This is a genomic window from Arenimonas sp., assembly GCF_047602345.1.
Taxonomy (GTDB): domain Bacteria; phylum Pseudomonadota; class Gammaproteobacteria; order Xanthomonadales; family Xanthomonadaceae; genus Arenimonas.
Genome location: NZ_JASGHN010000004.1, coordinates 56566 through 113771, shown reverse-complemented (window position 1 = coordinate 113771; position 57206 = coordinate 56566). Strand labels below are relative to the sequence as shown.

The 57206-nt window shown below is 65.0% G+C and carries 47 protein-coding genes, 2 pseudogenes and 2 riboswitches (2 of these 51 only partly in view); of the genes and pseudogenes, 25 read left to right on the top strand and 24 right to left on the bottom strand.

Translation table 11 applies throughout. The annotated features are described in order from the left end of the window. From QM707_RS02505 to QM707_RS02490, 4 genes are all read right to left on the bottom strand, one after another. A protein-coding gene (locus QM707_RS02505; RefSeq protein ID WP_415000296.1) for a tetratricopeptide repeat-containing sulfotransferase family protein crosses the window boundary here: on the bottom strand, positions 1-1571 show its 5' portion. Its footprint begins 4 nt before the window's first position; the window shows 1571 of its 1575 coding nt (coding positions 1-1571); it begins with the start codon at positions 1569-1571; its stop codon lies beyond the left edge, outside the window. Positions 1572-1673: 102 nt separating this feature from the next. After that, on the bottom strand, positions 1674-4862 hold the full coding sequence (locus QM707_RS02500) for a TonB-dependent receptor (RefSeq protein WP_415000295.1): 3189 nt from the start codon (positions 4860-4862) through the stop codon (positions 1674-1676). Between the two features lie 424 nt (positions 4863-5286). After that, positions 5287-7035, bottom strand: a complete 1749-nt coding sequence (locus QM707_RS02495; protein ID WP_415000294.1) for a phosphoenolpyruvate carboxykinase (GTP) — start codon at positions 7033-7035, stop codon at positions 5287-5289. Positions 7036-7089: 54 nt separating this feature from the next. Then, complete coding sequence (locus QM707_RS02490; protein ID WP_415000293.1) at positions 7090-7671, bottom strand: TetR/AcrR family transcriptional regulator; 582 nt, start codon at positions 7669-7671, stop codon at positions 7090-7092. Between the two features lie 111 nt (positions 7672-7782). Between QM707_RS02490 and QM707_RS02485 the strand changes: the two genes are divergently transcribed. The 3 genes from QM707_RS02485 (at position 7783) to QM707_RS02475 (ending at position 11760) form a co-directional block, all read left to right on the top strand. Continuing rightward, a complete protein-coding gene (locus QM707_RS02485; protein WP_415000292.1) occupies positions 7783-8721 on the top strand; it encodes an alpha/beta fold hydrolase in 939 nt (312 codons plus the stop codon). Continuing rightward, complete coding sequence (locus tag QM707_RS02480; RefSeq protein WP_415000291.1) at positions 8718-11189, top strand: acyl-CoA dehydrogenase; 2472 nt, start codon at positions 8718-8720, stop codon at positions 11187-11189. Before QM707_RS02485 ends, QM707_RS02480 begins: the two co-directional genes overlap by 4 nt. Positions 11190-11277: 88 nt before the next feature. Then, a complete protein-coding gene (locus QM707_RS02475) occupies positions 11278-11760 on the top strand; it encodes a hotdog fold domain-containing protein (protein ID WP_415000290.1) in 483 nt (160 codons plus the stop codon). A 3-nt stretch (positions 11761-11763) separates the two neighbouring features. Here the strand turns inward: QM707_RS02475 and QM707_RS02470 are convergent, their stop codons facing one another. From QM707_RS02470 to QM707_RS02460, 3 genes are all read right to left on the bottom strand, one after another. Beyond that, complete coding sequence (locus QM707_RS02470) at positions 11764-12843, bottom strand: META domain-containing protein (protein WP_415000289.1); 1080 nt, start codon at positions 12841-12843, stop codon at positions 11764-11766. Between the two features lie 68 nt (positions 12844-12911). Continuing rightward, complete coding sequence (locus QM707_RS02465) at positions 12912-13304, bottom strand: DUF5329 family protein (protein WP_415000288.1); 393 nt, start codon at positions 13302-13304, stop codon at positions 12912-12914. A 149-nt stretch (positions 13305-13453) separates the two neighbouring features. Continuing rightward, positions 13454-14701 carry an NTP/NDP exchange transporter gene (locus QM707_RS02460; RefSeq protein WP_415000287.1) on the bottom strand — a complete coding sequence of 416 codons (1248 nt, stop codon included), beginning with the start codon at positions 14699-14701 and terminating at the stop codon, positions 13454-13456. A gap of 160 nt (positions 14702-14861) precedes the next feature. Between QM707_RS02460 and QM707_RS02455 the strand changes: the two genes are divergently transcribed. Then, positions 14862-16451, top strand: a complete 1590-nt coding sequence (locus QM707_RS02455) for a GMC family oxidoreductase (RefSeq protein WP_415000286.1) — start codon at positions 14862-14864, stop codon at positions 16449-16451. A 12-nt stretch (positions 16452-16463) separates the two neighbouring features. Here the strand turns inward: QM707_RS02455 and QM707_RS02450 are convergent, their stop codons facing one another. Together QM707_RS02450 and QM707_RS02445 are read right to left on the bottom strand one after the other, a co-directional pair. Beyond that, positions 16464-18386: a M48 family metallopeptidase gene (locus QM707_RS02450; RefSeq protein WP_415000285.1), complete on the bottom strand. Its 1923-nt coding sequence runs from the start codon at positions 18384-18386 to the stop codon at positions 16464-16466. 75 nt (positions 18387-18461) lie between these two features. Then, positions 18462-19055 carry a LemA family protein gene (locus QM707_RS02445; RefSeq protein ID WP_415000515.1) on the bottom strand — a complete coding sequence of 198 codons (594 nt, stop codon included), beginning with the start codon at positions 19053-19055 and terminating at the stop codon, positions 18462-18464. A 68-nt stretch (positions 19056-19123) separates the two neighbouring features. Here QM707_RS02445 and QM707_RS02440 point away from each other — a divergent pair, with 68 nt between their 5' ends. Beyond that, positions 19124-20410 carry a serine hydrolase domain-containing protein gene (locus QM707_RS02440; RefSeq protein ID WP_415000284.1) on the top strand — a complete coding sequence of 429 codons (1287 nt, stop codon included), beginning with the start codon at positions 19124-19126 and terminating at the stop codon, positions 20408-20410. 161 nt (positions 20411-20571) lie between these two features. Here the strand turns inward: QM707_RS02440 and QM707_RS02435 are convergent, their stop codons facing one another. From QM707_RS02435 to QM707_RS02415, 5 genes are all read right to left on the bottom strand, one after another. Next, positions 20572-20928, bottom strand: coding sequence for a hypothetical protein (locus tag QM707_RS02435; RefSeq protein ID WP_415000283.1), 357 nt, complete (start codon positions 20926-20928; stop codon positions 20572-20574). 779 nt (positions 20929-21707) lie between these two features. Continuing rightward, positions 21708-22103 carry a glycine cleavage system protein GcvH gene (gcvH, locus tag QM707_RS02430; RefSeq protein ID WP_415000282.1) on the bottom strand — a complete coding sequence of 132 codons (396 nt, stop codon included), beginning with the start codon at positions 22101-22103 and terminating at the stop codon, positions 21708-21710. A 267-nt stretch (positions 22104-22370) separates the two neighbouring features. Next, on the bottom strand, positions 22371-23456 hold the full coding sequence (gcvT, locus tag QM707_RS02425) for a glycine cleavage system aminomethyltransferase GcvT (RefSeq protein ID WP_415000281.1): 1086 nt from the start codon (positions 23454-23456) through the stop codon (positions 22371-22373). A gap of 324 nt (positions 23457-23780) precedes the next feature. Then, positions 23781-24197, bottom strand: a complete 417-nt coding sequence (locus tag QM707_RS02420) for an NfeD family protein (protein ID WP_415000514.1) — start codon at positions 24195-24197, stop codon at positions 23781-23783. Positions 24198-24209: 12 nt separating this feature from the next. Further along, positions 24210-25151: an SPFH domain-containing protein gene (locus tag QM707_RS02415; RefSeq protein WP_415000280.1), complete on the bottom strand. Its 942-nt coding sequence runs from the start codon at positions 25149-25151 to the stop codon at positions 24210-24212. A gap of 93 nt (positions 25152-25244) precedes the next feature. On the opposite strand from QM707_RS02415, the gene QM707_RS02410 reads away from it, so the two are divergent. The 8 genes and pseudogenes from QM707_RS02410 to QM707_RS02375 all read left to right on the top strand — a co-directional run bounded on the left by QM707_RS02410 (position 25245) and on the right by QM707_RS02375 (position 32474). After that, the gene (locus QM707_RS02410; protein WP_415000279.1) at positions 25245-25814 is read left to right on the top strand and encodes an RNA polymerase sigma factor; all 570 of its coding nucleotides are present in this window, start codon (positions 25245-25247) and stop codon (positions 25812-25814) included. Continuing rightward, the gene (locus QM707_RS02405) at positions 25807-26361 is read left to right on the top strand and encodes a hypothetical protein (protein WP_415000278.1); all 555 of its coding nucleotides are present in this window, start codon (positions 25807-25809) and stop codon (positions 26359-26361) included. Before QM707_RS02410 ends, QM707_RS02405 begins: the two co-directional genes overlap by 8 nt. Before the next feature lie 47 nt (positions 26362-26408). Then, positions 26409-27758: a PDZ domain-containing protein gene (locus tag QM707_RS02400; RefSeq protein WP_415000277.1), complete on the top strand. Its 1350-nt coding sequence runs from the start codon at positions 26409-26411 to the stop codon at positions 27756-27758. 232 nt (positions 27759-27990) lie between these two features. Further along, positions 27991-28120: riboswitch (yybP-ykoY riboswitch) on the top strand. Between the two features lie 50 nt (positions 28121-28170). Further along, entirely contained in the window at positions 28171-28737 is a 567-nt protein-coding gene (locus QM707_RS02395) for a TMEM165/GDT1 family protein (protein WP_415000276.1), read from the top strand. Between the two features lie 55 nt (positions 28738-28792). Then, on the top strand, positions 28793-29926 hold the full coding sequence (locus QM707_RS02390; protein WP_415000275.1) for a GGDEF domain-containing protein: 1134 nt from the start codon (positions 28793-28795) through the stop codon (positions 29924-29926). Positions 29927-30007: 81 nt separating this feature from the next. After that, a pseudogene (locus QM707_RS02385) lies at positions 30008-30178 on the top strand (Na+ dependent nucleoside transporter N-terminal domain-containing protein); the annotation flags it as partial. 201 nt (positions 30179-30379) lie between these two features. Further along, a pseudogene (locus QM707_RS02380) lies at positions 30380-31528 on the top strand (NupC/NupG family nucleoside CNT transporter); the annotation flags it as partial. A gap of 16 nt (positions 31529-31544) precedes the next feature. Further along, complete coding sequence (locus QM707_RS02375) at positions 31545-32474, top strand: ribokinase (RefSeq protein WP_415000274.1); 930 nt, start codon at positions 31545-31547, stop codon at positions 32472-32474. An 82-nt stretch (positions 32475-32556) separates the two neighbouring features. Here QM707_RS02375 and dusB read toward each other — a convergent pair whose 3' ends face one another. From dusB to QM707_RS02350, 5 genes are all read right to left on the bottom strand, one after another. Further along, positions 32557-33570 carry a tRNA dihydrouridine synthase DusB gene (gene dusB, locus QM707_RS02370; RefSeq protein WP_415000273.1) on the bottom strand — a complete coding sequence of 338 codons (1014 nt, stop codon included), beginning with the start codon at positions 33568-33570 and terminating at the stop codon, positions 32557-32559. A gap of 47 nt (positions 33571-33617) precedes the next feature. Next, the gene (locus QM707_RS02365; RefSeq protein WP_415000272.1) at positions 33618-33959 is read right to left on the bottom strand and encodes a hypothetical protein; all 342 of its coding nucleotides are present in this window, start codon (positions 33957-33959) and stop codon (positions 33618-33620) included. After that, a complete protein-coding gene (locus tag QM707_RS02360; protein WP_415000271.1) occupies positions 33956-34984 on the bottom strand; it encodes a metal-dependent hydrolase in 1029 nt (342 codons plus the stop codon). Before QM707_RS02360 ends, QM707_RS02365 begins: the two co-directional genes overlap by 4 nt. Positions 34985-35151: 167 nt before the next feature. Continuing rightward, positions 35152-35958 (bottom strand): UDP-2,3-diacylglucosamine diphosphatase, encoded by an 807-nt coding sequence (locus tag QM707_RS02355; protein WP_415000270.1) that lies wholly within the window; start codon positions 35956-35958, stop codon positions 35152-35154. Next, positions 35955-37682, bottom strand: coding sequence for a lysophospholipid acyltransferase family protein (locus tag QM707_RS02350; protein WP_415000269.1), 1728 nt, complete (start codon positions 37680-37682; stop codon positions 35955-35957). The genes QM707_RS02355 and QM707_RS02350 overlap by 4 nt, the downstream gene beginning before the upstream one ends. Positions 37683-37909: 227 nt before the next feature. Between QM707_RS02350 and metK the strand changes: the two genes are divergently transcribed. Continuing rightward, on the top strand, positions 37910-39130 hold the full coding sequence (gene metK, locus QM707_RS02345) for a methionine adenosyltransferase (protein WP_415000268.1): 1221 nt from the start codon (positions 37910-37912) through the stop codon (positions 39128-39130). Between the two features lie 98 nt (positions 39131-39228). On the opposite strand, the gene QM707_RS02340 is transcribed toward metK, so the two are convergent. Further along, positions 39229-40011: a DUF3667 domain-containing protein gene (locus QM707_RS02340; protein ID WP_415000267.1), complete on the bottom strand. Its 783-nt coding sequence runs from the start codon at positions 40009-40011 to the stop codon at positions 39229-39231. 237 nt (positions 40012-40248) lie between these two features. Here QM707_RS02340 and QM707_RS02335 point away from each other — a divergent pair, with 237 nt between their 5' ends. From QM707_RS02335 to QM707_RS02305, 7 genes are all read left to right on the top strand, one after another. Next, positions 40249-41226: a restriction endonuclease gene (locus QM707_RS02335; protein WP_415000266.1), complete on the top strand. Its 978-nt coding sequence runs from the start codon at positions 40249-40251 to the stop codon at positions 41224-41226. Positions 41227-41268: 42 nt separating this feature from the next. Continuing rightward, entirely contained in the window at positions 41269-43410 is a 2142-nt protein-coding gene (locus QM707_RS02330) for a type I restriction enzyme HsdR N-terminal domain-containing protein (protein ID WP_415000265.1), read from the top strand. Then, the gene (locus QM707_RS02325) at positions 43407-44843 is read left to right on the top strand and encodes a hypothetical protein (RefSeq protein WP_415000264.1); all 1437 of its coding nucleotides are present in this window, start codon (positions 43407-43409) and stop codon (positions 44841-44843) included. The genes QM707_RS02330 and QM707_RS02325 overlap by 4 nt, the downstream gene beginning before the upstream one ends. 44 nt (positions 44844-44887) lie before the next feature. Next, positions 44888-45637, top strand: coding sequence for a hypothetical protein (locus QM707_RS02320; RefSeq protein WP_415000263.1), 750 nt, complete (start codon positions 44888-44890; stop codon positions 45635-45637). Between the two features lie 105 nt (positions 45638-45742). Then, a riboswitch (S-adenosyl-L-homocysteine riboswitch) is annotated at positions 45743-45836 on the top strand. Positions 45837-45904: 68 nt separating this feature from the next. After that, on the top strand, positions 45905-47326 hold the full coding sequence (gene ahcY / locus QM707_RS02315) for an adenosylhomocysteinase (protein ID WP_415000262.1): 1422 nt from the start codon (positions 45905-45907) through the stop codon (positions 47324-47326). Continuing rightward, entirely contained in the window at positions 47326-48339 is a 1014-nt protein-coding gene (locus QM707_RS02310) for a hypothetical protein (protein ID WP_415000261.1), read from the top strand. Before ahcY ends, QM707_RS02310 begins: the two co-directional genes overlap by 1 nt. A gap of 247 nt (positions 48340-48586) precedes the next feature. Beyond that, positions 48587-50017 carry a hypothetical protein gene (locus QM707_RS02305; protein WP_415000260.1) on the top strand — a complete coding sequence of 477 codons (1431 nt, stop codon included), beginning with the start codon at positions 48587-48589 and terminating at the stop codon, positions 50015-50017. A 264-nt stretch (positions 50018-50281) separates the two neighbouring features. On the opposite strand, the gene QM707_RS02300 is transcribed toward QM707_RS02305, so the two are convergent. Together QM707_RS02300 and QM707_RS02295 are read right to left on the bottom strand one after the other, a co-directional pair. Then, on the bottom strand, positions 50282-50836 hold the full coding sequence (locus QM707_RS02300; protein WP_415000259.1) for a DUF3228 family protein: 555 nt from the start codon (positions 50834-50836) through the stop codon (positions 50282-50284). A gap of 163 nt (positions 50837-50999) precedes the next feature. Continuing rightward, on the bottom strand, positions 51000-52103 hold the full coding sequence (locus tag QM707_RS02295) for a GGDEF domain-containing protein (protein WP_415000258.1): 1104 nt from the start codon (positions 52101-52103) through the stop codon (positions 51000-51002). 108 nt (positions 52104-52211) lie between these two features. On the opposite strand from QM707_RS02295, the gene metF reads away from it, so the two are divergent. From metF to QM707_RS02275, 4 genes are all read left to right on the top strand, one after another. Continuing rightward, the gene (gene metF / locus QM707_RS02290; RefSeq protein ID WP_415000257.1) at positions 52212-53039 is read left to right on the top strand and encodes a methylenetetrahydrofolate reductase [NAD(P)H]; all 828 of its coding nucleotides are present in this window, start codon (positions 52212-52214) and stop codon (positions 53037-53039) included. A 20-nt stretch (positions 53040-53059) separates the two neighbouring features. Further along, entirely contained in the window at positions 53060-53752 is a 693-nt protein-coding gene (locus QM707_RS02285; RefSeq protein ID WP_415000256.1) for a hypothetical protein, read from the top strand. 135 nt (positions 53753-53887) lie between these two features. Further along, entirely contained in the window at positions 53888-54799 is a 912-nt protein-coding gene (locus tag QM707_RS02280) for a branched-chain amino acid transaminase (RefSeq protein WP_415000255.1), read from the top strand. Positions 54800-54994: 195 nt separating this feature from the next. Further along, positions 54995-55636 carry a rhodanese-like domain-containing protein gene (locus QM707_RS02275; RefSeq protein ID WP_415000254.1) on the top strand — a complete coding sequence of 214 codons (642 nt, stop codon included), beginning with the start codon at positions 54995-54997 and terminating at the stop codon, positions 55634-55636. A gap of 145 nt (positions 55637-55781) precedes the next feature. On the opposite strand, the gene QM707_RS02270 is transcribed toward QM707_RS02275, so the two are convergent. Continuing rightward, positions 55782-57074, bottom strand: a complete 1293-nt coding sequence (locus QM707_RS02270) for a sensor histidine kinase (RefSeq protein ID WP_415000253.1) — start codon at positions 57072-57074, stop codon at positions 55782-55784. After that, positions 57064-57206: the final stretch of a response regulator transcription factor gene (locus QM707_RS02265; protein ID WP_415000513.1), read on the bottom strand. The gene runs 538 nt beyond the window's last position; 143 of the gene's 681 nt are visible here — the last part of the coding sequence; its start codon lies off the right edge, out of view — the gene reads right to left on this strand; its stop codon occupies positions 57064-57066. Before QM707_RS02265 ends, QM707_RS02270 begins: the two co-directional genes overlap by 11 nt.

Here is a 57206-nt window from a genome sequence, read left to right as displayed (position 1 = left end):
AGCCAACCCTCCGCCGCAAGTCGTTCGCGCAAGGGCTCCAGAGGCTGCGCGTATTTCCGCCAGTTTTCCACGCGATCGCGGTGGATTCCTTCGCGTACCTGCGCGCTGCTGGCCGTGCTTACCGGCGCGGGATTGCTGGCGATGTCCAGGCTCTCCGGCGCCCAGTCCAGGCCGCAGAATTCGAAGATGCGTCGCGCCTGCGTCTCCGGATCGGAAACCAGCTCTTCGTAGGCGATATCCAGTATCCGGCCTGGATACAGCGCATGCCAATGCGCCATCAAGCGGCGGTATCGGCCGTAGTGCGCCGCCAATTCATCCAGCCGATAGCTGTAAGGATAGGCTTCGGCGAACAGTTCCTTCAGATTGGACAGGCAGCTGTCCATCGGATTGCGGCTCATGTGGAGGATGCGCGCCTGAGGCAAGGCTTCGGCGATGAAGCCGGCATGCAGGAAATTGAGCGGCAGCTTGTCGGTGAAACGCGGCTTGCCGCGGGCACGCCATTGCGCATGCTGCAGGTAGCGCCGGCCCAACACGCCGAAGTCGATCCTCGCGGCCGTGTCGAACAGCTCCGCATCGACGAAATTCTTCGAGAACCGGTCACAGCACCAGCGCAACTGCAGGGGCAGGTCGTCAAGTTCGCCGGCGTTCTCGACATCGGGATGGCCGCCCAGGATGCGTTCGAGCAAGGTGGTGCCGGTGCGCGGCAGGCCGATGATGAAGATCGGCTGCGCGCCGGCCTCGACGCCGGGGGCCTGCACCCGCGTCGGCGGCCGCCATCGCTGCAGGACGTCGAACGCCCTCGCCTCCTCGGCAGGACGATAGTCGAGCATCGCGCGCTTGCCGGAGCAGCCCAGGCTGAGCGCCTGCCAGGCTTCGTCCTGGCGCCCGAGGTCGTCCAGCTCCTTGAACAGGGCGAACGCCAGACTGACGCGATCGACTGCCGGCAGGTCGCGCCCGAGCAGGGCCTGCAGGCGCGGGACATGATTGGATGCTTCGCTCTGGCGACGCAACCGGGACAGCAACCAATGCGCCTGCGCGTGCGCCGGAGCCCGGGCGAGGCAGGTTTCGACGGCCGTCGTCGCCTCGTCCAGGCGACCGCGGAACAATTCGATGTTGCTGCGCAGGTAGAGCGACCTCGCGCTGCTTCCGGACAGGCGATCGGCGCGGTCCAACTGCATCGTGGCCGCGTCGAGCTGGCCCAACTGCACGAGCAGATCCGCCATGTCCTCGATCTGAGCCGGATCGCGGCTGATTCCCCAGGCGGAATGCGTGGCGCAGGCGATGGCTTCGGCACTCTCGCCCAGGCGATGCAGCATGCCCGCCAACAGGGCGAGCAACTCGGGTTCGGAAGGATGTAGGGCGACGATCGCCTGCAATTCGGCGACGGCGTCGCGGTAACGCCCCTGGGCGGTGGCCAGCGTGGACAGGCGAAGTCGGGCGGGAACGTGTCCGGGCTGCAGGGCCAGCAACGACTGGAAGGCTGCGCGGGCGCCGGCACGGTCGCGCCGGGCCAGGGCGTTTTCGCCCTGAGTCCACAACCGCTGTGCCTGCCCGTCGTTTGCCGTCGTCATGACGGAATTGTCGGCTGTCGCCGCCGTAAAGGCCACCGACCGGCGAAAAAAAAGCGGCCGCCCGAAGGCGGCCGCTCAATACAACAATGCTTCCGACCGATATTACCAGTCGTACTGCACCATGAAGCGGAACGAACGCGGAGCCTGGAAGCCCGTCGGCGTCTTGTAACGATCCGGCTGCGGTTCGCCGGCGGTGTTTTCACCCTGCTCGACCACCGAAGTGACCGCATGCGAGTTGAACACGTTGAAGACGTCCATCTTCATCGTCAGGTGACCGTCGGCCCACTTCGGCTTGTACGCCACGTTCAGGTCGAGCGTACGCTGCCACTCGGTGCGACCACGCGTACCGCGCGACACGATCGTCGTGCCGTTGTTGCCGCCGTTGTGCCAGTTCGGGTTCTGGATCGTGCGCGGGTTCGTCGACGACAGCGGCAGGTTCGGGTTGTAGTTCGGGTTCGCGATGTAACGCGGCTCCGTCTGACCGTCATTGCACGAGAAGTAGCCGTTGGCGTAGTGCGACACGTTCGCGCCATCGAGGAAGCCGAAGCAGTTGATCGGACGACCCGACTGCACCAGCAGGCTCGCGCCCACCGACCACTCTTCGGTGAACTCGTAGTTACCGAACAGCTTCAACGCGTGACGACGATCGTTCGGCAGGTAGCCCATCGAACCGATGGTCAGCTCCGGATAGTCGAAGTCCTGCGTCGTGCCGGTGTCGTCCTGGCCGATATCCGACTTCACGCCGCCTTCGGTGTTACCCGAGCTCTTCGCCCAGGTGTACGAACCCTGCAGGAAGAACTTGTCCCAGCTGCCTTCCAGGAAGAACTCGACCGCCTTGTACGTACGCTTGGCCTTCGGGCCCAGCGTGGCAGCGTCGAGGTGCACGGTTTCGAAGGTGCCGTCGCCGTCGATGTCGATCGAGAACGTCGCGTCTTCACCCGGGTTGTACAGATGGCAGAACGCAAAACCCGGGTTGTACGGGTTGAACGCCAGGCCATTGGCCGCCGCGTAAGCGTAGATCGGACGGTAATCGCACTGGTCGTCGATCGCCGCCTTCAGTTCGCGGTAGATACCGCGCACGCCGCCGCTCAGGTGGTCGGTCAGCTGGGCCTGGAAGCCCAGGATGTACTCGTCCTGGTACATCGGCTGCAGATCCAGATCGGCGATGCCGTTCGGATCCTTGGACACGCCGAACTCGTTGTTCAGGTAGCGGTGCAAGCAGCCGCAGTTCGGGTTGGTGACCAGGGTCAGACCGGTCGGCGCGCCGGTGGTCGGATCCACGCCGGTGAAGGTGTAGAACTCTTCCAGGAACAGCGAAGCCGAGGCGCCGCGCACGGCGACGGTGGCCGTCAGCGGGAGCGAGTAGCGACCGGCGTTACCGTACAGCTTGTACTTGCCGTCGCCGTTGATGTCCCAGCTGAAGCCCAGACGCGGGCCGAACTGGCGCTTGATCTCGACGAAGGTCTCGCCGTCGTTGTTGACGTTCTCGAAGCTGTCCCAACGCAGGCCGACGTAGGCCAGGAAGTTGTCGGTGACCTGCCAGCGGTCTTCGATGTAGAAGGCCTCGGAGTTCACTTCCACCGTGGCGCCGGACTGGAACACGCGGCGACGCACGCTGCCCGGGGTGCCCGGCGAAGCGTTCAGGTAGTTGGAGCGGTACTGCCAAGCCGAACCACCTTCGTAGGCTTCGCCGTCGACCGAGGTGAAATCGTCGCGGTCGTAGCCGAAGCGCAGCAGGTGGTCGCCGATCGACCATTCCGCGTCGATACGGAACTGGTCACGCTCGTCCTGGGCTTCCTTGGTGCCGATCACGCCAATGAAGGAGCAGCTCGGCGGAGCGGAGCCGACGGTGGACGACAGCGGCGGGCAGCCGGACACGGCGCTGCCGACGACGCCGGTGTACTCGGCGACGATGCCGTTGGCGGCGATGCCGTAGTTCGAACGGCTGGACTCACCATGGCCGTACAGGGCCGACAGGGTGAAGTTGTCGGTCAGGTAGCCGGTGTACTTCAGCGACCAGCTGGTGCCGCCGTTCTCGTCGAACGTGGTGCCCAGGAAGCCGGTACGGGTCAGCGACACATCGGTCGACAGGTCCGTGGTGGCCGGGGTGAGCGGCGGGTACGGAGTCTGCGGGCCACCCGGCGTGCCGTTCCAGCCGTTGCCGGCGGTCGAGGCGGTGCCGTTCAGCGGACCCTGGTTCGAAATGCTACGACCGGCGACGCCGTTCGAATAGACGTCGATTTCCTGCTTGATCTTGTCGGAGAACGCGGTCAGTTCCAGCGAGTGGCTGTCGTTGATCGCCCAGTCCAACTTCAACAACCAGGTCGGCGTGCGCTGCGACAGCGTGTTGCTGGTCGAGCCGAAGATGCTGCCGTAGGTGTCGGCGCCATTGACCCAGCTGTAGCTCAACAGGGCATAGGCGAACAGGTGATCCTTGACCAGCGCGCCGCTGGCCCACACGGCCGCGTTGGTGACGGAACCAGCGCTGTCCTTGCTGTTGTCGGACACGATGCGCTTGCCATCCGGATAGCGCGAATCGTTGTAGTACACGTTCGGGTTGTGGCCGCGCAGCGATTCCGGGGTGTAGAAGATGTTGCCGCCCGCGTGGAAGTCGTTGGTACCACGCTTGGTCACGATGTTGATCACGCCGCCGGTCATACGACCGAATTCAGCGCCGTAACCACCCGTCTTGACCTGCTGCTCAGCGATCGCTTCGAACGGAATCTGGGCGAAGTTGAGGTTCTTGAACGAGTTGGTGATGTTGAAGCCGTTGACGAAGTAACCGTTCTCGGACACCGCGCCGCCACCGAAGGAGGCCAGGTTGCCGAAAGCGGCGTCGCCGCGCACCGTGCCCGGAGCCAGCAGGGCGACGTTGGTGATGTTGCGCGCAACCGGGACCTTGGCGATCTGCTCGGCCGTCAGGATCGTGGTCGACTCGACCGACGACACGTCGATGGCGTTGATGATGCCGCCGCCAACCACTTCCACGGCGCCGATATCGGTCGTCTGACCGATGCTGACGTTGACCGTCTTGGTTTGACCGCCGGCGGTGACCTTGTAGTCGCCGATGGCGAGGTTACCGACGCGGTAGAAGCCGTTGGCATCAGCCGTGATTTCACGACGGAAGCCAGTGGCCTCGTTCTCGATGACGACAGTAGCGCCGGCCGTCGTCGTACCGGAGATGTTACCGGTCGAGTTCGACTGCGCGTAGGCGCCGCCAACGAAGCACATACCGAGCGCGACGCTCAGTGCGGTCCGCTGCAGACCTTTATTGATGACCTTGTAAGCCATTTGTTAACCCTCATTAGGGACGATGGAACGGAAAAGAGACGTCAACGCACTGGGCATGACGGGTCGAATATAGCATGGAACGAATCTTTAACAATATAGAGCCACGTCACTAATTGGATGTGCATTCGGGCCCCTTCGCGGGCCCGAAAAAGTCGTCCAACTTCATGTTTTTCAATGGTTTTTCCGGAGTGCCGAGAATCGGCCGCCGATACAGGCGCCAGGACTGCGGGCATCTCGCACCCCCTGGCCCGGCCTCCCCCGGGGATTATGCGCCGGCCATGACGAAGGTCCGCCAATGCGGGACCAAGACCTTGGTTCCGGGGACGAGCGGCGCAACGAAATTTCAACGCAATTCCAACAAATGCGTGTTCGTCGAAAAAAAGGGCGCCCGAAGGCGCCCTGCTTGGTCGTTCGCCGCTGAGGTTCAGGCGAGCTGGGCGGTGATCTTCTGTAGTTCGGTCTTCAGGGCCGTTGGCGTACGTTCGCCGAAACCGTTGAAGTAGTCGCCGATGTTCTCCATCACGTCGTACCAGCCCTCGCGATCCACGTGCAGGAGTTCTTCCATCACGCCGGCATCGAGTCCGAGACCAGCCGTGTTGAGGTCGCCGGCTTTCGGCAAGTTGCCGATCGGCGTGGCGACCGCGTCGACGGAACCGTCGACGCGCTTGAGCATCCACTCGAGCACCCGCAGGTTGTCGCCGAAGCCCGGCCACAGGAACTTGCCGTCGCTGCTCTTGCGGAACCAGTTGACGTGGAAGATCTTCGGCAGCTGCGCGCCCGGCTGGTCGAACGACAGCCAATGCGCGAAGTAGTCGGCGAAGTTGTAGCCGGCGAACGGCTTCATCGCCATCGAATCGCGACGCACGATGCCGACCGCGCCGGTGGCGGCGGCCGTCGTCTCCGACGCCATCGACGCGCCGACCAACACGCCATGCGTCCAGTCGCGCGCTTCGAACACCAGCGGCACCAGCGACTCGCGCCGGCCGCCGAAAACGATCGCCGACAGCGGAACGCCTTGCGGATCCTCGGCCTTCGCCGTGTAGCTGGGGCACTGTTTCGCCGACACGGTGAAACGCGAGTTCGGATGCGCAGCGGGGCCGTTCTTGGCGTCGTAATCGCGGCCCTGCCAATCTTTCGCAGGCGTTCCGTCCGGCAGGCCTTCCCACCACGGCTGGTTGTCGGCGGTGACGCCGACATTGGTGAAGATCGCGTCCTGGTTGAGCATCGCCAGCGCATTGGCATTGGTCTTGGCGCTGGTACCCGGCGCGACGCCGAAATACCCGGCTTCGGGATTGATCGCGTACAAGCGCCCGTCGGCACCCGGACGCATCCAGCAAATGTCGTCGCCGACCGTCCACACTTTCCAGCCGTCGCGGCGATAGCCTTCCGGCGGGATCAGCATCGCCAGGTTGGTCTTGCCGCAGGCGCTCGGGAACGCGGCGGCGACGTAGTGCGTGTCGCCCTTCGGATTCTCGATACCGACGATCAGCATGTGTTCGGCCAGCCAGCCTTCGTTGCGCGCCTGGTAACTGGCGATGCGCAAGGCATGGCACTTCTTGCCGAGCAAGGCGTTACCGCCGTAACCCGAACCGAAGCTCTGGATGGAGAGTTCTTCCGGGAAATGCATGATGAAGCGACGATCCGGATTCAGGTCGCCGACCGAGTGCAGGCCGCGCACGAACTTCTCTTCGCGCTCGATGCGCGCGAGCGCCGCCGCGCCCATGCGCGTCATGATGCGCATGTTGGCGACGACGTAGGGCGAATCGGTGATCTCCACGCCGCAACGCGATAGCGGCGAGTCGATCGGGCCCATGCAATACGGAATGACGTACATCGTGCGGCCGCGCATGCAGCCGTCGTACAGCGCGTTCATCTTCGCGTGCGCTTCCGCCGGCGCCATCCAGTGGTTGTTCGGACCGGCGTCCTCTTCCCTCGTCGTGCAGACGAAGGTGAGGTGCTCGACGCGCGCGACGTCGCTGGGATGCGAACGATGCAGGTAGCAGTTCGGGTGCGTATCGGGGTTGAGCTTGATCAGGTCGCCCGTTCCCAACATCAGGTCGATCAAGCCGCGATTTTCGGCATCGGAACCGTCGCACCATTGAATGCGCTCGGGCTGCGTGAGTTTGGCGACGGATTGCACCCATTCGTTGAGGGCGGCGAGTTGGCTGGACATGGCGAAGCTCTGCGATAGGAAAACGTTGTCGCGCGCGCAAGTCGCGCGAAAGAATCAGTCGGGAATCAAGGTCGTCATCACGTGGCCTACGTAGGCCTCGAATTCGTCGTGATGAAGGCGCGGCTGACCGAGTTGCAGGCTCAGCTGCAGGAAACCCACATAGGCGGCGTAGGTCAGGCGGGCGCGGTTCTGCGCGTCCAGCCTGGCCAGGCCGGCCTGGCGGAAACTGGCGGTGAGGTAGTCCAGGCGGCGCTGGGACACGCGGCCCAGGACCGGCTTGACGACCGGGTGGTCGAGCGCCTTTAGCAGCTCGCTATATATAACGTGTGGTTTCAGCTCATGCGCCACGAGCCGGAACAAGGCCTGCAAGCGGGCGCGGGGGTCGGACACCGCTTCCAGCTGACCGAAAACGGTTTCCTGCTCGCTCTTCTCCCAGCGCTCCAGCGCCGCCACCAGCAAGGCTTCGCGCGAGGGGAAGTGCCAGTAGAAGCTGCCCTTGGTCACTCCCAGGCGGCGCGCTAGCGGCTCCACGGCGACCGCCGCAAGCCCTTGTTCTGCAATGACATCCAGGGCCGCAATGGCCCAATCGTCGGCGCTGAGGCGGCTCTTTTCCATTTTTTGCGCAGGCATGACCATACGGTTGCGATTTTACGGGGCGAAAGGCGTAGATAAAACCTTCACATCGGCCATCATGCACCATACGCTCTGGTATTGACAGTCGATAGACGCGAATCCATACTAACGCGTATGGTTCATCAGCCCTCCCTTGCTTCGCCGTTGACGATCCAGGCCGCCGACGGCCTGCCGCTGGCGGCCGAGTCGCACGCCGGCGAGCGGGTTTCCGTCCTGCTCGCGCATGGCTTCGGGCAGACCCGGCAGAGCTGGGCGACCACACAATCCAGGCTGGCGCTGGCGGGGCATGCCAACCTCAGCTGGGACATGCGCGGGCACGGCCGATCGGGGCGCAATCCCTCCGATCGTGCATACCAGCCCGAACAGTTCGTCGACGACGTGCTCAGCGTCGCCCGCACCCTGCCGCCGAAACCGGTGCTGGTCGGAGCATCGATGGGCGGCCTAACCGGGCTGATGGCGCAATCCTTCGCCGCCCCGTTCTCGGCCCTCGTGCTGGTCGACGTGACGCCGCAATGGGAGGCCGCCGGCGTCGCACGCATCGTCGGCTTCATGACGGCCCATCCGGACGGGTTCGACGACTTCGAACACGCTGCCGACGCGATCTCCGCCTACCTGCCGCATCGGCGGGAGCGCAAGCGCGCTTCGCAACTGGAGCATCTCCTGCGCCGCGACGACGACGGCCGCCTGCGCTGGCATTGGGATCCGCGCTTGATCGAGGAATTCGTTCTCGGCAGCCATCAGTTGCAGGACCGCATCAGCGAAGCCACGCGCGGCATCGACGTGCCGGTGCTCCTGGTCAGCGGCGGCCGCAGCGATATCGTCTCCGAACGCACGATCGCGCATTTCCAATCGCTGCTGCCCGACGCGCAACACGTCCATCTGCCCGATGCCACCCACATGGTGGCGGGCGACGACAACGACGCTTTCAGCGATGCCCTGCTGCGTTTTTTGGGCGCACACTATCCCCATCCGGCCGATCTTCGCGCCGCCCCCCTTTCCACAGACAAGAGCAATGGCACCGAGAGTGCCGCCGTTTCCGGAGCAAACGCATGAGCATCATCGCCCCCTTCCTCGCCCTGCTGGTCGTGGCCGGCATCGCGGCCTATCACCGCTGGTCGCTGGCCGTGTTCGCCGCGATCGCCGCCAGCGTGCTCGTCGTGTGCGGACTGGCCGGCGCGAGTTTCGCGGCGACGGTGACCGCAGGCGTGCTGCTGGCGCTGGTGGTGCTGCCCCTGCTGATCACGCCGATCCGCCAGGCCCTGATCACGCGCTACGCACTGCGCTTCTATACGAAGATCCTGCCGCCGCTTTCCGATACCGAGAAAGTCGCGCTGGAAGCGGGCACGGTGGGCTTCGAAGGCGAGCTGTTCTCCGGCCGCCCCGCGTGGAAGACCTTGCTCGACCAACCCAAGCCCGAGCTCACAGCCGAAGAGCGCGCCTTCATCGATGGCCCGGTGGAAGAAGTCTGCCGCATGACCAACGACTGGGAGACGACGCACGTCCGCGCCGACCTCGCGCCGGAAGTCTGGGATTACGTCAAACGCAACAAGTTCTTCGGCATGATCATCCCGAAGCAATACGGCGGCCTCGGCTTCTCGGCCTTCGCGCATCACCGCGTGATCATGAAGCTCGCCTCGGTGTCGGCGACGCTCAGTTCCACCGTCGGCGTGCCCAACTCGCTCGGCCCGGGCGAACTGCTGCTGCACTACGGCACGCAGGAGCAGAAGGATTTCTATCTGCCGCGCCTGGCCGACGGCCGCGAGGTGCCCTGCTTCGGTTTGACCGGCCCGACGGCCGGTTCGGATGCGACGTCGATTCCGGACTTCGGCATCGTCTGCAAGGGCGAATGGAACGGTGCGCAAGTGCTCGGCGTGCGCCTGAACTTCGAGAAGCGCTACATCACGCTGGCGCCGGTGGCGACGATCATCGGCCTTGCCTTCCGTCTGTACGATCCGGAAGGCCTGCTCGGCGACGAGAAGGATCGCGGCATCACGCTGGCGCTCGTTCCGCGTGGCACGCCCGGCATGGACATCGGGCGGCGCCACTTCCCGCTGAACTGCGTGTTCCAGAACGGTCCGATCCACGGCAAGGACGTGTTCCTGCCCTTGTCTCAGCTGATCGGCGGCGAAGATTACATCGGCCACGGCTGGCGCATGCTGGTCGAATGCCTGTCGGTCGGTCGCGCCATCACCCTGCCCTCGACGTCGAGCGGCGCGTCGAAACTCGCGGCCGTCGTCACCGGTGCCTACTCGCGCATCCGCAAGCAGTTCGGTCTGTCGATCGGTCGTTTCGAGGGCGTCGAAGAAGCGCTCGCGCGCATCGCCGGCAATGCCTATGCCGCCAGCGCCTTGTCGCAGGCGACGGCCTCGGCCGTCGACCGTGGCGAGAAACCCGCCGTGCCGTCGGCGATCGCGAAATACCACTGCACCGAAATGGCGCGCGAAGTCGCGCGCGATGCGATGGACATCCACGGCGGCAAGGGCGTCATCCTCGGGCCGAAGAACTACCTCGGCCGCGGCTGGCAGGCGGCGCCGATCTCGATCACGGTCGAAGGCGCGAATATCATGACGCGCTCGCTGATGATCTTCGGTCAGGGCGCGATCCGCTGCCATCCGTGGGTGCTGAAGGAAATGCAGGCCGCGCAACATCCCGATCCGGCGGTGCGCCTGCGCGATTTCGACGCCAACCTGTTCGGCCATATCGGCTTCGCGATCTCGAACGCGGTGCGCAGCTGGTGGTTCGGCCTCACGTTCGCCAAGATCGGCGGCGCGCCGGGCGACGATTACACCCGTCGCTACTTCCGCAAGCTCAACCGCTACTCGGCCAACCTCGCCCTGCTCGCCGATACGTCGATGCTGCTGCTCGGTGGCAAGCTCAAGTTCAAGGAACGCCTGTCCGCTCGCCTGGGCGACGTGCTGAGCCAGCTGTACATCGCCAGCGCGATGCTCAAGCGCTACGAGGAAGAAGGCCGGCCAGCGACGGAACAGCCCTTGTTGGCCTTCGCTTTCCATGACAGCTGCCACAAGATCGAACTGGCGATGTCGGCGGCGCTGCGCAACTTCCCGATCCGTCCGGCCGCGTGGCTGTTGTGGATGCTGGTCTTCCCCTGGGGCCGTCGCGCGCAGGAACCGAGCGATCGCCTCGGCCATCGCGCCGCCGCTCTGCTGATGTCGCCTTCCGATGCGCGCGACCGCCTCGGCGACGGCGTGTTCCTGACGCCCTGCGCCAACAATCCCGCCGGCCGCATCAATTCGGCTCTGGCGAAGGTGATCCTGGCCGAACCGGTGGAACGCAAATTCCTCAAGGCGCTGAAGAACAGCGACATCGAAGCGCTCACCTTCCCCGAGCAGCTGAACGAAGGCGTGCGCGAAGGCTGGATCACCAGCGAAGAGCGCGTGCAACTGGAAGAACTGCGCGAGCTGACCTGGGATGCGATCACCGTCGACGATTTCGATTCGTCCGAACTCGAGGCGGCATCGCTGCATCGCACGCAGGAACGGCAGCGCGAACGCGCCGCCTGATCGCGAAGCGAACCCGCGCGCAATCCCACAGAGCGGCGGCTGGAGCAAGACCAGCCGCCGCATGCCATCACGAACCGGATCGATCGCCATGAGCGAAGCCGTCACGCCCCTGCTCGCCCTTTACCGCAAGTTCGAACGCTGGCCACTGGGGCAGTGGTTGTTCAGTCGCGCGGTCTGTTTCAAGGCGCCGTACTTCGGCACGATCTCGCCGCGCTTCACCTTGCTGGAAAACGGTCGCTGCGAAGCGACCATCGAGGACCGCCGACGCCTGCACAACCACATCGGCACGGTGCATGCGATCGCGCTATGCAACCTCGCCGAGCTCACCGCCGGCGTGATGACCGACGCCAGCCTGCCCCGGGGCATGCGCTGGATTCCCAAAGGCATGACGGTGTCCTACCTGAAGAAGGCGAAGGGCCGGCTACGCGGCATCGCCACGCCGAACATTCCCCTAGTCGCCAGCGAGACCGGCTACGACCTGCCGGTCAACGTCGATGTGCTCGATGCGTCCGGCGAACGCGTGTTCAATGCGGAAATCCGCATGTGGCTGAGCCCGGCGCCGAAACGCTGAGCCTCATTCCACCGGCAAGGGCATCACATCGAAGCGGGCGATGACCGCGCCGGCCTCGTCCAGCACTTCCAGCTGCTGACCCGACACCTTCAGGCGCGCAGCCTTGTCCAGCATCGCGGCGAAGGCGGTTTCCTGCAGCATGGCCGGCGCCGGACAGGCCATGCGCGTCATGGCTGCGGGACTGAAACGCACCTGACCGTCTTCCATCGCGAACGCGCTGGTGTAGCGATTGCATCCGGTCGAACCGCTGGCGCGTTGCGCGCCTTCGTCCAGCATCAACGTCCCCGGATTGCCCTCGGGCGCCGCGATCGCCAGGCGGCCGTCGATCTGCGCCAGTTTCCAGGTGGTGCCGAACAGGTCGGCATCGACATAGCGCGCGCTGCAGGATTCGCCCGGCCACAGTTTGCGGAAGCGCTCCACCACGAGAGCCGACTGCAATTGCGGACTATCGGTCTTCGGGCGCTGCGCGATGCGGCCGTCGACCGTCGCCAGCACCGGCTGGCCGCTCGAGGACGGGTCGTTCGCCGCATAGGCGCGATCGAGCGCCGCGTAGTCGGCATCGGTCGCGACCTCGATATCGCGGCCGGTCAGGCAGTCGTGGAAACGCGCCCCGCCACCGAGCGCGACGAACATGCCGCGCAGGTGAATGCGCGGTTCGAGCACGCGCAGCGTGGCGTCGCGCTCGAAACGATGCGAACCGCCATCGGCCGACAACAGGGCGCCGCCGGCATCCTCGTCGAACAGCAGAGGCGTCTCGCGCCCACCGTCCAGACGCAGGGATTTCTCGCCGGTACGACTCCAGCGTCCGATGTCGTCGCTGACCACACCGTCGGACGCGCCACCACGATGCGTTTCCTGCAGGTAATATACGCCGTCGCCGAACAGGTTCAGGCGCGCTTCGATGCGTTCGCAGTCGCGGCAGGGCAGCTCGCCGGCATAACTGGCCGGATACGGCGACTTCGCCGCTTCGCCCACGACGTCGGAGGCCACGGGTTCTTCGCGCGTATCGGGCGCAGAACGGCAGGCTCCCAGCAACAGCAGGCTGGCGCAAAGGGCGGCGAGAGGCAGGCGGGCGAAAGGCATGGCGCGATCCGGGATGGCGGAGAATCCGGCAAGCCTACCGAGCCGGCCTCGGGAAATACAGGCCTGCGCTAGGTCCTGGCGGCGTGCTGGCGCCGCAACGCCTGCAACCGCGCCGAGAGGTAGTCGGACACGTCCTGCTCGCGGCCATCGGCGAAGCGCAGGCGGTACTTCTTGCCGCTCATCGACGAAGCCGTCGCGCAATAGCGGATGAAGTCCTCGGCGGTGCGCAGGCGCTTACCCGCGCGCGAACGCTTCAGGCGCATATGCTCGGCGGCTTTCGTCGCGTCGTATTCGGATCCGTTGCGGATGAAGATGGCGCCCTTGAGCGCCGCGATGTCGGCGATCAGCGCGTCGACCTCGCGGGCGGCGACGGGATCGGACTGCGCCATCGCCAGGCCGGGCAGGCACAGGGCCAGGAGCAGGGCGACGATCGCCTGCCGTATCGTGAATGCGATCTTCATGGCTCTTCGACGCCAGTGCATCAGGAAGGTTCCCGCACATCGGCCTCCGGTCGGCCACCGTCGCTGCGACCGTCGACCAGGCATTGCCGGGCTTCGTGCGCGCCGTTCATCGCTCGGATCAATTCGTCGAGATTGATCCGGGTCGTCGATCAGGACGAACCCGCACGCTCCGGTTGCAGGTCCGGCGAATTGGCCGCGCGCCAGCCGAACGCACCGGAGAACATCGCGGCCACGGCCGCAGCCAAGCCATAGCCGAAGACGCCGATCGCGAACGGCGCGAGCAAGGCCATGCTGCCGGATACCAGTACGTCGCCGAAGCGCCAGACGGTCGTGTCGATAACGTTCTTGCCCTTGTAACGCGCCTCGCGGCTCACTCGCGTGTACAAGCTGTCCATCGCCGGCTTATGCATGCCGTAGGCGCCGGCCCGGGTGATGACCAGCATGGCGACGATAGCCATGTCGCCGATCAGGGCCGCCGTCACCAGCACCAGCACGTTCAATACCTGCGGCACGACGATGCCGATGGCCGAACCGAAACGCAGCAGGATCCAGCGCGTGATGCCGACCTGCATGACGACCACGAGGCAGTTGGTGATCAGGTCGAGCTGCGCGAAGAAATCCTTGCGCGCTTCCCGGTCCGAATAGTGGCTGCCGGCATAGTCCGCCACCAAGGCGTAGGCGACGGTACCGATGGCATCGCCGAGCAACATGACCGCCGCCATGTTGCGCAGGAACGGCGTGGTGAACAGCTGCTTCAGGCCGGCCCATACGCTTCCGCCGATCACGTCGTCGGAAGATTCGAGCCGCCGGTCCGGACTCGGGTGGCGGCGAGCCCAGGCGGAAAGCCAATACACGAAGACCAGCACCAGTGCGAGCAAACCCGACGCGGCGAACAGCAGCGATTCCACCGGCAGGGCCAATGCCACCAACGGCCCCGCGATCGCACCGGCGGTGCCGCCGAGCGCGATGATCGGGAACAGGCGTCGCGCCTGCCCGTTGTCGAAGATGTCCGCCATGAAGCTCCAGAACACCGACACCACGAGCAGGTTGAATACGCTGAGCCAGATATAGAAGACGATGCCGAGCAGGCGCGGCCCGATCTCGTCCTGCGCCCGGAACGCCGGGACGAAAGCGAGCAGGCCCAGGATGAAGAAGCCATAGATGATCGGCATGAAGCGTTCGCGCGTGAAGCGCGCGACCAGCCAGCCGAATACCGGCGTCAACACCAGCATCGCGATGAAAGCGCCAAGCCAGAACGGCCAGAGATTGGTCGAGCCTACGGCGGCGGCGAGCTGCTCACGCAGCGGCCGCAGCATGTAATAGGCCGCCAGAATGCTGAAGAAATATAGGAACGAGACCAGCAAGGCCATGCGTTCGTGCGGTCGCGACCCCGTCACCAGAGACCATAGGGAGTTCGATCCGGAGGTTTGCGACATGCGGGGGCCGTCACGATTCGATGCCGCAGCTTAGCCGAAATCGCCCGGATGCCACGGCCTTGAGCAATTGCTCTAGCCGCCCGGGCCTAGCCTCGCTCCGTTGCGGCTTTTAGGCAGTGCTGTGTACGACTACATCATCGTGGGGGCCGGTTCCGCCGGCTGCGTGCTCGCCAACCGGCTGAGCGAGGACCCCGGCGTCAAGGTACTGCTTCTGGAAGCGGGGCCCAGCGACTGGCATCCCTTCGTGCACATGCCTGCGGGCCTAGCCAAACTGGTCGGGCAGAAGGGCGTGAACTGGGACTACAACACGGCGCCGGAACCCAATCTGGACGGACGCAGCCTGTGGTGGCCACGCGGCAAGGTCCTGGGCGGATCGAGTTCGATCAATGCCATGTGCTACATCCGCGGCCATGCGCGCGATTACGACGAATGGGCCGCGCTGGGCGCCGAAGGCTGGAGCTGGGACAAGGTGTTGCCCTACTTCAAGCGCAGCGAGTGCAATACGCGCGGCGCCAGCGAACTGCACGGCGGCGACGGCCCGCTGGCGGTATCGGACCGCCTGCACGAAAACCCCTTGTCGCCGGTTTTCGTCGACGCGGCGGCGCAGGCGGGCTTCCCGCGCAACGAGGATTTCAACGGCCCGCGCCAGGAAGGTTTCGGCTTCTACCAGACGACGACCCGCAAGGGTTCGCGCAGTTCCAGCGCCGAGGCCTACCTCAAGCCCGTGCGCAGCCGGAAAAACCTCAGCGTCGTCACGCATGCGCTGGCGTCGCGCGTCACCTTCGATGGTGAGCGCGCCAATGGCGTCGTGTATTCGGTGCACGGCCGCGGTGCCTATTGCGAAGGCGCGAGTCGCGAAGTCATCGTCTGCGGCGGTGCGCTCAATTCGCCGCAACTGCTGATGCTGTCTGGCATCGGGCCGGCCGAACAGCTGCGCGCGCAGGGAATCGACGTGCGCGTGGACCTTCCCGGCGTCGGCGCCAACCTGCAGGACCATCTCGACATCTGCACGATGCAGCGCTGCACGCAGAAACTGACCTACGACCAAGCCAGCGACGTGATGGTCGGCCTGCAGTATTTCCTGTTCAAGCAGGGGCCGGGAACCAGCAACATCGCCGAAGCCGGCGGCTTCCTGCGCTCGGCCCTCGCCGAAGACGAACGCCCGGACCTGCAGTTCCATTTCGTGCCGGCCCAGCTCGACGATCACGGCCGCAACGTCATGCCCGGTTACGGCTACACCGTGCACGCCTGCTTCCTGCGCCCGCGCAGTCGCGGCCGCCTCAGCCTGGTCAGTGCGAATCCGGCCGACAAGCTGCGCATCGACCCGGGTTACCTGAACGATGCCGACGGCTTCGACCTGAAGGTGATGGTGGAAGCCTTCAAACTGTCGCGGAAGATCTTCGCGCAGGAAGCTTTCGCGCCCTACCGCGGCGAAGAACTGCTGCCTGGCGCCGCCACGCAGAGCGACGAGGAAATCGTCGCCTTCATCCGGCGCAAGGCGGAATCGATCTATCACCCGGTCGGCACCTGCCGGATGGGCGCGGCGAACGATCCGCAGGCCGTGGTCGATGCGCAATTGCGCGTTCGCGGCGTGCAGGGCCTGCGCGTCGTCGATGCCTCGGTGATGCCCAAGCTGATCGGCGGCAACACTAACGCGCCGACGATGATGATCGCCGAACGCGCCGCCGACCTGATCCGCGGCCGCGCCTGACGCGAAACTGCCTCAGGACAGGCGCGACTCGCGCTGTTCCAGCATCGGCGGCAGCGGGCAATGCAAGGAAGCGCAGACCACGCGCAACAGCTCCGCTTCTCCGACGGCCACCTGGCCGTCGCTGCTGATCGCCGCGACCAGGCCTTCGATCAGCAACTCCTTGCCCACCGGTTCGACCGCATCGAGCACGGGCCATAACGCATCGAGCGTGGCCAGCATGTTCGACGGTGGCGCATAGGGCGCATTCACCCGCGGCAACACGCGGGCCATGCCGGCGAGGTAAGCACGCTGCGCTTCGGCGGGATTGTCATGCCCGGCGCGGGCAAGCACCGTCATCAGACTCGTCGCGGCGTCGACCGCATCGGCCAGGCGCTTGCGGCCGGGCACCCAGGCGCGCGAGGGATCCAGGGCTTCGGTCACCTGTACCTGCAACAAACGTCCGAGGCAGTATTCGAACAGGCTGACCTGGCCGTCGGCATGCACCAGCGCGAACACGGTGTCGATGAACTGCTGCAGTTCCGGGCGCGGCCGTCGACGCAGCACCGGGAAGGCCAACGCGGCCAGCGGCAGGCGCAGCATCGGATGCAGGTCGGTGGTGCGGTCGGCATAGTCCAGCGCCTGGCGCGCGGTGTGCTCGTCGCTGCGCGCGATCAGTTCGTACTGCTGGCGATCGCGCACCTTGCCCGCCGGCGCATGCAGCAGGCCGAACAACAGGGCCGGTGCGTCGCCCTGGTCGCGGGCCGCGCGCTGCAACACTTCGGGGATGGCATCGGTCATCGCACCGGCGCGGCGGTAGTCGTCCGCCTGTGGTGCGCCGACCTGGGACACGACCGACGGCGGCGTGACCGTCAGTTGCGCGGCGACCGCCGGCAAGGGCGAACGCTTGCCATCGGTCAGGCCCAGGGCCACGTCTTCTTCGATGCCGACGGGCGGCTTCGCATTCCAGCGGATCGCCATGTCCTTCAGCTGATCGTGCCGGAAGTTCGGCTCAAGGGCCTTGATGCGATCGAACAAGGGCGGGTGGGTGGCCATCAACGAGGAATAGCCGATGCCGTCGCCGAACAGCATGTGGCTGACTTCCTCGCTGTCGGAACGCGTCAGTCTGGAGCCTTCGGCCAAACCCGCGACCTTTTTCAAGGCGCCGGCGATACCGGTCGTTTGCCGGGTGAACTGCACGGCGGACGCATCGGCCAGGTATTCGCGTTGGCGACTGAGGCCGGCTTTGATCAGGCGCGCGCAGAACAGGCCGACGTAGCCGATCAGCATGAACCCCAGGGCCATCAGCAAGACCGGCGCACCGTCCTTGCCGCGGAAACGACCGTGCTCGAGGATCTTCCGGCCGATCAACGCCAGCACCAGGATGCCGAACAACAGGCCGACCAGGCGGATGTTCAGGCGCATGTCGCCGTTGAGGATGTGGCTGTATTCGTGCGCGACGATGCCCTGCAACTCGTCGCGGTTGAGCCGGTTCAGCGCGCCGCGCGTGACCGCGACGGCGGCGTCGCTGGGCGCGTAGCCGGCGGCGAAGGCGTTGATCGCCGCCTCGTCGTCCAGCACGAAGATCTGTGGCACCGGCACGCCGGAGGCGATCGCGATCTCCTCGACCACGTTGCGCAGGCGGCGCAGCTGGAAATCGGTCGTGTCCTCCGGCACCTGCGTGCCGCCCATCTGTCGCGCGATCGCCACGCCGCCTTCGCGCAACTGGGCGATGCGGAACAAGGTCGCGCCGCCGATGATCGCCAGCGTCGCCAGGCTGCTCACGACCAGGGCCGGCACCGGGCTCGCTGGCGAGGCGGCGTCTTCGCCCGAGAAACCGAAAGCCAACAGCAAAACAAGGTCCACCGCCGCGACGATGGCGAAGACCGCGAGGAGGAACAGGAACAGCAGCCGCTTCGACTGGCGGCGCGCGGCGTTCTGGCGCTCGAAGAAATTCATGCTTGCCTGGCGCTGGCAGTGGCGATCGATAAGCCGGCCCCGCCGCCAATGCGGGCGGGGCCGTGCCTGCGATCGCTAGAAGGAAACCTTGGGCGCTTCGCGCTTCTCGGGCTCGGTGATTTCCAGCAGGGCCGCGGCGGCGAAGTTGAACATGCCGGCGACGATGTTCGAGGGGAAGACTTCGCGCTTGTTGTTGTAGGCCATGACGGAATCGTTGAAGGCCTGGCGGGCGAAGGCGATACGGTTCTCGGTCGAGGTCAGTTCCTCGGAGAGCTGCATCATGTTCTGGTTGGCTTTCAGGTCCGGGTACTGCTCGCTGACGACCATCAGGCGGCCGAGCGCGCCGCCGAGGCCCTGTTCGGCCGTGGCGAGCTGCTGCATGGCGGCGGCATCGCCAGGATTGGCCTTGGCCGCGGCCAGGCCGCTGACGGCGGCGGCGCGTGCCTTGATCACCGCTTCGAGCGTTTCGCGCTCATGCGACATGTAGCCCTTCGCGACCTCGACCAGGTTCGGAATCAGGTCGTGGCGCCGGGTGAGCTGCACGTCGATCTGGGCGAAGGCGTTCTTGAACGCGTTCCGTCCCGTGATCAGGCCGTTGTAGATGCCCACCGCCCAGAAGGCGGCGATCACGGCAAGGACGACAAATACCAACAACACGATCATGGCGATATCCCCTGTTCAGGCCGAGACGGAGGCCGCACGCTAGAATGGGCCTTCGTCGCAAGCATACGTCTGTCATGAGAGACAAGAAAGCCAGTCTCGCGCTCGTTGTCCTTGCGGCGATCCTGCTGATGGCCGCCGCGCCCATGTTCACCTCCGGCCGCAGCATCGCCGCGCCGGCGTCCCCGCCGACGCAAGCGCCCGTCGTCCCGCTGGCGGGCGCCGATACGGCGGTCGCGATGCGACGCGCGCCGACCATCGATGCCACGCCGCAGGCGCGCGAACTCGAGCGCCTTGCGGGCGAACTGGTGGAGAAACAACGCCTGCCCGGGCTGGCGCTGGCCGTCGTGCAGAACGGCAAGATCGTCTCTCTACGCGCGTATGGCGTTACCGACAGCAGCACGAACCAGGCGGTCGGAACCGACACCGTGTTCCGTCTGGCCTCGTTGTCGAAAGCCTTCGCCGCCACGGTCTCGGCACAACTGGTCGAAGAAGGGGCGATGAGCTGGGACAGCCCGATCATCAACCAGCTGCCGGCCTTCAAGCTGCGCGACTACCAGGGCGCGCAGAAGGTCACGGTTCGCGACATCCTCAGCCATCGCGTCGGTCTTGGTCGCAATACCTACGACCGCGACCTCGAGCGCGACTCGCCCTATCCGCTGCTCGCCGAGCGGCTGTCGGACGCGCCGATGTCCTGCACGCCCGGCGACTGCTATGCCTACCAGAACATCGCTTTCAGCCTGATCGGCGACCTGGTCTTCGCATCGACCGGCGACTTCTACCCACACCAGGTCGAGAAACGCATCTTCCATCCGCTCGGCATGCACAACGCCACCTACGGACGCGAAGGCCTGGAAGCGAGCCCGAGCTGGGCACGACCGCACGTGCGCAAGGGCCGCAACTGGATGGCCGTGCGTCCGAAGGAAACCTACTACCGCGTGCCGCCGGCCGCCGGCGTCAACGCCAGCATCGCCGACATGGCGCAATGGCTGATCGCGCAGACCGGGCATCGGCCGGACGTGCTCTCGCCGGATCTGCTCAACGTCACGCACACGCCGCAGGTGTCGACGCCGGGCGAAACCCGCGGCTCGGCCTGGCGGCGCGAGCGCCTGACCGATGCCTACTACGCGCTCGGTTGGCGCGTGTACGACTATTCCGGGCACACGATGATCTTCCATGGCGGTGCCGTGCAGGGCTATCGCGGACTCATCGCCCTGCTGCCGGACCAGGATCTGGGCCTGGTCGTGCTTTGGAACAGCGAAAGCGCAGCGCCCTCCGGACTCCTGCCCACGCTGATGGATGGTGTGCTCGGCCTGCCGCACCGCGACTGGCTCGGCATGGAAGAAGACGAAGCGCGCGATTGATCCCACGCCCGACGGCAGCCCAAAGCGGCTGCCTGAAACGCGGACATGAAAAAAGCGCCTCGCGGCGCCTGGTCCTCACTTCCCGATTCCTCCGAAAGTCTCTCTCCCCGCCTGGGCGGCACGGGGAGAGAGCCGAGATTACGACAATCGGGTGCAGCTGATTACATTGCCGGCGCCATCGGCGCCGCTGCCGGAGCAGCCTTCTTGGCCTTGCGAGCCGGCTTCTTGGCCTTGGCTTTCTTGGCAGCAGGCTTCTTAGCAGCCTTCTTCTTGGTCGCCTTCTTGGCAGCCTTCTTCTTGGCAGGCTTACGCGCAGCCTTCTTGGCAGCCTTCTTGGCGGGCTTGCGTGCAGTCTTGCGAGCGGCCTTCTTGGCCGGCTTGCGAGCCTTCTTAGCAGCCTTCTTCTTGGTCGCCTTCTTGGCGGCCTTCTTGGCCGGCTTGCGCGCGGCTTTCTTCACGGACTTCTTGGCGGCCTTCTTGGCCGGTTTCTTCGCAGCTTTCTTGGTAGCCATGGTCAACTCCTCGTCAGTTGGCTTGGGTAACGCTTAGGTGGAGCCCAGTATCAAAAACAGCATCGGAACCTTTCAGTACGACGCACCGCAACCGCCAGGGGCGGCCGCGGATTCAAAGACGGCGCACGGGCGCCGCAAAGCAAAACGCCCAATCCGCGGACGGATCGGGCGCATTGTTCGGGGAACGGCGCGTGGTCGCGCCCTGTTTTTTTGAGGAAACGAATCCTGTGTCCACCGTCATGACGTCCTGGGCGGAGGCCTCGGTTGTCGCGCACGTTTTCGACAGGGTTCGTATCACTCGCTTCCGCAGGTAGTGTCTGCTTGGGGCGAAAGCTAGCCACGTGTTTTTACGATGTCAACAGCTTTGCAGAAATATTTTCGCCGGGGCGCCGGCGCGCGACCGCCGGCGGAAGCCGGTGCGCGGAGGGAAAGAACGCGCGCGAGACACGACGCGTTCCGGCGCTGCGTAATTATTTGCCGAGTTTTTCGCTGTTTTCTTTCGCGACGCGACGCCGCATGCGGTCGCCGTCGATGCTTGCAGAGCGCTCGCCGCACACCCGATCCGGTGTCTCGCGACGGGGTCGCGAGCGGTCGCGCGACGGCGGCGAAATTCCGCCTCGAACAGTCGAAATGCGCAAAACTGCGCAAACTTTCCGGCGCCGATTCCGCCTTCGTCGACGCCGCTGCACGATCGCCGCGACGCATGTCGGCGGTTTCGCGCCGCCGAAAAAGAACCGGCCGCGCGAGGCGGCCGGCAGCTTCGGATCGGTCGGACGCGGCTCGCGTCAGTGACCTTCCTCGTCCAGCAGTTCGGCATAGTCGTCCGGCGACAGCAGCTCGGCGAGCTGGTCGGCGTCGTCGGGCTGCACGACGAACAACCAGCCCTCGCCGTAGGCATCCTCGTTGATGGTTTCCGGCTTGTCCGCCAGCGCGGCGTTGACCGCGAGCACCTTGCCCGAGACCGGGCTGTACACATCGGAAGCGGCCTTCACCGACTCGACGACGGCACAGGCGTTGCCAGCGGTGACGCTGTCGCCGACGTTCGGCAGTTCGACGTAGACGAGGTCGCCGAGCAGTCCCTGGGCATGATCGGAAATGCCGACCGTGACCTGTCCGCTGTCCTCGACGCGGGCCCATTCGTGCGACTTGAGGAACTTCAGATCGCCAGGAATTTCGCTCATGACCGCTGCCTCGATGAAGGTGTGTTGGGGGGAGGTGGTGGAACTAGTTTACCGGGACGGCGCGAAGGTTCCAGCCTTGCAAAAAGAATGCCTACTTGTTGCTTGTACCGATCCGGTGCGCGGCCAGGCTCCGAACTTGGCGAAACCACTTGTTGCAGATGCCAAGCCGACGCACAACCAAGCTCCGGACCTGACTAAATCGGTCTGCGACGCTGCCTGGCATCCGCCACGAGACCCGGCTCCGCACTCGCCGGAACGATCTTCCGCTCAGATCCCCGGCTGGACGACGCCCTCGCGTACGAAGGGATACTTCACGGCGCGCAAGGGCACGCGCTTGCCGCGGATATCCACTTCCACCTCGCCGACATCGCCGGCCGGCACGCGCGCCAGCGCGATGCCCTTGCCGAGCGTCGGCGAGAAGGTGCCCGACAGGATTTCGCCTTCGCCCGCCGCCGTGAACACCTGCTGCCCGTGGCGCAACACACCCTTCTCGTCCATGACCAGGCCGACGGTCTGGCGCGGAACGCCGGCGGCGAGTTGCGCTTCCAGGGCAGCGCGGCCGATGAAGTCGCGCCCTTCGTCCAGCGCGACGGTCCACGCCAGGCCCGCTTCGTACGGACTCACCGACTCGTCCATGTCCTGGCCGTACAAAGCCATGCCCGCTTCCAGTCGCAAGGTGTCGCGCGCGCCGAGTCCGGCCGGCTTGACGCCGACGGCGATCAGCCTGTTCCAGAAATCGATCGCCTGGGATTCCGGCACCATGATCTCGAAACCGTCCTCGCCGGTGTAGCCGGTGCGGGCGACGAACAGGCCGTCCGCCTCGCAGGCGAAGAAACGGCCGAGCTTGCCGACCGCCTTCGCCGACGCCGGCGACAGCAGTTCGATCACCTTCGCGCGCGCGTTCGGTCCCTGCACCGCAAGCATGGCCAAGTCGCGACGCTCGGTGATCTTCACGCCGAAGGGACGCGCCTGCTGTTCGATCCAGGGCAGGTCCTTGTCGCGGGTGGCGGCATTGACGACGACGCGGAAGAAGTCTTCCCCCATGTAATAGACGATCAGGTCGTCGATCACCCCGCCTTCGGCGGTGAGCATGCACGAGTACAGGGCCTTGCCCGGCTTGCCGAGTTTGTCGACCGAGTTGGCGACGAGCTTGCGCAGGAAGGGGCGCACCTGGTCGCCGTGCAGATCGAGCACCGTCATGTGCGAAACGTCGAACATGCCGGCGTCGCGACGCACCTGATGATGCTCGTCGAGCTGCGACCCGTAGTGGATCGGCATGTCCCAGCCGCCGAAGTCGACCATCTTGGCGCCGTGCGCGCGATGGGTATCGTTATAGAGAGTCTTCTGCGTCATGACGGTTCCGGGCGGCCGCGGGAAAGACCGTCATTATCGCGGTTTTCGCTTTCCACCGCAGGCAGGCATGGGTCGTCGGACACGAAAAGTGCGGAAGCCCATCGCCAGCGGCCGGACCGGCTTGGAACGACCGTCCCACTCGGTCGGTACGCCACTCGTGGCCGCTACGGCATTGACCGCCATGGATGGCGAGAATGCCGGAAACGCAGGAGCGGTTTCCGGCCGCCTTCGCTTTCGGTCCGCTCCTGCGCCCATCCGTCCGGGCCGGAGCGATCGCCTGAGTCGCAAGCACTTGATCGACTCGTCGAACGCCCGAACGAATCCTCAGGCGGGATCGACCTTCAGCGTCATGCTCTCGGCGGCGATCACGCGCACCCTCGCACCCGCAGGAAGATCGGGGCCTTCGACGGTCCACAACGCGTCGCCGAGCTTGATGCGACCCTGGCCGTTCCTGATCGCCTCGTGCAAGGGATGGACCTGGCCGATGAACTGGGCGCCGCGACGATTGAGCAGGGGCTGGTCGCTGCCTTTCTCCTTGCCGCGGAAGAAGTGCAGGTAAATCGCTACCGACACGAAACTCAGCACGACGAACAGCACCGCCTGCCATAGCGGCGACAGCGGCAACAGCCAGACCGCGACGAAGGTACCGGCCGCAGCGAAACCCAGCCACATCATGAAAGCGCCGGGCGCGAAGGTCTCCGCCGCGAGCAGCAGCAGCGCGGCGCAGGCCCAGAAGATCATTGCCTGGCTCACTCAGCCCCCCTGCTTGGCGGAGATCGCCGTCTGCTGCTTGGCCAATCCTTCCTTCGCCAGTTCGGCGATGCCGGCGATCGAACCGATAACGCCGGTCACGTCGGTCGGAAGGATCATCAGCTTCTGGTTCGGCGAGTGCGCGAAATCCTTCAAGGCTTCCACGTACTTCTGCGCCACGAAATAGTTGATCGCCTGCACGTCGCCCTGGGCGATGGCCTGCGAGACCATCGAGGTCGCCTTGGCTTCCGCCTCGGCCAGGCGCTCGCGCGCCTCGGCTTCGCGATAGGCGGCTTCGCGCTTGCCTTCGGCGGCGAGGATGGCGCTCTGCTTCTCGCCTTCCGCACGCAGGATTTCCGACTGGCGCAGGCCTTCGGCTTCCAGGATGTTGGCGCGCTTCTCGCGCTCGGCCTTCATCTGCCGCGCCATCGAATCGACGAGGTCGCGCGGTGGCTGGATGTCCTTGAGCTCGATGCGGTTGACCTTGATGCCCCAGGGATGTGTCGCCTGATCGACAACAGTCAGCAGCTTGGCGTTGATCTCGTCGCGCTTGGACAGCGACTCGTCCAGGTCCATCGAACCGATCGCGGTACGGATATTGGTCATCACCAGGGCGATGGTGGCCTGCTCGAGGTTGGACACCTCGTAGGCGGCCTTGGCGGCATCGAGCACCTGAAAGAAGACCACGCCGTCCACCTTCACCACGGCATTGTCCTTGGTGATGACGTCCTGCGAGGGGATGTCCAGCACCTGTTCCATCATGTTCACCTTGCGGCCGACGCCCTGGACGATCGGGAACAGGAAGTGCAGGCCGGGGCTCATCGTGTGGGTGTACTGGCCGAAGCGCTCCACCGTCCACTCGTAGCCCTGCGGAACCATCCGGACCATCTTGGAGACGAAGATGATGACGAACACCAGTAGGGCCAGAATCACGAAGCCGGTCATGGTTTTCCCCCATAGACATTAAGTGGTTCCAGTATAGGCAAACCCCGCCGACCCCGCTGCGACCCTTTTCCGCCCAGCCGCATCTACCCCACTGTGAGCCCGCCCTCGTCCTTCGCGATCGATGTGCCCGACTCGCTGCTCGCCCGCGCTCGCCGCGGGGAGGCGGCGGCGTTCGAGCAGCTGTACCGATGGTTCGAACGGCCGGTCTATACCCTGGCGCTGCGCCTGACCGGCCAGCGCGAGGAAGCCCAGGAGGTACTGCAGGACACCATGCTCAAGCTGTTCGACCGTCTCGCCGAGTTCCGCAGCGAATCCCCGTTCTGGGGTTGGCTGCGGCAGATCGCCGTCAACGAGGCGTTGATGCGCCTGCGTCGGCGCGGCCGCAATGAGTCCGACCAGGAATACGACGAGGAAGACCTGCCCGGCAGCGAAGCCACCCTGCTCCCGCCGCGCGCCGCCGACGCCGCCCTGCTGACCGAAGCGCTGACGCGCCTGCCCGACAACACTCGCAGCGTGCTCTGGCTCTACCACGCCGAGGGCTACACGCACGAGGAGATCGCCACGCAGATGGGCAAGACGGTCTCCTTCTCCAAATCGCAATTGGCGCGCGGCACCCGCAAGTTGCGCGCCCTGCTCGACATCGAGGTACCCGCACATGCCTGACGAACTGTTCCCGCAAGACCGCGGCATTCCGGTCGGCGAGGCGCTGCGCGCGTTGCCGCTGGAATCTCCGGCGCAGAGCGCATGGCCGGCCTTGGCCGCCCGCCTGCCGAAGAAGCGGAGCCTGCCGCGCTGGCCGATGGCGATCGCCGCCTCGCTCGCGCTCGGCCTGGCCTTCACGCTGGTACCGCACAACCCGTCGCCGACGACCACGGTCGCCGATGCCGGCACGAAGACCGTCGGTTCCAAGCCGATGGACGAACGCCTGCTCTCGCTGATGGCCGAATCGGCCCAGCTCGAAAGCCTGGTCAATGCCGCATCCGACGACGTGGCCAGTAGCGCCACCACCGCTGCCATCAGCCTCGCGCTGCAAGACCAGCTGCAGGACATCGACGGACAGTTGCAGTCGGAATCGACCGCCGACCAGCAACTCGACCTTTGGCAGCAGCGCGTCGCTCTGCTGCGCGACGTCGCCAGCCTCGAATCTTCCCGCCACTACCTCGCCGCCGAAGGCCGCGGCATGGATCTGGCGATGGTTTCCACCTACTGAACCACCTACCGACGACTGAAACCGGCCCGACCGGAACGGAGACAACGATGCAATCCTTCCACCGCAACACCCGGCGACTGCTGCCGTTGCTGATCGCCGCCGTGCTCAGCTCCGGCTCGGCGCTCGCCGCTTCCACGCCCAAACCCGCCAAGGCGCCGACCGCTCAGCAGCAGTCGGCGCGCGAGGAAATCGAACGCCTGACCAAGCGCATCGAGGAGCTGTCCCAGCAACTCGGCGACGATGGCCAGGTGCGCGTCATCGTCAAGCGCGTCGGCCCCGGCGAAGGCCCGGGCGACGGTGATGTGGTCATCCGCCGCATCGGCCCGGGCGATGCGCCCGAAGCGATGCGCGACTTCCACTGGCACGATCGCGACCGCGACGGCGAGCGCGGCCGCGGTCTGCGCGATCGACGCCTCGGCCTCGGCGTCGTGCTGGCGCCGAACTCGGCCGCCAGCGGCGTCAAGATCGTCGCGGTGACGCCGGACAGCCCGGCGATGCGCGCCGGCCTGCATAGCGGCGACATCGTGCTCAGCATCGACGGCAAGAAGATCGCCGGCAGCGGTGAAGCGGCCGTCGACACGGCGCGCAAGATGCTCGGCGACCTGAAGCAGGACCAGGTGGTGAAGATCGGCTACGCCCGTGCCGGCAAGACCGGCACGGTCAGCGTCAAGGCCGACCAGATCCACCGCGTGATGGTGTTCGACCGCGGCGAAGGCGCTCCGCGTACGCCGCGCGCCTGGAAAGGCGACGACGACCGCGTGTTCATGCTGCCGGAAAAAGTGCAGATGGACATCGAACGCATCGGCCCGATGCGCGACTGCGCGCCCGGCAAGGACGATTGCCACCTGCCGGCCCTGGCCGAAGCTTTCCGTTGGCAGGGTCTGAACCTCGCCTCGATTGACGCCTCGCTCGGCCGCTATTTCGGCAGCAGCGAAGGCGTGCTGGTGATCAGCAGCGGCGACGAACTCAAGGGCCTGCAATCGGGCGACGTGATCCAGCGTGTCGGCGGCGTCGCGGTGAAGTCGCCGCGCGACGTCATGCGCGCACTGCGCGACAAGGACGAGGGCCAGCAACTCAAGCTCGACGTGCTGCGCGATCGCAAGACGGTGGCCGTCAGCATCGCCGTGCCGAAATCGCGCCCGCTGCCCTTCATGATTCCGCCGCCGCCCCCGCCGGCCGCGCCGCCGGCACCGCCCGCCACGCCGCGCACGCCTGGCGTCGCGCCCACGCCGGCCCCGTCGCCGGCCGCAGCACCGCCTCCGCCGCCGCGCCCAAGCGTCGCCTTCATCTCCACCGACGATCCGGAAGCGCTCGTCGAAGTGATCCGCGACCTGCGCGTCATCGACGGCGGCGATGGCGACGAAGAGATCGAGATCATCACCGTACCCTCGCGCTAGACGATGGCGCCTTTGACGGCGTTGTAGCCCGGGTCGAGCGCCAACAGCGCAAGACCCGGGACTCGTGTTGCACCACGACCCGGGTATCGGCCTGTGGCCTCAACCCGGGCGACACCACCGTCCTTCTTATCGCAACGCCCGGCTCCGGCCGGGCGTTTTCTTTTCCGCGCGCGATTGTCGCGACGGGAATGGCTCGCATTCACGCATCGCATCGCGCCGCTCTATAGAATGCACCCATCCCATCGGGGAGTAGCCGCCCGCGCACGCGGGAGCCGACGTCAACACGCTTGGTCCGAATCGACCATGGCATCGGCAGGCGGAATCGTCGCCCAGGCAAGACCTTTGGTTGTTCCGACGCGCCTGCCGGCCGCGCCGGAGCGACCATCGCGTCCGAGTCCGGCAGGTAGAGACGATGCAGACTTTCCTCCTCTCCACGCTCACCGTCGCGCTCGCCGAAATCGGCGACAAGACTCAGTTGCTCGCGCTCGTGCTCGCCGCACGCTACCGACGACCCTGGCAGATCGTATTCGGCATCCTCGTCGCCACCTTGCTCAACCACGCCGTCTCCGCCTGGATCGGTGCCTGGATGGCGGCATGGATTCCTCCGAATGTGCTGCGCTGGGGCATCGTCGCCAGTTTCCTCGCCGTTGCGGCCTGGGCCCTGGTGCCGGACAAGCTGCAGGACAACGAAGCCAGGCCATCCGCGCGCGGCGCCTTCGTGGCGACCCTCATCGCTTTTTTCCTGGTCGAGATCGGCGACAAGACGCAGGTCGCGACCGTCGTGCTGGCCGCGAAGTACGCACCGCTGTGGCAGGTTGTGCTCGGCACCACGGCAGGCATGCTGCTGGCGAACGTCCCGGTGGTCGCGCTCGGTCATCGCTTCGCCGATCGCCTGCCGTTGCGCGCCGCGCGTTTCGCCGCCGCCGCGCTGTTCGCCCTACTCGCGGTCTGGGTCGCCTGGGCCGGCGTCGCGACCTGACAGCGCGCAGGCGAGCGGCTATGCTCGGGCTCCCCGCCCGCCGAACCGCTTCCGCGTGAGTACGCTGCGCGAAACCTTCCGCGATCTGTCCAACGCGCTGCGCGAGCGGCCCGACGAGCTCATGCTCGAAGTCGGCGCTGGCGGCGAAATCCTGCTGGCGCGCCTGCGCCTGCTGCTGGCCCTGCTGTTGCTGCTGCTGCCGGCGATCAACTACGGCACCGGCGGCGATCCGCGCGAATCGGCGATCGGCCTGGTCGGCGTCGTGCTCGTGCTCATCGTCAGCAGCGTCTGGCTGGTGCTGTCGCAGCAGCGCCAGCGCCATCGCTGGCTGCCGTTCGTCTCGGCCGCGTTCGACGTCAGCCTGGTCACGCTCGTCCTGACCGTTCTGGCGGCGCACTCGCCGGCGACGGGCCTCAACAGCGTCGTCGTCTGGTGCCTCTACCCGCTGGCCATCCTGACGACGGCCCTGCGCAACGACGTGCGCGTCAGCCTGATGGTGGGTGCGCTGGCCCTGCTGGAATACGCGGCGTTCAGCGCCTGGTTCATGGCCACGGCCGACGGCCCCATCGTCTCGGTCGAGTACGGCACGGTGTCGCTGTCCACGCAGTTGCAGCGCCTGCTGCTGATTGCGATGGCGACGTTGGTGACGGTGGTCATCGTCTTCCGCATGCACCGGCTCGTGCAGCTCTCCGGCACCGACGGCCTGACCGGCCTGCCGAACCGCAGCTACCTGACGCATCGCGTGCCGAAGATCCTGGCCGATGCGCGCGCCGAAGGCGAAACGCTTTGCCTGGCCCTGATCGACCTCGACCATTTCAAGCGCATCAACGACGAACTCGGCCATCAGGTCGGCGACGCCGCCCTGCGCCACGCGGTCAAGAGCCTGCGCCTGGAACTGGGTCGCGACGAACCGATGGTGCGCACCGGCGGCGAAGAGTTCGTCATCCTGCTGCGCCTGCCGCTCGGCGCGGCGTGGGAACGCATGGACACCCTGCGCCGCCGGTTGGAGACGCGCCCCTTCCTGCCCGACGACGAATCCGAACCGCGGCAGCTCACCTTCAGCGCCGGACTGGCCTGCCTGCCGCAGGACGCGATCGACGTCTCCGGCCTGTTGCGCACGGCCGACCAGCGCCTGCGCACGGCCAAGCGCACCGGACGCAACCGGGTCATCGCGCGCGACCAACACTGAACGGAATCGGCCCGGGGCTCGCCTTGCCCCGGCCCTAGGCCCTGCTCTACCCTGCGGCATCGTTCCGGGGATCCGCGTTCCATGACTTCCATTCTTTTCGGCCTGTTCGGCCTCGCCGTACTGCTCGCCATCGTCTGGGCTTTTTCCAACAACAAGTCAGCAGTCAACTGGAAGCTGGTCGGCACCGGCATCGGCCTGCAGATTGGATTCGCGGCCTGCGTGCTGCTCGGCAGCAACTTCGTCGACTGGATCGCGGGCGGCGCCGACGGCAAGGCGCAGCCGGAGGAAATCCGCACCTGGGTGCGCACTATCATGTGGCTCGGCGGCATCGGCATCGCCCTGATCGCGCTGGCCTGGTGGCGCACGCAGTTGGCGCGCCGCGACCTGGTGATGCGGGTTGGACTGATCCTGGCCGGCGCCGCCACCGCGCTGGCGCTACCGTTCGCCGACACGGCCTTCGACGCGCTGGGCGATGGTTTCGTCACCCTTCTCGAATACGTGAAGGCCGGCTCCGGCTTCATTTTCGGCAGCCTGATGGATATCGACAAATTCGGTTTCATCTTCGCTTTCCAGGTCCTGCCGACGATCATCTTCTTCGCCGCGCTGATGGGCGTGCTCTACCATCTCGGCGTGATGCAGGCCGTCGTGCGCGTCATGGCCTTGGCGATCACCAAGGTCATGAAGGTATCCGGCGCCGAAACCACCTCGGTCTGCGCCAGCGTCTTCATCGGCCAGACCGAAGCGCCGTTGACGGTGCGCCCCTACATTTCGCGCATGACCGAATCGGAATTGCTGACGATGATGATCGGCGGCATGGCGCATATCGCCGGCGGCGTGCTCGCGGCCTATGTCGGCATGCTCAGCAACAACGACCCCGTGCAGGGCGTGTTCTATGCCAAACACCTGCTGGCCGCGTCGATCATGGCGGCGCCGGCCACCCTGGTCATCGCCAAGATCCTCATTCCCGAAACCGGCGAGCCGCTGACGCGCGGCACTGTGAAGATGGAAGTCGAGAAGACCACCAGCAACATCATCGACGCCGCCGCGGCCGGCGCCGGCGACGGCCTGCGCCTGGCCTTGAACATCGGTGCGATGCTGCTGGCCTTCATCGCCCTGATCGCGCTGCTCAATGGCATCCTCGGTTGGATCGGAGGACTGCAGGTCTGCGGCGCTGACGGCTGCTTCTCCATCAATGGCGCGCTGGGCGCGCCGCTGTCACTGCAATTGGTCCTGGGCTACGTGCTCGCACCGATCGCCTGGCTGATCGGCGTGCCGTGGTCGGACGCCAACCTCGTCGGCGGCCTGATCGGCCAGAAGATCGTGCTGAACGAGTTCGTCGCCTACCTGCAGCTGGCCGATATCGTCAACGGCAAGGTCCCCGGCGTCGCGCTCAGCGATCAGGGCAAGCTGATCGCGACCTATGCGCTCTGCGGTTTCGCCAACTTCAGTTCGATCGCCATCCAGATCGGCGGCATCGGCGGCCTGGCCCCGGAACGCCGTGCCGATCTTGCCCGCTTCGGCCTGCGCGCGGTGCTGGGCGGTTCCATCGCGACGCTGATGACGGCGACGATTGCCGGCGTGCTGACGTCGCTCGGCGGCTGATCGCGGCGGAGCCGGCATGAGCCGCGTCGTCGTCGTCGGTTCGTTCAACCAGGACCACGTCTGGCGCAGCGAACGTTTCCCGCAACCGGGCGAAACACGGCTGGGCCTGTTTTCCTGCGGCCCCGGCGGCAAGGGATTCAACCAGGCCGTCGCCGCGGCGCGCCTCGGGGGCGAAGCGCATTTCATCGGCGCGCTCGGTCGCGATGCGATCGGCGATGGCGCCGCCGCCCTGGCGGCCTCGGAAAATATCCACGGCCGCTGGCAGCGCTGCGATGACGAAGCCACGGGCACGGCCGCCATCCTGCTCGACGGCAACGGCCAGAATCTGATCGTCGTCGGACCCGGCGCGAACATGGCGCTCAGCCCCGAGCATGTCGACGCGAACAAGGATGCGTTCAAGGGTGCGCAGGTGCTGTTGACGCAGCAGGAAGTGAATCCGGCCGCGACGCTGCGCGCGATGCGCCTGGCGCGCGGGCAGGCGGTAACGACCGTGCATAACCCGGCGCCGGCCTCGTCCGAGGTCGACCTGCCCTGGTTGCTGATCGACATCCTGACGCCGAACGAGAGCGAGTTCGCGCACCTGCTCGAGCGCCGCGCCGAACTGAAGTTGGCGGCCGAAGCACTGGCGACGCAGGACGATGCTTCGCTGCATGCGCTGTGCCGGCGGCTGTGCCTGCCGACCGTCATCGTCACGCTCGGCTCGGCCGGCGTTTTCGTTTCCGCCGGCGAGATGCATTTCCGCGTCGCGGCCGAAACCGTGCAGGTTCGCGACACCACCGGCGCCGGCGATGCCTTCAATGGCGCATTCGCTGCGGGGCTCGCACAAGGCATGGCGCTGGAAGACGCCGTGCGTTTCGCCAATCGCGCCGCAGCCCTGAAGGTCGAACGCGCCGGCGCGGCCCTGGCGATGCCGACGCTCGCGGAACTGCAGGCACGCTTTTCGTAGCTTCGGTTGAGCGCCGCAGGCGCGATACCCGGGAAGAATTCGTGTCGTGGTCCCGGGTATCGGCCTTTGGCCTCAACCCGGGCTACGCCGCGACCGGGAATTCCGGCGCGACGCCGGCGATCAGCGCATCGAAATAATCGCGCGTCAGGCGCAGTTGCTCGGCCGACGTTTCGGCGCGATTGACGATGGCGCGAAACGCCTCGCGCTGTTCGACGCTGTGCTCCGGCCGCTCCTTCGCATACCAGCCCAGGTGCTTGCGCGCGATGCGCACGCCGGACTGTTCGCCGTAGAACGCGTGCAGGTGTTCGAGATGTCCGAGCAGGATCGCGCGCACCTCGGCCAGCGGCATCAAGGGCAGCTTCTCGCCGGTCGTGAGGTAATGCGCGATCTCGCGGAAGATCCACGGACGCCCTTGCGCCGCGCGGCCGATCAGCAAGCCGTCGGCGCCGGTCGCCTTCAATACGTACTGCGCCTTCTCCGGCGTATCCACATCGCCATTGGCGAAGACCGGAATGCGCAAAGCCGACTTGATCGCCGCCACCGTCTCGTACTCGGCTTCCCCGGTGTAATGCTGGTCGCGCGTGCGCCCATGCACGGCCAGTGCGGCGATGCCACTGTCCTCGGCGATGCGGGCGATGGCCAGGCCGTTGCGATGCTCGCGGTCCCAACCGGTGCGGATCTTCAGCGTCACCGGCACCTCGACGGCGGCCACGACGGCGGCGAGGATGCGCGCGACCAGGGCTTCGTCGCGCATCAGCGCGGAACCGGCCCAGACATTGCAGACCTTCTTCGCAGGGCAGCCCATGTTGATGTCGATGATCTGGGCGCCGTGCGCGACGTTGTAGCGCGCCGCCTCGGCCAGCTGCGCCGGATCGGTGCCGGCGATCTGCACGCTGATCGGCGCCGGCTCGCCCTCGTGGTCCATGCGATGCAGTGATTTGCTCGTCTTCCAGAAACGCGGGTCGCTGATCGTCATTTCCGACACGCACAGCCCGGCGCCCAGGCGCTTGCACAGCATCCGAAAAGGTTTATCCGTGACGCCGGCCATCGGGGCCAGCACCAGGTTGGGTTCGATGTCGTGGGGGCCGATGCGCATGCGGCGCATGGTAGCCGGCGGCGGCGCAACGCGCCTAGAACAGGCGCTCAGAGCTGGCTCATGATCCAGGCGATGCTGCCCAACACCACCAGCAACACGATCCAGCCACGCAGGCTGACGCGGTCGCCGGGCTGGATCGTGCCGTTGTAATGGCCCTGCGGCGTCGGCCGCGGCGCCAGGTTCGATTCGGTCGCACGCTGCGCGGCTCGCGCCACCGACGCGATCTTCGCGCCGCCGCCGCTTTGCATCTCCTGCTCGGCGCGCGCGATGATCTTCTGCAGCATCGGCGAGTTCAGCACCTGCTGGCGCGTGGCCTCGGGCAGCTTGGACAGCATCGATTCGACCTGCTGCCGGACCTGCGGGGGCAAGTGGGCGAGTGCCTGGCTCATTCGAATTCCTCCCTCGTCGCCTCGTCAGCATGCCAGATGCGACGCCAGATGGCAGGCAAGCGCTCGCGCGCGGCCCAAGGCCACTCCAGTTGTTGCGGCGGAATGGCGTACCAGCGCTGCGTGTCGTGCTGGGCGACGGCGAAACGGAAGGAATAGTCCGGCTCCGAACCCATGCGCAGGTCGCTCAGTACCACCTGGCCGTTGAACACCTCGGCCTTCATGAAGCCGTGGTTGAACCAGGCCAGCTCGCGCACGGCCGGGAAATCCTTCACCTGCGCCAGCACCGCGACATCGCTGGGGTGGTGGCGGAAACGGATCGGCGCCCCGCCATCGGCGACCAACGAGTATTCGCCTTCGACGAAGCCCGCCGGCGTCATCGCCACCACGCGCCAGAGCAAGGTGTTGAACGGCATGGGCGTCACGAAATGCGGCGCGCCATCCAGGCCCGCCAATGCCAGCGACGGCGCAACCACGCGCTCCACCTGCGATTTCGCCACGAGCGACCAGCCGAGATAAGCCACCGCCAGGAACAGGCCGAGATTCAAGGCATGCCCGGCCAGTGGTTTCGCGCGGGCAAAAAAAGCCACGACGCAGCCGATGAACAAAGGCAGCGTGAACAGCGGGTCGATGATGAAGACGCTGCCGCCCATCGTCGGCGCGACCGGCAAGGGCCAGAACAATTGCGTGCCGTAGACGGTGAAGGCATCGGTGAGCGGATGCGCCAGCAAGCAGGCCAGAATCAGCCAGAACCAGCGACGCGGCTGTTCGCGCACCGGCGTCCAATAGCGTTTGAGCAACCACCAGATCGCCAGGGCGGCGAAGGGCAGCAGCAGGAGCGAATGCGTCGCGGCACGATGCCAGGTCATGCGTACGACCGGATCGTCGGACAACAACAGCGGCAGTACGTCGAGATCGGGCAGGCTGTTGACGATGGCGCCGAAGACCAGCGCCGTGCGGCGGTATTTCGCCGGCGCGATGGCGGCGGCGACGGCGCCGCCGAGGAACAGGTGGGTGATCGAATCCATGCGACATCCGGGCGTGCGATGCCACGATGGTATTACAAGCGCCCCGTAGCCCGGGTTGAGCGCCAAAGGCGCGATACCCGGGACCACGACAGCGTCACGCGAAGGTTGCGATTTCTCCCGATGGCGTAAGGCAGTCCCGGGTATCGGCCCGAGGGCCTCAACCCGGGCTACGCTACCAGGCGCAGCGGCGGGCGGCGGCTGTGCAGGCGCACCTGCTCGCTGCCGCAATGGCGCAGCAGGCACAGATTGCCCTCGGCGTCTTCGGTCAAGGCGCTGAGGCTTTCCACCCAGTCGCCATCATTGGCATAGACCAACCCGTCCACCGTGCACAGGTCGGCGCGATGGATATGACCGCAGACGATGCCGTCCAGGCCGCGGCGACAGGCATCCTGTAACGCCGCGTGCATGAAACGTTCGATGTAACGCTCGGCCGCCCCGCTCTGCCGTTTCAGGAAATCGGCGAGCGACCAATAGCGCAACCCCAGGCGCCGACGCATCGCGTTGGCGATGCGATTGCCGTGCAGGATCACGTAGTACAGCCAGTCGCCGAAGGCTTCCTGAAAACCGCCGTACTGCGTCGCCGCATCGTAGTCATCGCCATGCGTCACCAGCAGGCGCCGACCGTCGAGCAAGGTGTGGATCACGCGGCGACGCACACTCATGCGCGGCAGCATCAGCCCGCAGAAGCGGCGGATCGGCCGGTCATGGTTGCCCGGCACGTAGATCAATTCGGTGCCGTTGCGCGCCAAGTTGTGCAGGGCTTCGACCACGCGGTGCTGGGCCGCGCCCCAGACCGCGCGCTTCTCCGCCAGCCACCACAGGTCGACGATGTCGCCGACGAGATAGAGCTTTCGGCAGCGCAGGGTCGCCAGGAAGTCGGCGAGTTCATTCGCATGGCAATGACGCGAACCCAGGTGCACGTCGGAGATGAAGACCGCGCGCAGCATCGTTTCGCTGGCGCGGGCCGGGCTCATGCCGCCTCCCGATCCGACGGCGGCAGCGCCGACGCCCCGCCTTGCAGGTAGCGTTCGCGTTTCTTCGGGCGGACCTGGTGCAGGTCCACTTCGATCAGGCCATCGACCGCGTTATTGAAGTCCGGATCCACGCCGAACGCGAGGAAACGCGCGCCGCCCGGTTCGCAGAGCTCGGTGTACTGCTTGTACAGCGTCGGCACGCGGGCGCCGAGCGCATCGAGGTTCGCCTTCAACACGCGGAAGCTCGCATCGGCATCGAGTTCGCCGAAGACCGGCGCTTCGCCCAGGTAACGGAAAGGCCGTTGCGCGCTCGCTTCACCTGACGCCGTGCCGAAGTAACGCGCGTAATAGGCCACGAGCTGTTCGCGTGCGGCGATGGGCAAGGCCGCGCTGATCGACACCGGCCCGAACAGATAGCGGATGTCCGGATGCCGGCGCAGATAAGCCCCGATGCCAAGCCAAAGATAGTCGAGGCTGCGCGAGTTCCAGTACGTCGGTGCGACGAAGCTGCGCCCCAGCTCCATGCCCTCGGCCAGTTTGGGCAACAGCTTGCAGCCGTACTTGAACAGCGCGGCGGTGTAGAAGCCGGCGAGGCCGCGCTCGGCGTAAACCTTCTCCCCACGCGCCACACGATACGCCCCGGCGATCTCCAGCGCCTCGTGGTCCCAGAGCACGATGTGTTCGTACCAGGTGTCGTAGGCATCGACATCAAGCTTCTTGCCCGTGCCCTCGCCCACCGCGCGGAAGCTCAGCTCGCGCAGGCGACCGATTTCGCGCAACAGCGGCGAATCGGAGGGCAAGCGCCCCGCATGGATGCGCTTGCCGTCCGGCGTGCTGCCGAGCAGCGGCAGGTTGCGCAGCGCTGCGAGCAACATGCCGCGATCGACCGGCGCAATCAGCGGCTCCGGCCCCGGCGGCGCCGTTTCGCGGCGCGTGCCGATCGCATACAGCGCTTGGCGAATCGCCGCCAAAGCGGCCTCGGGTTTCGATTGCTCCGGCACGCGGCGCGGCAGGCCGATGCGCAGGTCGATGCGGCGACCGCGGCGCGCGAACATTTCGCGCGGCAGCAGGGCCGTGCCGAACGGTTTATACAGCGCCGACGCACCGTAGAAGAAACTGGAATTGCGCGCCTGGATTTTCACCGGCAGCACCGGCGCATCGGCCTTGCGGGCGAAACGCAGGCAACCGCGGCGCCAACGCGTATCCGTCACGCCGCGCCAGCCTAGGCGCGAGACTTCGCCAGCCGGAAACACGATCACGCATTCTTCGTTCGCCAGCGCCGCTTCGATCGCCGCGAGGCTGTCGGCGCTCGGCCGCCCGCCGAGGATGCGTAGCGGTAGCAGCAGTTCCTTCAATCCGTCGAGCGCGCAGAGCAGGTCGTTCGCGACGATCTTCACGTCGCGCCGCACCTGCCCCACCAGATGCAGCAGGGCCAACGCATCGATCGCGCCCGAGGGATGGTTTGCAACGATCAGCATCCGCCCCGTCGCGGGAATGCGTCCGCGTTCGACCTGGTCCACCGTATAGCGCACGTCGAGGAAGTCCAGGGCCGCTTCGACGAAGGCGAAACCGGTCAGGTGCGCATTCGCGTCCAGAAAGGCCTGCGCGTCCTCCAGGCCAGCGAAACGCCCGTAGCCGCGCCAGAGCGGGCGGATCAGTCGGCCGCGCCGTCCGGAGAACCAGCGCGGGAAGCGTTCGGCCACCTGGCGTTCGAGCGAGAGCATGCGCGGGCCCGTCATTGGATTGGGCGCAGGCTAGGCAGTGGCCCTGACAGGCGCATGGCAGCGGCGCGACAGCCGTGTGACAGCGCCGGAAACCCCCGCGCCGGGCGGCACTGGCTTAACATCGGTGCAACGCCCGGGGCGCCAAGATGCACCCCTGCCCCCGGGCGTGTATCATTCCGCCTCCCAAAATCCATCCTTTCATCCGAATCAAAGGATATAGACCTGAAATGAGCAGCTACCTCTTCACCTCCGAATCCGTTTCCGAAGGCCACCCGGACAAGATCGCCGACCAGATCTCCGACGCCGTTCTCGACGCCATCCTGGCGCAGGACAAGCGCGCCCGCGTCGCCTGCGAAACCATGGTGAAGACCGGCGCCGCCATCGTCGCCGGCGAAGTCACCACCTCGGCCTGGGTCGACATCGAAGCGCTCGCGCGCAAGGTCATCAACGACATCGGCTACGACAATTCCGACGTCGGTTTCGACGGCCACACCTGCGCCATCATCAACATGCTCGGCAAGCAGTCGCCGGACATCAACCAGGGCGTCGACCGCAAGAAGCCGGAAGAACAGGGCGCGGGCGACCAGGGCCTGATGTTCGGCTTCGCCTGCAACGAGGCGCCGGAATTCATGCCGGCCCCGCTGTATTACTCGCACCGCCTGGTCGAGCAACAGGCCAAGGTCCGCAAGAACGGCAAGCTCAAGTGGCTGCGCCCGGACGCGAAGTCGCAGGTCACGCTGCGCTACGAAGGCAACAAGATCCTCGGCCTCGATGCCGTGGTGCTGTCCACGCAGCACGACGAAGACATCAAGCAGAAGGCGCTGGTGGAAGCCGTGTACGAGCACATCCTCAAGCCCGTGCTGCCGAAGGAATGGCTGAAGGCGCTGCCGAAGTCGAAGATCCACATCAACCCGACCGGCAAGTTCGTCATCGGCGGCCCGGTGGGCGACTGCGGCCTGACCGGCCGCAAGATCATCGTCGACAGCTACGGCGGCATGGCCCGTCACGGCGGCGGCGCGTTCTCGGGCAAGGATCCGTCGAAGGTGGACCGTTCGGCCGCTTACGCCGCGCGCTACGTGGCGAAGAACATCGTCGCGGCCGGCCTGGCCGACCGCTGCGAAGTGCAGGTCAGCTACGCGATCGGCGTGGCGGAACCGACCTCGATTTCGGTGACGACCTTCGGCACCGGCCGCATCAGCGACGAGAAGATCGAGAAGCTGATCCGCAAGCATTTCGACCTGCGCCCCTATGGCATCACCAAGATGCTCGACCTGCTGCACCCGATCTATCAGCCCACCGCGAGCTACGGCCACTTCGGCCGCGCCCCGGTGCAGATGGAATACGTCGGTGCCAACGGCAAGAAGGAAAAGGCCACCGCCTTCTCCTGGGAAAAAACCGACCGCGCCGACGCCCTGCGCAGCGATGCGGGCCTGAAGGGCAAGAAGTAAGTCGCTGCCTTTGTAGGAGCGACGCAAGTCGCGACCGCTTCAACCTCGCGTCAAACAAACGGGCCGCTCACGCGGCCCGTTTCTTTTTTCGCGATTGACTACGCCCGACTCAAAAACACCGACGCAATCGCCAACTGCCCGCCGATCATGCTGATCATCACGTCGGCGCACAGGATCAACAGGCCGCGAAACACATTGCCGGCCCAGCCGCCGCCATACACGCGCCGGTCCGCCAGCACCGCCCACCACAGCAGCCAGAGCATGCCCACGCCGGTCACGCCGCCAAGGGCGGACGGGTAAGCCTGCGCCGAGGCGTAATACAGCAGCGGCGAAGCCAGCAGGTAGATCACGTAGTCCGCGCAGTAATAATGCGCGGCGAACACCAGATGCCGCCCGATCGGCAGGCGCCAATGCAGCAGCTTCACTAACAAGCCGAGGAAGAGCACGCCGGCGAAACGATAGAACGCCGTCCAATCGCTGATGCGTTCGGAGATGGCCGGGTCATTGAACATCCCCCGCACCGCCTCGGGCATCGCCTCCGGCGGCGCACTGCGCGCCTGCAGCAGCTGCGCCTGGAAGTAGGCATCCCAGGCCAGCAGGAAGAACAGCGCGCTCATCACCAGGTACAGGCGCAGCGGCGGCAGATAGGCGCGCCAGCGGTACTGCAGGTAGGCCAGCGTCAGCACCCCCGGGCGGAACAGGCCCAGCACCGTGCGCCACAGCCGCGAATCGCTGCCCGACACCTCGGTCCACAACTCCCGCGCGAACGACTTCAACGTGAAATCCGCCGCCCGCGGCGCCCGCTGCCCGCAGGCGGCGCAGTAGTCGCCTAACAGCACGGCGTCGCAGGAGGGGCAGGGGGTGATTGCGGGGTTGGTCATGGGGGCTTCCGTGTCAGACATAGTGTAGCCGCCCTATCTAGGGTCACGGCGGAGGAGACTCTGTAGGAGCGACGCAAGTCGCGACCGACCAACTGGGCATGTGACTTGGAACACACGGAATGGGCTGCGAAATCAGCTCGGTCAACCTCCCATAGCGAGAGCCAAGCCCCTCGCCCCTTATGCGTCAAGCCGGGTATCCTTCGGGATGACCGGGGGTGGGTGATGGCGAATATGTGGATGGTCCGCGGCGAAGGCGGAACGCTCTATGACGAGTTCCGGGAAAAAGGCGTAGCCGCCATCGGCTGGTGGCAGTTGGCGCCGCACGCCAAACCCGGGGTCACCCGCAAGCAATTGGCTGCGCATTTCGCGCAAGCCGAACCAGGCTTCAAGTCCGGCTCCATCATCTCCGGGGCATCGCAGGTCTGGCGTTTCGTCAACGAAATCGAAGTCGGCGACCACGTATTGACCTACTCGCCCGCCAATCGCACCTATCTCATCGGTGTCGTCAAAGGCGCGACCGAACTGCACATGGAGTGGAAGGACGAAGGCATGTCCCTCGTGCGGCCGGTCGAATGGAACGCTCAGGAGGTCCAGCGCGACGCTTTGTCGATGTCGACCAAGAACAGCCTTGGCTCAACCTTGACCGTCTTCAAGGTGCCTGCCACAGCGGCCAAAGAAATCCTGGCCGGCCCCAAGCCCAGCGCCCCCGCTTCCAATGATGCGCACGCTGACACGGATGCCAACGAAACGGCCATCGACATCGAAGAACAGGCACGCGAACAGATCAAGGACATGGTCGCGTCTCTGGAGCCACGCGAGATGGAACAGCTCGTCGCCGGCATCCTGCGTGCGATGGGCTTCAAGACGCGCGTGTCGCCGATCGGCCCCGATCGCGGCAAGGACATCATCGCTTCACCCGATGGCTTCGGTTTTCGTGACCCGCGCATCGTCGTTGAGGTCAAACACCGCAGCGGACAGATGGGCAGCCCTGCGCTGCGCAGCTTTCTCGGCGGCCGTCACCCGGGCGACCGCGGCCTCTACGTAAGCACCGGCGGCTTCAGCAAGGACGCTCTGTATGAAGCCGAGCGGGCGCAAGTGCCGATGACGTTATGGACGCTCGACGATCTTGTCCGAGCATTGGTCGAACACTATGACCAGACGGATGCAGAGACCAAGCGAATGGTGCCGTTGAAGCGCGTGTACTGGCCGGCATAGTCTTTACCCTCTTGCTCCAATGCTCTTTCCGCAAGGTAATGCATGACCACGACACTTTCGGATCTGTTGAAAGACAGCGCCTACCGCCTCGATCAGTTCAAGCACGAACATGTCGCCGCGCTGGAGGCCGGGATCACGCTCAAGGAGGCAGGCAAAGCCGCAGCGCCCTACCTCGCCTGCCTGGTGCGCGGCAAGCCCATCAAGCTCACGCCGGAAGAGGCTGTGCGCCAGCTCTATCTGCGCGTGCTGCATCTTGATCTTGGCTACCCCGTCAGCCGCATCGCGGTAGAGTACGAAGTCACCTTTGGCCGCGAGAAGAAACGAGCCGACATCTGCATCTTCGACAAGGACAAGGCATCTGCGCCCTACATCCTGGTCGAGCTGAAGAAGCCCAAGCTCAAGGATGGCAAGGAGCAGCTCAAGAGCTACTGCAATGCCACTGGTGCCCCGATGGGCGTGTGGACAAACGGGCAGCAGATCTCTTACTACCACCGCAAAGACCCGAACTACTTCGAGGACATCCCGCGCATTCCGAGCTGCCTGGAGAAGCTCTCTGACATCCTCTCCGAGCGCTGGACCATCGACGACCTGATCAAGCACGACAAACTGGTCAACGAGCGCAAGTCCCTCAAGGACCTGATCCTCGAAATGGAGGACGAAGTCCTGGCCAACGCCGGCGTGGATGTGTTTGAGGAGCTGTTCAAGCTCATCTTCACCAAGCTCTACGACGAATTGGAGAGCGGCCGCGACACGAAAAGGCACCTGGTTTTCAAGAACTACGGCGACACCGAAGCCGAGCTCAAAGCCAAGATCCAGGATCTATTCGAGAAGGCGAAAAGAAAGTGGGAGGGCGTCTTCCAAGAGGGTTCCCGCATCGAACTCACACCCAGCCATCTGGCCGTGTGCGTGGCCTCACTCGAAAAGGTCAAGCTCTTCAACTCCAACCTCGAAGTCGTGGATGACGCGTTCGAGTATCTCATCAACAAGTCCAGCAAGGGCGAGAAGGGCCAGTACTTCACGCCGCGGTACGTCATCGACCTGTGCGTGAAGATGATGAACCCGCAGGAGCATGAAACCCTTATCGACACCGCAGCGGGCAGCTGTGGCTTTCCGGTTCATGCCATCTTCCATGTGTGGCAGCAGATCATGAAAGAGCAAGGCTTGAACAAGAGCCACCTCTTCACGACGGAGAAAAAGCCGGTGCGCTGCGAGGACTACGTGCGCGACAAAGTCTTTGCGATTGACTTCGACGAGAAAACCGTTCGCGTTGGCCGCACGCTCAACCTCATCGCCGGCGATGGTCAGACAAATGTGCTGCACCTAAACACGCTGGACTACGAACGCTGGGATGAGAAAACCAAGGACGAAGCCTGGCTCGATGTGTACGGCGAAGGCTGGAAGCGCCTTCGCAAGCTGCGCGCGGCCAGGGAAGAGAACCGCGATTTCCAGTTCGACATCCTGATGGCGAACCCGCCCTTCGCGGGCGACATCAAGGAAACTCGCATCCTCGCCAAGTACGACCTGGCCCGCACTGTCAGCTTCGACAAGACCGCCAAGGTGGACCCTGACGACAAGAACATCGTCGATACCATGATGCGTGCACCCACCTTCCCGGAAGCGTTACACGCCAGCCACGAGGTGATCTACAAGATGGCCGACGGCACCTTCCGCAAGGTCAAGGTCAAGCACCAGACAAACGTGGGGCGCGACATCCTGTTCATCGAACGCAACCTGCAGTTCCTCAAACCCGGTGGCCGCATGGCTGTGGTGCTGCCGCAGGGACGTTTCAACAACGCCAGTGACAAGGCGCTCCGCGAGTACATCGCTGAGCATGGCCGCATCCTGGCCGTGGTGGGCCTGCACGGCAACGTGTTCAAGCCCCATACCGGCACCAAGACAAGCGTGCTCTTCGTGCAGAAGTGGAACAACGATCCGGCCAAGGGTCCGCTGTGCCCGAAGAGAATGGACTATCCGATCTTCTTTGCCACCATGCGCGAGCCGAGCAAAGACAACTCAGGCGACAAGATCTACCGCGCCGACTCGGACGGTAAGCCGTTGCTCGACGGTCACGGGCACCTGATCGTCAAGCATGACCTGTTCAACCACGAAGGGTTGACTGGCGACGGCATTGCCGAAACGTTTGCCGAGTTCGCCAAGAAAGAGAACTTGAGTTTTTTTCGATGAGCCCCTTCGACAAGGCGCGCTATGAACGCCTGTTGGAGGGGCTGGAGGCTTCAGAGGTCAACCTCTGCGAACTCGAGAACGAGATGACGATAGGTTCGGAGTACTACGGACCGACCTATTCAGTTCCGATTGAGCTCTTGAATAAGTCTGGCTACACGTGTGAGCCCATCGAATCTATTTGCAGCCTTGTAACCGACGGGGACCATGGTAGCGCCGACTACGTCGATGATGGAGTCGCATTCGTGCTGAGCGAAGCGATCGAAGAAGGATGGATCAACAAAGCAAAGTGTCGCTACATTTCCTCTTCTCACGCCAAGACACTGTCTCGGTCTCGGCTCGAAACCGGCGATGTGTTGGTCACCAAGACTGGTGTCTACTTCGGAAAAAGCACAGTTGTCGATCAAGATTTCAGGGGCGCAAACACAATTGCGCATGTCGGCTTGCTGCGTCTGCGCAGAGATGCGGGCTTTGACCCTCACTATTTCTCAACGTTCCTGAACTCGCGATTCGGACAGGCGCAACTTCGCCGCCGCGGAATCAAAGCCACCCGACCAGAGATCAAGCTCCTCGAGTTCCGGGACATCGTGGCACCGAAGCTGTCTGGCGAGATGCAGGGGCAGGTCAAAGCGACAGTTCTTGCTGCACTTAGCCAGCGCAAGAAGGCCGAGTCCGCTCTTGATCACGCAGGCGACTTGCTGATGAATGCTCTTGGCTTGCATGTCTGGACACCGCCCGAGCCTCTGACCTACGTGCGCACTAGCCTGGAGGCTGTCGCGGCGGGCCGTTTAGACGCGCAGTACTTCCAACCCCGCTTCGCTGCCCTGGCAACCATGATGGCGACCAAAGGCAGCTGCGAGCGCTTGGGCGACCAGCTGCTTTTCAATTCTCGCGGAAAGCAACCGGAGTATGCATATGCGGGATTGCCAGTTATTAACTCCAAGCACGTTCTGCGCAACGAGGTTCGCCACAACGACGACAATCGCCACGCGATCTTTGATGACGACAGCTTGCTTATTCAATCCGGTGACGTTTTGCTCAACGGGACCGGAGTTGGCACCATAGGACGCGCAGCAGCCTACTTGCATGATGTCTCCGCGCTGCCCGACAACCACGTCACGATCTTGCGCCCGAACAACACACTGGATCCGGTCTATTTGGCGGTTTTTCTCAACTCGTTGGCGGGGCAACTCCAGGTTGACCAGCGACTACGCGGTTCATCGGGGCAGATTGAACTCTATCCAACAGATATCGCCGAGTTTCGAGTATGGGTGGCTCCCAAGGCACTGCAGCTGGACATTCGGCGACTAGTGGAGGAGAGCTTTGCTCACCGTCAGGGGGCCACCCGCCTCCTCGACGCCGCTAAGCGCGCGGTCGAGATCGCCATTGAAGATGGCGAGCGGGCCGCCCTTCGACAACTTCGGGAGCCCCTCTGACCATGCCGAATACCTTTATTGATAGTCGCGAGGCTTGGCTGAGAATGTCGGAGATCGACTATCTCGGCCAGTTCGTGAAGGTCTGGCTGGCCTTCAATGCATGGTATCGAAGCGCATACTCGGAAACGCAGGACCGGAAGATCATCAACGAGCTGAAGTGGAATTCGAGTCCGGTTGGCAATGTGCTGCGCCCCTTGATTGAGACCATGTCTGAAGATGCCGAACAATTTCGGAGCGACATCGGCTTTCTTCATCATCGACTTGAACATTACGAAATCAACACTGGAAAGGACGAGGCAAAACGCAGGATTACCTTTAGAGGGATCTACTTAAATGATCGGCCGCCGCGCATCGAGCAGGATAGCTCGTATGGCTACAACTTCAAGATCGAGAGAAAACAGAACGGAACTGTCGAATCTTCAGTTCTCAACAAGTCCGGAGTGCCAGTTCTGTCGTATACGCAGGCGAAGCACGACCTAAAGGACCTGTGTGCGCAACCTAGCTTTGCCGCTCTAAGAACTAATCAGCAAAGCTGTCTGAGGGAGCTATACGAACAAGCGGCGCCAAAAGAGATTGCAGACCTACTGAACACAACCAGGAGCGGCACCTCGATGAAGTGTGGCTCGTATACTTTCTATTGCAGTCGAGAGGAGTTATTTGCGGGAGTGATCGAGGCCGTTTACTTGATGCGTTGCCATCTCTTCCATGGCGAGCTCTCTCCCACGCGCCAAGCCTCAGAGTGCTACGAACCCGCCTATCGTATCGTCAGACGATTCATCAATTGCGTCTCATAGACCCTCCCTGCCCCGCCCACCCCCGCCGCTTCGTATTTGTCGGATTTTCGGGACTGCGAGTAAGGCGGCAAGCGGCTATAATCCCGCCCGGCCCGCCAGGGCCACCCCCCCGAGGGGCGCTGCAACCCCGGTCCGCGCAAGGCGGAGACCCCGGGACCAGGCTCGGGGGCGGTACCCGTACCAACGGCGCCCGTTAACAGAGGCAGCGCGGTTTACGCCGCATCCATGGCCCATTCCGCCGCGATGCCTCGCAACGGAGCTAGAACAATGAACGCTGTGACCAATCTCACACCCGACCACAAAGTCGCCGACCTGTCCCTGCACGAATGGGGCCGCAAGGAAATCGATATCGCCGAGCAGGAAATGCCGGGCCTGATGTCGATCCGCAAGAAATACGCCGCCGGCAAGCCGCTCAAGGGCGTGCGCGTGACCGGCTCGCTGCACATGACCATCCAGACGGCGGTGCTGATCGAAACGCTGAAGGACCTCGGCGCCGACGTGCGCTGGGCTTCGTGCAACATCTTCAGCACGCAGGACCACGCGGCCGCCGCGATCGCCAAGAGCGGCACGCCGGTCTTCGCCTGGAAGGGCGAGACGCTGGAGGAATACTGGGACTGCACGCTCGATGCGGTGACCTTCCCGGGCGGCAAGGGCCCGGAACTCGTCGTCGACGACGGCGGCGACGTCACCCTGCTGATCCACAAGGGTTACGAGCTCGAGAAGGGCAGCGACTGGGTGAACACGCCCAGCGGTTCGCACGAAGAGCAGATCATCAAGAATCTGCTCAAGCGCGTCGCCAAGGAGCGCCCGGGTTTCTGGACGAATGTGGTCAAGGACTGGAAGGGCGTGTCGGAAGAGACGACCACCGGCGTGCACCGTCTGTACCAGATGCTCGAACAGGGCAAGCTGCTGGTGCCGGCGATCAACGTCAACGACTCGGTGACGAAGTCGAAGTTCGACAACCTGTACGGCTGCCGTGAATCGCTGGCCGACGGCCTGAAGCGCGCGATGGACGTAATGCTGGCCGGCAAAGTGGCCGTAGTCTGCGGTTACGGCGACGTCGGCAAGGGCAGTGCGCATTCGCTGCGCGCTTACGGCGCCCGCGTCGTAGTCACCGAGATCGACCCGATCAATGCGCTGCAGGCGTCGATGGAAGGTTTCGAGGTCAACACGGTCGAGAGCACGCTGGGCCGCGCCGACATCTACGTCACCACGACCGGCAACAAGGACGTGCTGACGCTCGAGCACATGCAGGCCATGAAGGACCAGGCCATCGTCTGCAACATCGGCCACTTCGACAACGAGATCCAGGTCGACAAGTTGAACGCCTCGGGCGCGACCAAGCTCAACATCAAGCCGCAGGTGGACAAGTACACCTTCGCCAAAGGCAACAGCATCTTCCTGCTGGCCGAAGGCCGCCTCGTGAACCTTGGCTGCGCCACCGGCCACCCGAGCTTCGTGATGTCGAACTCGTTCTCGAACCAGACGCTGGCGCAGATCGACCTGTGGGCGAACAAGGACACGTACGAGGCCAAGGTTTACATCCTGCCGAAGAAGCTCGACGAAGAAGTGGCCCGCCTGCACCTGGAAAAGATCGGCGTGAAGCTGACGGTGCTGACCGACGAGCAGGCCGCGTACCTGGGCGTGGCGAAGGAAGGCCCGTACAAGCCGGAGCATTACCGCTATTGATGGTTGGGGGTTCGTGGTTTGTGGTTGATGGGAACGGGCGCCGCGAGGCGCCCGTTTTCTTTGGGGGACAACGACAAAACGATCATGCATTCCCGGGTATCGCGCCGATGGCGCTCAACCCGGGCTACCATCCCCGTATGACGACTCCCATGCCGCGCTGGCTCAAATTGACGATGCTGCCGATCCTGGCGGCCACCGCGTTCTGCATCGATTTCGAAATCCAGCACCGGCTGGCGCGGTTCGGGTTCGATAGCGACTTCGACGCGTACTCCTCCCATCTCGTCATGTTCGGCAAGCTGGTCGCCCCTTTCCTGGCGGCCCTCGCCATCGCCTACCCGGTCGCGCGCCTGTATGGCCGGAACTGGCTCTTGGCGAGCATGGGCATCGCCCTGCTCTTCCTGACGGTCCATGTGGACTCGTTCTTCGACCGCGAAGACCTGGGCGGATTCGTCATCATGATGGTGACGCCCTTCTGGTTCGCGTTATTCCTAGCGGCCTTGTCGGCTGGCCTGCATCGGGCCATGCATGAATCGCGCTTGGTCGTTGCACCGATGCAGGAGAGCGAAGACGCGCGCGACTTGGCCGATCCGACGGCATTGAAGTTGATGCTGCTGCCGATATTCGTCGTCGGGCTGTTCCTGATACATGACTTCTGGCAGCCATTTGTGCAGAAGATCGGCTTCCTGCCGACGACGCGTACCGGCGACCGCGTGGGCATGCTATGTGCCGGCTTCGTCGGACCGGCCTTGCTAGCTCTGCTTGTTGCGCCCGCGGTCGCCAGGATCTACGGCCGCCATGCCCTGGTCGTCGGTGCCATCGTTCCGTTGCTGACGACCGGATGGTGGGTGCTGGCCTACTTGAGAGAAGACTGGAGCTTCTATGTGCGTGCGATGTATCTCACCGAGATCCTCACGCTGACCGTCGGCTTACCGATCGTCGCGTGGTGGGCGGCGCGACGATTCAAGGGCACGCGCTTGGCCGTCGATCCCGAGCCAGGAACGAGTGCGGAGTAACGAGAAGCGGGCGCCGCGAGGCGCCCGTTTTCTTTCCGTGCCCATGTAGCCCGGGTTGAGGCGAAGCCGATACCCGGGAACCATCGCGACGCAACCGGCGGCCCCGGGTATCGCACCGATGGCGCTCAACCCGAGCTACGTAGAATTCGGAGACACCTCGCGGTCCCGGGTATCGCGCCGATGGCGCTCAACCCGGGCTACGACTTCGGAGTAGAGTGGGGCCAGCCTTTCGAATGGGGGATTCGGAATGAGCGGTTCTCGAACTGTCCGGGCAGGTCTGTTGTTGGCGGCTATTGCGCAAGCGGGCGCACAAGCCCAGACGGACCCACGTGCGAACGACCCGCGCGTACGCGATGTGAATGCGTACTGCCGGGCGGAAGTGGATGCCTACAGTCGCCACAACAACGCCGTCAACCAGTTCGATAACTCGCAGCAAGCGCTGTACTCGGTTACCTACCACGAGAGCCCGCTCAACGCTGCCGCGCGCCAACAGTTGCAAGGCCTCGTGCGAGGCGATGAAACGGCGCTGCCGATCGGCGAAGAGAACGCCGCCAGATCGCGACGGTCCGGCGACGAATCGATGGCCACCTGGTATGAGGGCGGCGTGCTCGCCACCAGGCTCAAGATATGCATAAACCGTTTCCTGCTCGAGGATCGGCATGTCGCGGGCGCAGAGGAATTCCGTCGCGGTTTCGGCAAGGGCGGCGGCAAACCCGCCGCGAAACCTGCGCCTGCACCCGCAATGGCGAAGTCGCCTGCCGCGCCACCGTCACCCCCTGTGCCCGTCGCTCCCCCGCCATCACCTCGTTTGAGCTACGGCCAGCGCTTGCGTCAGGCGTGCGCCGACGAGGTGGCCACCCACATCGGAGCCAGCCCGGACGATCCGTCCGTCCAGGGGTTCATGGACCTCTGGTACAAGGACTACGCCTCCGCGGACGCCCGGTCGGCGACGGAGGCCGCTGAGCTGGCGCTATGCCCCAGCGCGCAAAAGGATCCCGTAGAGCGTTGTATCGCGCAGGAGCATTTGGCCTATCGACGAGAACAGGGCAAAGCCCTTCCTGCGCTGGACGAACGGCAACAGAGCGAGCGATGTTCGCAGCTGCTCGCGTTGAGCGTGGTCAAGGCCGAACTCGACTTGTGCCAGATGGGCTATGACGCCGAGAGCTACCTGCAAGGAAAGCCTCCCAGACAGCTCGACTGCAACGCGATCAGCGAACGCGTGCAGGAAGCGCGCGAGGTCGTCGATTCGCGGAATGGCCGCGAATGCAAACTGCTGACGCCGCAGGCCGATGGCAGCACGCGCTACCAGACCGGCCGCTATCGCGAAGGCCAATGCGTGATCGGTGGGCCCGATGCGCCGCATCGCGCCGACCTGGAAGCCACGCATTGCGTAGCGATGGTGCAACTGGCCAGCGGCGATTCGAAGATCAGCGGTGGCGGCCAGGTGATCGCCAACAACTGCGGTCGCGTGGTGGAAGTTTCGTGGTGCCTGAAGGGCAAGGAATGCGAGACCGAAATCGGCGGCGGCGCCTGGACGCTGGCCGCGTCTGGCATGGGCTCCTCCTACCCCGTCGCCGTGGGCGAATACCTGTACGGCGCCTGCTACGGCAAGAACAGCATCGAACGCGTGAAGGGCAGCAAGGGCCTGGAGTATCGCTGCCAGGAAGCACCGGAGTAGCGGGGAGCGAGGAACGAGTGGAGAGGAGTGAGGAACGAGAGACGGGCGCCGCAAGGCGCCTGTTTTCTTTGCGCGACACATAGCCCGGGTTAAGGCAAAGCCGATACCTGGGAACCAGCGCACAGGAACGAGTGCAGAGTAACGAGGAACGAGAGATGGTTGCCGTTAACGGTTGGTGATGTGTTGTTCGTGGTGGTGGTAAAGGCGGAAGCTCCGCGTCGCCCGACCACCACCAACCACCAATCACACACCATCAACCAGAACTCACCGCCAATTGGCGTGTTTCGACCAGAACTCGACGCTGCGCGCATAGGCAGCACGGTCGATAGCCACACCGCTGCCGCCTTCTTCGACGCCGAGGGCGTTGCGCAGCATCGTGATCGGCACCATCGGGATTTCGTCCGGCGTCATCGTGTACAAACAGCCGACGATGCCCCAGTCGGCGTCGATGGCCGTGCCCTCCTTCGCCAACTGCGCGCGGTCGTACAGGATCGGCAGCAGGTAGTTCGCGACCGGCGGTTCTATGCCTTCGAACCAACGAACCAGTACCGCGAGTTCGGCCGGCGTGCGCGCTTCGTAGGCGCTGCGCAGTTTTCCGCGATTGCCTTCGTCAATGGCGATCACCGAACAGCGCGTGGACGTCCAGTTGCGATGCGCATGCAGCCGACAGAACGGCGCATAACCTTCCATGATGCGTTCGGGGGTTTCCGCGTTCAGGCGCTCGACGAATTGTTCGGCCGTGATGTCCTGGATGGCGGTGCGACGCCCGTCGCCCGGGAACAGGCGGCGGCGCGCGAAATCGGTCATGGCGATGGACATTGAGGGGCGGTTGATAGTTGGTGGTGAGTGGTTGATGGTAAGTGCGGTTAGCTACGACTACCAACCACGAACCACAAACCATCAATCTGTTTGAGCGGTTGATGGTAAGAGCGTTTGGCTACTACCACCAACCACCAACCACCGACCACGAACCACCAACCTTTCACGCCAGCTCCAATCTGTTCCGCCCGGCCTGCTTCGCGCGATAGAGCGCCGCATCGGCGGCGGCGTAGAGCGCATCGCCGTCGCCGTGGCGTTCCGGCTGGAAATACGCGAGGCCGAGGCTGATCGTCAGTACGACATGCTCGCCATCGCTGGTACCGATGCGCAGTCGCGCGACCTGTTCGCGGAAGGTTTCGGCCATCTTTTCGTAAGCCGCTTCGCCGCGCAGCAGCACGCCGAATTCCTCGCCGCCGAGACGGGCGACCAGGGCATCGGCGGGGAAACACTGCCGCATGATGGCCGCGACCTGGCGCAGGCACTGGTCGCCGGCGGTATGGCCGTAGCGATCGTTGATGGCCTTGAAATGATCGAGGTCGGCGATCAGCAGGGCCAGTGGCACCGTGGTCTCGATGCAGGCGGCCAGCCCCTGCTGGAAATGGCCGCGATTGGCCACGCCGGTGAGCGCATCGGTGCGGCTTTGTTCGGCGAAGCGGTCGCGCTGTTCGCGCAGCTCCTGATCGAGTGCGAGCTTGCCTTCGTATTCGCGATGGCTGCGGCCTATCACGGCGACGAGATAGACCAGGGTCAGCATCAGCACCATCGCCACACCCGGCGCGCGGTTCTGCAGCAGCACGACCGAGAGCATCGGCACGAAGACGAGGCTGGTGCCGAGCAGGGAAAGACGCGGGTTCACCGAGAACACTTGCGCGAAAGCCATCGCCAGCGAAACCGTGGACAGCAGGGTCACCGCGTTCGCGCGGCCCAGGGCGGGTTCCAGCAAGGACCAGGCCGCGACCCAGCCCCAGACGCCGCCGGTGGTGAGCAGGATGGCCCACTGCCGACGCAGGCTCGCCGCCGCGCGCGTCGACGGGTCGCGCCGGTACCAGGCGCGCACGAGCAGCCGCAGCACCCACAACAGGATGAAAACCAGGCTGAGCAGGGCGGCGGTACGGGCGCTGCGCTCCCAGACGTCGCCGATCCAGGCGACGATCAGCCAGGACAGCAGGTAGAACACGCCGCCCAGCATGGCGCGCTCGTGCAGATCCTCGGCGCGTTGCCGAAGCGTGGGATTGGCGTGCGTGGCGGCCGGGTCCCCTGGAACCATGGGCCGAGGATGTCACGCGAGCCGGCCCGCGCCTAGCGAACTATCGCATATATCCTTTTATCGCGAACAAGAGATATATTAGCCCCAGACGTTCCCGCCCTGCCTGTCATGACGCCAGCCATCAGTTTTGAGTTCTATCCGCCGAAGACCGACGAGCAGCGCGTCCAGCTCGACCGAACGGCACGCAAGCTCAAGGCATGGACGCCGGATTTCGTCTCGGTGACCTTCGGCGCGGGCGGTTCGACCCTCAGTTACACGCCCGATGTGGTGCGCGAACTGCGCGAGACGCACGGCTTCGACAGCGTGCCGCACCTGAGCTGCATGGGCGGCACGCGCGAGGAGATCCGCGAGCTGCTGCGCCTGTACCGTGCGCTCGGCTGCACGCAGCTGGTGGCGTTGCGCGGCGACCTGCCCTCGGGCATGGCGCGCATGGGCGACCTGCGCTACGCCGGCGACCTGGTGTCCTTCATCCGCCAGGAGCAGGGCGACCATTTCCGCATCCACGTCGGCTGCTATCCGGAAATGCACCCGCAGGCCGAGGACGCACTGGCCGACCTGGCGCATTTCAAGGCGAAGATGGACGCCGGCGCCGATGCGGCGATCACGCAGTACTTCTACAACGCCGACGCGTATTTCCATTTCGTCGAACAGGCGCGACGCGCCGGCGTGGATGCGCCGATCATTCCCGGCATCATGCCGATCTCGAACTTCAGCCAGCTCAAGCGCTTCTCCGACGCCTGCGGCGCCGAGATCCCGCGCTGGATCGGCAAGCGCATGGCCGCCTTCGGCGACGATGCCGACAGCATCCGCGAATTCGCCGCCGACCTGGTCGCGCGCATGTGCGAACGCCTCGTCGCGGGCGGCGCACCGGAGCTGCATTTCTACACGCTGAACCTCGCCAAACCCACCGAGGCGGTGCTCTCGCGCCTGCGCTGAGGGCGCGCTAACCTGAGCGGATGCTCCGTCTCGTTGCCGCGCTGTTCCTGCTGCTCGCACCGGCCGCCCTCGGCCTGGGGCAGGCGAACGCGCAGACTGGCATCCATCGTTGCGTCAATGCGCAGGGCGAGGCGATCTTCACCGACCGCGACTGCAGCGAGATGCAGGCGATCGATCGCCCCTCGCCGAACGCCGTCGTCGGCAGTAGCGGCAGCGTCGCCGCCGCACGCAGTTGCGCGCTGAGCCGCGACGACCTGTTGTACGGCGTGCGCGCCGCGCTGGAAGCCCAGGACGTCAACAAGCTGGCCGCCTACTACCTGTGGACCGGCATCGGTACGCGCGAGGCCTATGCGCTGATGGATCGGCTCTCGCGTTTCAGCGAGCAGCCGCTGATGGACGTGCAGCTGGTGATGCCGGAGCGCCGCGACGATCCTTTCGCCGAACGCGACGATACCGTCGACACCCCGCCCCTGGCCCTGCCCGGCCCCTTGACCGACACGCCGGCCGATGCGAGCGATCCCGAGACGCCGAACTCCGCCGAGCAGAGCCTGCGGGAGGAGTCTCCGCTTCTGCCGGCTCCGCCGCCGGCGCGGCGCGGCCCGGGACCGCGGATGATGCGCGTGGACCAGACGCGAGCCCAGGACGACGCCGGTTCGGTCATCACCTATTTCCGCATCGTGCCCTCGGCCGGATGTTGGTGGATCCGGTACTGAGGAAGGCGGTGGATGGTGTGTGGTTCGTGGTTGGTAGTGAAAAGCGCCTTGCTAGCTAGGCTCTCACCATCAACCGTCAACCACCAACCATCAATCAGCTCGGGTAAAATGCCGGTTTTCCCGGAGCCCGACCCCATGCGCTATCCCGACCATATCTGGCACAACGGCGAGATCAAGCGTTGGCAGGACGCGACCGTGCACGTGATGGCGCACGGCCTGCACTACGGTTCCTCCGTGTTCGAAGGCATCCGCTGCTACGAAACGAACAAGGGCCACGCGATCTTCCGCCTGACCGAGCACAACAAGCGATTGTTCAACTCGGCGCGCATCTACGAGATGCCGATCCCGTACACGCTCGAGCAGATCAACCAGGCCTGCCGCGACGTGATCAAGGCGAACGACCTCGGCCAGTGCTATCTGCGCCCAATCGCCTATCGCGATCTCGGCGGTTTCGGCCTGTCGGCCGATTGCCCGACCTCGGTCGCCGTCGCCGCCTGGAACATGGGCCGCTATCTCGGCGCCGACGTGATCGAAGCCGGCATCGACGCCTGCGTGTCGAGCTGGCAGCGTTTCGCACCGAACACGATTCCGGCCGGCGCCAAGGCCGGCGGCAACTATCTTTCTGGCCAGTTGATCGCGCGCGAAGCGCGTCGCCTCGGTTTCGGCGAAGGCATCGCTCTCGCGTCCACCGGCCTGCTGTCGGAAGGTGCGGGCGAGAATCTCTTCCTCGTGTTCGACGGCGCCCTGCACACCACGCCGGTCAGCGCCGCCCTGCTCAACGGCATCACCCGCAACACGATCATGACGCTGGCGCGCGACAACGGCATCACGGTGATCGAGCGCGAGATCCCGCGCGAATACCTGTACCTGTGCGACGAACTCTTCATGTGCGGCACGGCGGCGGAAATCACCCCGATCCGCTCGGTCGACGGCCGCGCCGTCGGCACCGGCAAGCCGGGCGACGTGACGCGCCGTATCCAGAAGCTGTTCTTCGGCCTGTTCGACGGCACGACGCCGGACAAATACGGCTGGCTGGAAGCGCTGTAAGCGGTGGATGGTGGGTGGTTGGTGGTTAGGTTGGAAGCTGATCCCGGCACTTCACCACCGACCACCAACCACGAACCATCAACCAACCTAACCCTCCGCTAAACGACACCCGCAGCCCTCTCTGAACCACACGCCCGTTCACCCGGTCGGACCGGCATTGCAGCTATGCCGTTTTCCCCGTCCCGGAGGCGTGTCATGAGCTTGAGCGCGGTGCTGGTCTCGTTGTTGCTGGTCGCTACCGATACTCCCCTCGCCGAGGCCGCGACGATCGTCGGCCCCGACGCATCGGCCTCCGAAGCGGCGATGGAGCTGCCCGCGCCGCCCGGCGCAGTCGGTCCCGAGGAATACGTCGATGAAGCGGTCGCGGAGATTCCGAACCCGGCGATCGACATGCCGCGTTTCCTGTCGGTCGCGGAAGCAGCGGCCGAACATCGGCTTTCGCGGCGGATCAGCGAAGAAGACTTCCTGCGCATGGCCGCCGAGCCCGGCACGATCGTGCTCGATGCGCGCAGCGCGCAGCGCTATGCGCAGTTGCACGTGAAGGGCGCGATCAACCTCAGTTTCCCCGACATCACGGTGGAGAGTCTGGCAACGCTCATTCCGGACAAGGAAACGCGCATCCTGATCTACTGCAACAACAACTTCACGGGCGCACCCGAGCCCTTCCCGACCAAGATGGCCAGCGCCTCGCTGAACCTGTCCACCTACGTCTCGCTGTACGACTACGGCTATCGCAACGTGTACGAGCTGGGCCCGCTGGTGGACGTGAAGGAATCGAAGCTGACGTTCGAGGGCAGCGCGATGGAGGCGCTCGAACTAGCGAACGGTGACGCGTAGGGTGGGCCCTGGCCCACCGACGCTTTCGCGAAGATGTGATGGTGGGCTGGAGCCCACCCTACGGAGCTGGTGGATGGTTGATGATGTGTGGTGGGTGGTGCTTTGTGGGTTTTCCCATCAACCATCAACCATCAACCACGAACCATCAACCCGCTCCGAACACCAGCTCTGCTTCCGCGCCGCGCTCCTCGCGCGGCGCGATGCCGACATGCCAGCCGTAGAGCTCGCACAGGCGACGCACGATCGACAGGCCGATGCCACCGCCGGTGGTGCCGCCGGCGCTCGATCCGCGATAGCCGCGCTCGAACAAACGCGCGGCGTCCTCGGCGCTCAGGCCGGGACCGGTGTCGGCGATGCGGATGCGGTCGCTTTCCACCACCAGGCGAACCTCGCCTTCTTGGGTGTACTTGCAGGCGTTGCCGAGCAGGTTGCCGATCGCCACCGACAGCACCGCCTCCGGCGCATTGACGAAGACGTCGTTCGAGCCGTCCACGAAAACCTGCACCGGCTTGCCGCCCAGTTGCGCGCGATTGGCTTCGGCGAGGTTCAGGCAGAGCTTGTGCAGGTCGGTGTGGCCGTTGCCGCGTTCGTTGCGCGAAAGCATCAGCAGGGCCGTGGTCAGGTCGGTGCATTGCAGGGCCGCGCGGTCGATGCGCTGCAAGCGCTGCTTCGTCTTGTCCGGGAGATCGGGATTGGCCAGCAGCAGCTCGACCGCGCCGCGGATCACCGCCAGCGGCGTACGCAATTCGTGGCTGACGTCGGAATTGAATTCGCGGTCGCGCCGGACCAGCTCCGTCATGCGGGCCGCGTAATCGTCCAGGGCCGAGGCGAGTTCGCCGACCTCGTCGTCCGGGAAGTGCGGGGCCAGCTGCTCCGCCTTGCCGCGTCCGAGCAGGCCTTCGACGCGACGCGCGAGCTCCGTCACCGGACTGATCACGCGCGACGAGGACCAGATGCCGATCAACCAGGCCAGGCCGGTGAACAGCACGACCGCACCGCCCAGGGCCGTCATCAGCTGGCGTTCGCCGATCGAGGCACCGGTGACGTCGTAGCGCACGTAGCTGATCAGGTCGGGATCGCGGCGCACCGCGTACTTGTAAAGATGCCGCCGGCCCGATTCGTCGATCTGCTCGACCTCGTGCACGCCGGTTCCGAGCGACTGCAGCTCCAGCGGCATCTTGTAGGCGTTGCGCGCGCTCCAGGTGCGGGCGTCGAGGATGGTGAAGCTCGGCGCCGCGCCCGGGTTGTCGCGGATCTGCTGCTGCAGGCTGTCGACTTCCTTCTGCAGCGTGTTCTCGATCAGCTGGCCTTCCAGGCGCGTGCGCAGGTACACGGTGGACAGCGCGAACATCGCCGTCAGGCCGAAGCCGAGCACCAGGAACGAAAGGATGATTCGGGTGCGGAGCCGGCGCCGATAGAGAACCGGCTCAGGCTGCATCGGGATCCGCTATCCGGTAACCGATGCCGTGTCGCGTCTGGATCAGGGCCTTGTCGAAAGGCTTGTCGACCGCGGCGCGCAGGCCATGGATATGCACGCGCAGGCTGTCCGAATCGGGCAGTTCTTCGCCCC

What these genes read in the sequence shown, in the direction of transcription:
- QM707_RS02395 (WP_415000276.1), top strand. Translation starts at nt 28,171, where the DNA reads ATGCAGACTTTCCTCCTCTCCACGCTCACCGTCGCGCTCGCCGAAATC.
- QM707_RS02285 (WP_415000256.1), top strand. Translation starts at nt 53,060, where the DNA reads ATGCTCCGTCTCGTTGCCGCGCTGTTCCTGCTGCTCGCACCGGCCGCC.
- QM707_RS02310 (WP_415000261.1), top strand. Translation starts at nt 47,326, where the DNA reads ATGGTTGGGGGTTCGTGGTTTGTGGTTGATGGGAACGGGCGCCGCGAG.
- QM707_RS02280 (WP_415000255.1), top strand. Translation starts at nt 53,888, where the DNA reads ATGCGCTATCCCGACCATATCTGGCACAACGGCGAGATCAAGCGTTGG.
- QM707_RS02360 (WP_415000271.1), bottom strand. Translation starts at nt 34,984, where the DNA reads ATGGATTCGATCACCCACCTGTTCCTCGGCGGCGCCGTCGCCGCCGCC.
- QM707_RS02300 (WP_415000259.1), bottom strand. Translation starts at nt 50,836, where the DNA reads ATGTCCATCGCCATGACCGATTTCGCGCGCCGCCGCCTGTTCCCGGGC.
- QM707_RS02470 (WP_415000289.1), bottom strand. Translation starts at nt 12,843, where the DNA reads ATGCCTTTCGCCCGCCTGCCTCTCGCCGCCCTTTGCGCCAGCCTGCTG.
- QM707_RS02275 (WP_415000254.1), top strand. Translation starts at nt 54,995, where the DNA reads ATGAGCTTGAGCGCGGTGCTGGTCTCGTTGTTGCTGGTCGCTACCGAT.
- QM707_RS02485 (WP_415000292.1), top strand. Translation starts at nt 7,783, where the DNA reads ATGGTTCATCAGCCCTCCCTTGCTTCGCCGTTGACGATCCAGGCCGCC.
- dusB (WP_415000273.1), bottom strand. Translation starts at nt 33,570, where the DNA reads ATGCGCATCGGCCCCCACGACATCGAACCCAACCTGGTGCTGGCCCCG.
- QM707_RS02500 (WP_415000295.1), bottom strand. Translation starts at nt 4,862, where the DNA reads ATGGCTTACAAGGTCATCAATAAAGGTCTGCAGCGGACCGCACTGAGC.
- QM707_RS02475 (WP_415000290.1), top strand. Translation starts at nt 11,278, where the DNA reads ATGAGCGAAGCCGTCACGCCCCTGCTCGCCCTTTACCGCAAGTTCGAA.
- QM707_RS02440 (WP_415000284.1), top strand. Translation starts at nt 19,124, where the DNA reads ATGAGAGACAAGAAAGCCAGTCTCGCGCTCGTTGTCCTTGCGGCGATC.
- QM707_RS02340 (WP_415000267.1), bottom strand. Translation starts at nt 40,011, where the DNA reads ATGACCAACCCCGCAATCACCCCCTGCCCCTCCTGCGACGCCGTGCTG.
- ahcY (WP_415000262.1), top strand. Translation starts at nt 45,905, where the DNA reads ATGAACGCTGTGACCAATCTCACACCCGACCACAAAGTCGCCGACCTG.
- QM707_RS02400 (WP_415000277.1), top strand. Translation starts at nt 26,409, where the DNA reads ATGCAATCCTTCCACCGCAACACCCGGCGACTGCTGCCGTTGCTGATC.
- gcvT (WP_415000281.1), bottom strand. Translation starts at nt 23,456, where the DNA reads ATGACGCAGAAGACTCTCTATAACGATACCCATCGCGCGCACGGCGCC.
- QM707_RS02295 (WP_415000258.1), bottom strand. Translation starts at nt 52,103, where the DNA reads ATGGTTCCAGGGGACCCGGCCGCCACGCACGCCAATCCCACGCTTCGG.
- QM707_RS02375 (WP_415000274.1), top strand. Translation starts at nt 31,545, where the DNA reads ATGAGCCGCGTCGTCGTCGTCGGTTCGTTCAACCAGGACCACGTCTGG.
- metF (WP_415000257.1), top strand. Translation starts at nt 52,212, where the DNA reads ATGACGCCAGCCATCAGTTTTGAGTTCTATCCGCCGAAGACCGACGAG.
- QM707_RS02355 (WP_415000270.1), bottom strand. Translation starts at nt 35,958, where the DNA reads ATGAGCCCGGCCCGCGCCAGCGAAACGATGCTGCGCGCGGTCTTCATC.
- QM707_RS02490 (WP_415000293.1), bottom strand. Translation starts at nt 7,671, where the DNA reads ATGGTCATGCCTGCGCAAAAAATGGAAAAGAGCCGCCTCAGCGCCGAC.
- metK (WP_415000268.1), top strand. Translation starts at nt 37,910, where the DNA reads ATGAGCAGCTACCTCTTCACCTCCGAATCCGTTTCCGAAGGCCACCCG.
- QM707_RS02480 (WP_415000291.1), top strand. Translation starts at nt 8,718, where the DNA reads ATGAGCATCATCGCCCCCTTCCTCGCCCTGCTGGTCGTGGCCGGCATC.
- QM707_RS02450 (WP_415000285.1), bottom strand. Translation starts at nt 18,386, where the DNA reads ATGAATTTCTTCGAGCGCCAGAACGCCGCGCGCCGCCAGTCGAAGCGG.
- QM707_RS02420 (WP_415000514.1), bottom strand. Translation starts at nt 24,197, where the DNA reads ATGATCTTCTGGGCCTGCGCCGCGCTGCTGCTGCTCGCGGCGGAGACC.
- QM707_RS02405 (WP_415000278.1), top strand. Translation starts at nt 25,807, where the DNA reads ATGCCTGACGAACTGTTCCCGCAAGACCGCGGCATTCCGGTCGGCGAG.
- QM707_RS02320 (WP_415000263.1), top strand. Translation starts at nt 44,888, where the DNA reads ATGTCGGAGATCGACTATCTCGGCCAGTTCGTGAAGGTCTGGCTGGCC.
- QM707_RS02350 (WP_415000269.1), bottom strand. Translation starts at nt 37,682, where the DNA reads ATGCTCTCGCTCGAACGCCAGGTGGCCGAACGCTTCCCGCGCTGGTTC.
- QM707_RS02305 (WP_415000260.1), top strand. Translation starts at nt 48,587, where the DNA reads ATGAGCGGTTCTCGAACTGTCCGGGCAGGTCTGTTGTTGGCGGCTATT.
- QM707_RS02415 (WP_415000280.1), bottom strand. Translation starts at nt 25,151, where the DNA reads ATGACCGGCTTCGTGATTCTGGCCCTACTGGTGTTCGTCATCATCTTC.
- QM707_RS02465 (WP_415000288.1), bottom strand. Translation starts at nt 13,304, where the DNA reads ATGAAGATCGCATTCACGATACGGCAGGCGATCGTCGCCCTGCTCCTG.
- QM707_RS02325 (WP_415000264.1), top strand. Translation starts at nt 43,407, where the DNA reads ATGAGCCCCTTCGACAAGGCGCGCTATGAACGCCTGTTGGAGGGGCTG.
- QM707_RS02495 (WP_415000294.1), bottom strand. Translation starts at nt 7,035, where the DNA reads ATGTCCAGCCAACTCGCCGCCCTCAACGAATGGGTGCAATCCGTCGCC.
- QM707_RS02270 (WP_415000253.1), bottom strand. Translation starts at nt 57,074, where the DNA reads ATGCAGCCTGAGCCGGTTCTCTATCGGCGCCGGCTCCGCACCCGAATC.
- QM707_RS02365 (WP_415000272.1), bottom strand. Translation starts at nt 33,959, where the DNA reads ATGAGCCAGGCACTCGCCCACTTGCCCCCGCAGGTCCGGCAGCAGGTC.
- QM707_RS02330 (WP_415000265.1), top strand. Translation starts at nt 41,269, where the DNA reads ATGACCACGACACTTTCGGATCTGTTGAAAGACAGCGCCTACCGCCTC.
- QM707_RS02335 (WP_415000266.1), top strand. Translation starts at nt 40,249, where the DNA reads ATGGTCCGCGGCGAAGGCGGAACGCTCTATGACGAGTTCCGGGAAAAA.
- gcvH (WP_415000282.1), bottom strand. Translation starts at nt 22,103, where the DNA reads ATGAGCGAAATTCCTGGCGATCTGAAGTTCCTCAAGTCGCACGAATGG.